The sequence below is a fragment of the Emticicia aquatilis genome (assembly GCF_014644295.1).
GTDB classification, from domain to species: Bacteria; Bacteroidota; Bacteroidia; order Cytophagales; family Spirosomataceae; genus Emticicia; species Emticicia aquatilis.
Genome location: NZ_BMKK01000008.1, coordinates 115,343 through 173,013 on the forward strand (window position 1 = coordinate 115,343; position 57,671 = coordinate 173,013).

Sequence of the window (57,671 nt, forward strand, 5' to 3'; positions counted from 1 at the left end):
TTGAGCCATTTCGTTCTGAAACTGATATGAACACTCTTCAACTGCACAAACTGCCGCAATGAGTTGCGTTCGCACAGCAGGCATTTTCAGAATATCCGAAAGTAATTTCTCGAACTCAATAACTTTATCAGAGTTGAAATATTTTTTGTTGGAAGGCTTATAAAAATCACGAGATTTATCAGCATCAATTCGTTTGAGTTTTCCTTTAACCTTTTCAGTATCAAGAAAATACAAAAGAATTTTTACATAAAAATCGTATTCGTCTCGTCGCATGGTTTCGAGATGCACGATGTCTTCAAAAAGCCAATCTTGGGCTTTTGATGGTACAACTTTGCCCAAACCGCTATCTGGACTATGGATAATAAGGCGGCGTAAAGTACCTACTTCGGAAGATACAAATATATTATTGTTCATTGAGAAATAACAAGTTAAAGTCCACGGACAACAGCCCACAGACGACAGAATTTATGTTTTAAATCAAAAGTAATGGTATAATCTCCCCTTTAGGGGCGGGGGGTTAGTAAAAACCAAAATTGGCCATGAATGCCATGAGCTGAAAGAAGAAAACTGAGATTCGGTGAGGTTTACAAAAATGACGGTATAGTCCTGCGGGCGTGAAACTACAGTTTTCATCACGCAAACGGCTTTTGTGGGCTATATTTTTTTGTATTATTACCATACTATGTTGCAATATTACAAATCATTAAACTTATTTCAAAAGTTTTTCGAGCAAAATTCCTAACTTGCGATGTTCACATTTAAGACCCACAATGACCAATTTGTTTAGCCGAAATCGAGAACAATCGCAGTTAATTTTATTTTTTCTTCATAATTTTTTCATCAGTATCGGAACCGTCTTGGTGTACGTTTCGGCCAATATCATTTTGCTCGAAAATCACCCCGAGTTCTCATTGCCGATTGCCTATATCGTTTCGACATTGGCCATGATGGGTGTCGGTAAAATCTATGAATATTACGAACACCATTATTTATTGCAAACCCTCAGTATGCGGGTTTTGTTATCGGTTTTGGTGATGTCGATGCTCATGGGCATGATAGTTTATCTGAGCCATTCGATTTTCACTGCCATTGGCATCATGGTTGGGTTTCGTATCATTTATTTATTGGTCAATTTAGAGTTTTGGGGAGTTTCGGCGGTGGTTTTTGATGTTCGCCAAAGTAAGCGTATTTTCAGTGTCATTGGCTCGGGCGATGTTCCTGCCAAAGCCATCGGTGCTATTCTTACGGTGCTTATTCATTCTACTTCGGTTTTGTCAATTCTGATTTCGGTAGCTTTTTTTACATTTTTATTAGCCTTTTTTACCCAAAAACGTACTTTTCAGCTTACAGAAGTGCCTGAATCTCAGCCCGAACGCAAAGTGCGTAAACCCGAATCAAAGTATATCCAAGAGTTATTTGGTGGAAGTAGATTGGTGTTTGAGATGTGCGTAGGCTTAGTTGCGGTTTCGTTGTCGGCCACATGGATTGAGTATAATTTCTTTGTGAATGTCAAATATAAATTTCATAATCAGCACGATGTCATTGCATTCGTAGGCTATATTTTGGCTATAACATATTCGATTTCTACGGTTGTGAAACTTTTGATTTCGAGCAAAATGATTGAGCGTTTCGGGCTTCGCAATGCCCTGCTTTTCTTGCCAGTCGGCACGGTGATGATTTCGGTTTTCTTAGTCGTTTTGTCGTCTCTTCAAAACGATGAAAATGCCTTGTGGATGGAATTTAGTGCGGCTTACTTACTTTTTGAAGTGATGCGACGAACCATTTTCGACCCTGTGTTTTTGGTGATGTTTCAGCCACTTACTACCCACCAACGCCTCAAAGGACACACACTCGCTAAAGGTTTTTATGAGCCGCTCGGTATGGGAATCGCAGGTCTTTTGCTCTTGGCCGAGTATTATTTCGATTTTTCTTTCACTTGGATACACTTCGGTTTTACGGTTATTTCGGCGTTTTTGGCTTCGTATTACCTCAGCCGAGCGTTTCGTCATTATATTATTGAATTGAAATCGGCTTTGAGCAAGCGTTTCTTGAGCGATGATGAATTGGTGATGCAAAAAGATGCCTTCAAGGCAATCTTGAAAAATCTTGTAAGTGAAAAACCCGAAGAAGTTATCAGTGCCATTGATTGGATAACTCGTTTCGATGCACCAAAATTAGATGCGTACTTGCCAAATTTACTCCAACATTCATCAGAAAATGTGCGAATAGCCGCCTTGCGTGCTGCCGATAAACTTGAAATGAGTGCCGAAAGTATCAAAATATTGAGCGATAATATTGCGACCGAACCAAACGCAATTTGCAGACAATTGGGCGGACAAATTTTAAGTAAAAAAGGTTTTTGGACAGACGAAAAAATAAATGAATACTTAATTTCTGATGATTTGGCATTGACCGAAGGGATTCTGACAACCACGCTCGCCACTCCCAACAAAATTGGCAAACAGCAACTTGATAAATATTGCTTATCTGAAAGTAGTTTAGAGCAGAAACAAGTGGCCTTGCGACTCATAAAGTCTTTAAAATTAAGTGAATACGAAGTTTTTGTTTCAGATTGTTTATCGAAAACCGAACTTCAACCCGAAGCTATCAAAGCCGCAGGAAGTTTGGCTACAAAACCGATGATAGTTTCGTTGACACAATTATTGTTTAGTCATTCGATGGCCAAACGAGCATTGAAGCAACTTATTGACATTGGCGAAGAAGGCTTCCTCACAATTTCTTCCCTCAAAAGCACCGACGATACTTTTGCTCTCAGAAAACTTATCAGTTTTTGTGAGAAATATCAAACCGAAGACTCCCGGAAACTGCTGTTTTATTTAATCGAGAATAAAAATTGGGAAGTAAGTACGGCTGCGTTGAAGGCTTTGGGCAATTTTGAAAAAAATGAAATCCATCGAGCTTTTTTCGAGCAATCTTTGGAACATGAATTTAAGCACGTTTATCAACTATTGAATGGTTTTGATTCGATGCCTAAAGACACTTTACAATATGAATTAGACCAAACTTCTGACCGTATTTTTTATATTCTCACCTCTCTCTACGACCGAGACATCGTGCAAGATGCCATGCAGGGAGTTGAACATTCATCGAAAGAAAAACGAGCTAATGCCCTCGAAATTTTGGATAATATCATTCCAAGAGAAATTTATAAATGCCTCCACGCTTTGCTCGATGATTCGAATATCGAACAGAAAAAAAGTATTTTTGGTGAATATATCGGCAAAAACACTGAGCTGAAATCTATTATTTCGGTGATTTTGGATAAAGGTGAACGCTATTTTGGTAATTGGACAATCGCACAGGCATTGCAAGCTTGGAAACCAGCACAAAGCAAGTTTTCGTTGGGAGAATTAAGTATTTTTGAGGCTTACCTCAATCACCCAAATAGGCTGGTCAAAGAAGCGGCTTTCAAGAAACTTGCCGATAATGAAGTTTTCAGACAACAACCCGAATTTGAAAAATATATTAAACAGATTGATATGAGTCATTCACACGAAAAAGCTACTGTATCCGAACTCGAACGAGTGATTGTATTGAAAAATACCCAACTTTTTGCCGAAACTCCCGAAAATGTGCTAACTTCGATTGTGCCAATCATGAAAGAAATTAGTTTCCACGAAGGGAAAACGATTTTCAAAAAGGGCGAAATCGGCAATTGCATGTATATCATCTATGCAGGCGAAATCGGTATCTATGACCACGAAACGCTGCTCGCAACCTTTACAAAAGGTGATGTATTTGGCGAATTAGCATTGCTCGACGCCGAACCACGCTCTGCATCGGCGGTAGTAGAAAGCGATGTTTTACTTTTCAGAATCGACCAAGAAGATTTCTTTGATTTGATGGAAGAACGCAACGAACTTTTGAGAAGAGTGCTACGAATTCTTTGTCAAAGAATCAGAAATCAAAATGACAAAATCAGAAGATTGAGTTAAAAATATTAAACCCACAATTTCGATGAGTAAAATTGATTTTAGCGATGTTGTAATTGCAACTTCCACGATGGCGGTTGTAATGGGTGTTGTCACAAAAATCTTAGAAACAAAGACTCGTGACCACAGGCTCCATACTATATTGAACTTTGCGTGGCTCGGAATGATGCTTTTGTCGATGCTGATAAATTTAGCGGGCTACGAAACATCCTATTCAACAATTATTTGTTTGACTGTACTGTTTGCTGTTCAGCGTTCAAAAGGCTTTCCGCCTGCCCGAATGTTGTCTATTGCTTTTGTGCCAGCAGCTTTTGTATATCTCATCAACGACTTTTTTTTATTTCTTACACCCAACTTTTTTAAAGATAACAAAGATTATTTCGATACCGCCCGTGGGTTTGCCTTTATGTGGGTTTTAGGTTTTACGATTTATGCCCAACGACAAGCCAAACGTGATAAGGTAGTGCGTGATAAAGCCGAAGCAGAAAGAAGAATAATTGAAGCAAAGAAACAAGAACTCGAATACCAAGTAGCCGAACGCACTGCCGAATTAAGAAAACAGAAAGAATCGCTGGAAGAAGCCCTTGAAGAACTAAAAACTACACAAAATCAATTAATTCAAGCCGAAAAAATGGCGTCTTTGGGCGAACTTACGGCAGGAATTGCCCACGAAATCCAGAATCCGCTCAATTTTGTTAATAATTTTTCAGAAGTTTCGGTTGAACTTTGTCAAGAATTACAAGAAGAACTCGATAAAGATGATTTCGACAAAACTTATATCGCCGAAATTTTGAGTGATATAAGTCAGAATCAACAAAAAATTACACATCACGGACAACGTGCAGCGAGTATCGTGCGAGGAATGTTGCAGCATTCGAGAGCCAGCAACGGGCAAAAAGAATTGACCGATATAAACGCACTGGCCGATGAATACTTACGTCTGAGTTATCACGGTCTAAGAGCCAAAGACAAAACTTTCAATGCCGATTTCAAGACTATTTTAGACCCAAATTTGCCAAAAATAGAGATTATACCTCAAGATTTTGGTCGAGTTTTGCTCAATATTATCAATAATGCGTTTTATGCAGTTCAGCAAAAAGCCAAACAAGGAATTGAAGGCTACAAACCAACAGTTACGGTAGCCACAAAAGTGAATCCGCAAGAAGATTTAATAGTTACGATTACCGACAACGGTGGTGGAATGCCCGAAAGCATAAAGACGAAGATTTTTCAACCATTTTTCACCACCAAACCAACTGGACAAGGCACAGGTTTGGGACTTTCGTTGAGTTATGATATTATCACAAAAGGGCATGCAGGAACACTCGAAGTTGAAAGCACCGAAGGCGAAGGAACGGAGTTTATCATTACATTACCTTTAAAATAAGGGCTTTATGAAAAAGTACATTTGTTTGTTTTTGTTTATCTCCACTACAAATGTGCTTTTTGCACAATTTTTCAAGGCTGTTTCGGTAGATAGCCTCAAAAATGAACTGACAAAGGCCAAACACGATACTTCAAAAATCCTGATTTTAGATAAGCTAACTGCTGCCCTAACTGCCAGTAATCCTACACAAGCATTGCGTTATGGGCGAGAAGCGTGGGCATTGGCAAGCAAAATTAAATATGATAAAGGTAAAATTCTGAGTGCTTTATCGTCTGGGCAAATCATGCTCAATACTTCTGATTATGCTGAGGCACTCAATAAGCTTTTAGAAGCAAGGTATTTGGCTGGAAAAAGCCAAATGACAAAAGAAATTGTCAATATAAATCTGAAATTAGCCTTACTTTACACCAATCGAAAACAATTTAAAAGTGCTTTAGAGTATCTCTCAAAAGCCCATCTGGTTCGAGATTCTTTGCAAATTCCAGACCTTGATTATTCGCTCAATCAAACCTCTGGATATGTCTATAAAGATATGGGCCAATTTCAGAAAGCACTTGGGTTCTTCAAAAATGCGTATCAAAATTTAATAACAAAGAAAGCCGCACACCAATTATCAACAACCAGTTATTATATCGGAAGCACTTTTTCGGCTCTTAATCAAAGAGATTCGGCTTTGGCATATTTCCGTAAAAGCCTTTCTTTTCAAGCAAAATTCCACGAAGGACGAGTTTACTATGGTTTAGCCAGTGTTTTTAAGGCTTCTAATCAACTCGATTCGGCGATATTTTATGCAAAAAAAGCACTCACACGCTCCAACGAAAATCAGTTTATTCCCATTACAGTATTTTCGGCACAACTACTTTCGGAATTATACGAAAAGAAAAATGATTTAAAATCAGCTTTATTCTACACCAAAATTGCAACGGCCGAAAAAGATAGCCTTTTTAATGAAGAACAAATTCGACAAATAGAACGTCTTGCGTATGATGAAAAAGAACGTGAGTTAATAATCCAACGTCGAAGTGAAGTTCATCAAGCAGACCTCGAAGATAAAATCAAAATATATGGTCTTTCGACACTACTCATTATTGTACTTTTGGTGCTTTTCTTCCTTTATCGAAATAATAAAATCAAGCACAAGGCCAATCAGATATTGCATAGTCAGAAAGAAGAAATAGATACGCAACGAGCCAAAGCAGAAAAAGCCTTGCAAGATTTGAAAGCCACTCAAGCACAGTTAATTCAATCTGAAAAACTGGCGTCGTTGGGCGAACTTACGGCTGGTATTGCTCACGAAATTCAGAATCCGTTGAATTTTGTTAATAATTTTTCGGAATTAAGCATCGACCTCGCCCAAGAATTGAAGGAAGAAATAGAAAAAGTAAGTATTCCAGAAAAGGACAAGGAATATATTGATGAAATCATTGGAGATTTAACCCAAAATCAGCAAAAAATCAATCAACATGGCAAGCGGGCGAGTAGTATTGTGAAAGGGATGTTACAACATTCACGCTCAAGTTCGAGCGAAAAAGAATTGACCGATATAAATGCTTTGGCAGATGAATATTTAAGGCTCTCCTATCACGGATTGAGAGCAAAAGATAAGTCATTTAACTCTGATTTTAAAACTGATTTTGACATAAATTTGCCAAAAATCGAGGTAATTCCACAAGATTTAGGTCGAGTATTATTGAATTTATTTAACAATGCTTTTTATGCGGTAAAAGAAGTCTCACACCTCGAAGGTGTGGGACATCTGGGCAAGGTTTTGGTTTCCACCCAACAGTCTGAAAACCAAGTAATTATAAAAGTAACAGACAACGGCATAGGAATGTCAGAAGCCACCAAAGCCAAAATCTTTCAACCATTTTTTACTACAAAACCCACAGGTGAAGGAACAGGTTTAGGGCTTTCATTAAGTTATGATATTATTACAAAAGGGCATGGAGGTACGCTCGAAGTTGAAAGTACTGAAGGTAAAGGAACAACATTTATCATTAAATTACCTTATATTTGAAAGTGATTTCAAATGCGATAAAATAGACCGAAATTCTATGAAAATATTAGTTGTTGATGACGAAGAAGATGTAAGAGTACTTTTTGAACAGCGATTCCGTAGAGAAATTCGTGCTGGCGAATTTGATTTTGCCTTTAGTGGTTCAGGCGAAGAAGCCCTTGAATACCTCAAAGGCCAAGACTTAGAAGCTGTTTTAATACTTTCCGACATCAATATGCCTGGCATGAGTGGCATCGAACTTTTACGTCAGATTCGCTCAAAATCACCTACTTCGCCGCCAACAATTATGATGATAACCGCCTACGGCGATGTCCAAAGCCACGACCAAGCGATGGCTTTGGGAGCTAATGATTTTCTGACTAAACCACTTGACTTTACCGAACTCAAACAAAAACTTAAAAGCTCGCTATGAACGCCAAAATAATGGTAGTTGATGATGAAGCGGACTTAGAGTTGCTCATCAAACAAAAATTCCGCCGACAAATCAGAGAAAAAGTGTACGAATTCTCCTTTGCATCAAATGGAGCCGAAGCACTGCGTATATTGCATGAAAACCCAGATATAGATATGGTTTTGAGCGACATCAATATGCCAGAAATGGATGGATTGACCTTGCTTTCAAGACTTGCCGAAGAAAGTCCATTGCTCAAAGCAGTGATTGTTTCGGCTTACGGAGATATGGATAATATCAGAGTAGCCATGAATCGTGGTGCATTTGATTTTCTGTGCAAACCCATCAACTTTGAAGACTTAGAATTGACCGTTGAGAAAACTCTCAAACACGTTATTCAACTCCGAGAAACCCTTCAAGCCATCAAAGAAAATAATATCTTAAAAATGTATGTCGATGAAAATGTACTTAAATTTATGGGAAGCCACGAATTTGAAACATCATTGACGGCCAACGAAACCATTCAAGCATCAGTGCTTTTTGTGGATATTTGTGGTTTTACAGCTATTTCTGAGAAAGAATCGCCCGATATTGTTGTAAATCTCATCAATAAATACTTTGATGTGATGGTCAAAGAAATAATTGGTCAAGGCGGGCACATTGATAAATTTATGGGCGATGCCGTCATGGCTGTTTTTAAGGGCGATTACCACCTCGACCGAGCAATTGAAGCGGCGTTGGCCGTTCGGGAGCAAATAAATAATATCGAAGAAAGTCTTCCAAATCATATCAAATACCTTCCTAAAGTTTCAATCGGTATCAATACAGGTGAGGTAATTTCGGGCAATATCGGCTCGGCCTCACTTCGAAGACTCGACTACACTGTCATCGGAGACGTTGTAAATACAGCCCAGCGATTACAATCTGCTGCTAAACCAAGCCAGATTTTATTGAGCGAAGAAGCTTACCTAAAAGTCCGAGAATCATTTACTTGTCAAGAAGTAGGTGAGATAAATCTCAAGAATAAAGCCTTACCAGTAAAAGTTTATGAGGTTGTTTCTTGAAAAAATACAAAAAAACGTGCAAAATTTCTGAGAATAGCGGAACAACTCGACATTATTTAGAGTTATTATAGATAAGAATAGCATCTTGGCTATTTTGATTGTATCTTTGCGGATAATTTGAGGATAAAAGCGGCACGCTGCCCTAATCCTGATTCGCAGATATTCACTAAGTTTATCATAAGCAAAATAATAAAAATGCTCACTATCAGTAATTTACACGCCAGAATTGAGGAGAAAGAAATATTACGTGGAATCAATTTAGAGATTAAACCAGGCGAAGTACATGCCATCATGGGGCCAAATGGTTCGGGGAAAAGTACTTTAGCATCGGTTTTAGCAGGTCGTGAAGACTACGAAGTAACCGAAGGTTCTGTTACTTTCAATGGCAAAGACCTACTTGATTTAGCACCTGAAAAACGTGCTGCCGAAGGTATTTTCTTGGCTTTTCAATATCCAGTTGAGATTCCGGGCGTAACAACCATTAATTTCTTAAAAACGGCTCTCAACGAAATCAGAAAATATAACGGCCAAGAGCCTCTTGATGCTGCTCAGTTCTTGAAGAGAATGAAAGAGAAAGCAAAATTGGTAAAAATTGATGATGCTCTATTAAAACGTTCACTCAATGAAGGTTTTTCGGGTGGTGAGAAAAAACGCAACGAAATCTTCCAAATGGCTATGCTTGAGCCAACTTTAGGACTTTTGGACGAGACAGATTCAGGTCTTGATATTGATGCTCTTCGTATTGTAGCTGAAGGTGTAAATCAACTCCGTGACGAAAAACGCTCTTTCGTAGTAGTTACTCACTACCAACGTTTACTTGACTATATCGTGCCAGACTTCGTACACGTACTTTATAAAGGACGCATTGTAAAATCAGGAACAAAAGAATTGGCTCTTGAATTAGAAGAAAAAGGCTACGATTGGATTAAGAACGAAGTGGATGCTCTTGAGGTAGCATAATATTCAATGAGTGAATGATAGAATGAAGGAATATTAAAAATTCTATCATTCACTCATTCTATCATTCAAAACTAATTTTTATGCAGAAAATTCAAGTTAAAGATAGTCCGAGGCCAGTAGGGCATTATTCGCAAGCTATTGTGAGTGGTGGACTTCTTTTTACTTCGGGAATTTTGCCGATAAAAATCAAAACGGCCGAAAAATTGCCAGTCGAGTCAAGTATTGAAGTGCAACTGACAGTCGTGTTTGATAATCTGAAACAGATTTTGCAGGAAGTTGGATTAACTTCTGATAAAGTAGTAAAATCTACGGTGTATATCACAGGAGGCGAGAATTGGGGAGTTGTAAACGATTTATATGCTCATTTTTTTGGCGAACATCGACCAACACGCTCTATTATTCCAGTACCTGAATTACATTTTGGATATAAAGTAGAATTAGAAGCAATTGCAGAATTGTAGAACAATTTTCCGAAATTGTTCGGAGAAATTGATTATAGATAATTTTGAATAATGAGTTCAATAGAAAATAAAGACGGTGCAAACCTAAAGGCTGAATTAATAGCCGATTTTCAGACTTCACAGGCGGTTTTGAATGGTAAGAGTGCTTTGCCAGTTCATCAATTGCGTAGTGAAGCCATGAAAAGCTTCGATAAATTGGGTTTCCCGACGATTCGTCACGAAGAATGGAAATATTCGAATGTTAGTAATTTAGTAAAACAAACATTCGATTTTCATACTAAAACCGATTTCAATCAAACAGACCTTGAGAAAATTCCATTGCCGCATCTTACTGGTAATGTTTTGTATTTTATCAATGGTGTTTATAATGCTGAGTTATCGCAAATAGCAACTCCTGAGAGTAAACTTCAAGTATTGCCATTTTCGGTAGCATTGGCTCAACAACCCGAATTAATCGAAGGATACTTTGGTAAGTATGCCAATTACGAAACCGATGCTTTCACTGCTCTTAATACTGCTCTATCAAACGATGGTGTAGTAGTAAAAGTAGCTGATAATAAGGTAGTTGAAGAGCCAATCATCCTCCGATTCATTGCTGATGCTCGTACTGCAAATGTAGGTTCACAGCCACGTAATTTGATTGTTGTGGGGCAAAACTCACAAGTTAAAATTGCTGAAGCTTATCGTACAGTTGGTGATGAGGCTGCTTTTGTGAATACTGTTACCGAAATCATCGTTGGAGAGTCGGCGATGGTAGATTATTACAAAGTACAGAACGAAAGCGACAAATCGTATCACATTGGCACAACACAAGTGTATCAAAAAGGTCGTAGTTACTTCTATGCAGCTACTGCAACCCTCAATGGTGGATTTGTAAGAAATAACCTCAATGTTGTGCTTGATGGTGAGCATATCGAAAGCCATTTATATGGCCTTTATGTGCCAAATGGCAAGCAACACGTAGATAACCATACATTGGTTGACCACCAAAAGCCAAATTGCGAAAGTAATGAGCTATACAAAGGTATTTTGATGGATAAATCGACGGGTGTGTTTAACGGAAAGATTTTCGTAAGAGAAGATGCTCAGAAAACCAATGCTTATCAAAATTGCCGTAACGTAGTAACTTCTGATGAAGCAACCATGAATACCAAACCTCAGTTGGAAATTTGGGCTGATGATGTAAAATGCTCGCATGGAACAACTACTGGTCAACTCAACGACGAAGCTATTTTCTACATGCAGTCAAGAGGTATTCCGAAAAAAGAAGCTATTCGTTTACAACTTTTAGCATTTGCTCAAGATGTTGTTACGCAAATAAAGATTGATTCAATCAGAGAATATATCGAAGAATTGATTCTTGAAAAATTAGAAGCAGCTCGATAAATTATTTTTGAAACATAATTAAAACCGCCTTATAGTTTTTGCTATAAGGCGGTTTTTTTATTTGATTCATATTTGTAAATCGAACTCTACAAAGGCTGGCTTTCGCCCATTTCTCCTTCCCATTTGGCTACTACTGCCGTTGCTACTGCATTACCTGCAACCGATGTGGCAGAACGGCCCATATCAAGTAACCAGTCAACTGCTAATACTAAACTAATACCTTCTTGCGGAAGGCCAAACATAGTAAGCGTACCAGCAATTACAACCAAAGACGCACGAGGCACACCTGCAATACCTTTACTTGTCAGTAAGAGAGTAAGTAGCATTGTTATCTGTTGGCCAAGTGTAAGTTCGATACCGTAGATTTGAGCAATAAAGCCTGTTGCAAAAGTCATGTACATCATCGAACCATCAAGATTAAACGAATAACCAAGTGGCAATACGAAGCTGATGATACGCTCCGAAATACCGAATTTCTTGAGTTGTTCAATCTGCAATGGCATTGAAGCTTCAGAACTTGCCGTGCTAAACGATAAGAAAAGAGCATCTTTTACGAATTTCAATAAATTCCAATAGTCAATTTTTTGTGTGAGGCATATCACCCATAAAACAATGACAATGAAAAATGCGAGCGTTGCGAAGAAACAAACAATTAGATATAAATAACCACCCAAAACACCTAAACCTTTTGAGGCAATTACGGCTGCAACAGAACCAAAAACTGCATAAGGGGCGAAAGTCATGACATAGCCAACTATTTTAAACATTACTTCCGAAATTGCATCGAGGGCTTTGGTTACACTTTTGCCCTTTTCGCCTATTGCCGCTAATGCAATACCAAAAAACAAAGAAAATACCACAATTTGTAGAACTTCATTGGTAGAAAGTGCTTCAAATATACTTTTCGGAAATACGTGAGTGATAAAGTTTTCGAGGGTCATTTTCTTGGCTTCAACACCCGTTTCTGTACCCGAACTTGGTAAATCGAGGGTCATTACTTTACCAGGCTTCATGATATTTACAGCAATTAAGCCCGTAACTAATGATAAAATTGTGGCAAAATAAAAATACCCTAAAGTTTTAAGTCCGATTCGACCAACTACTTTAAAATCACCCAATTTGGCAATTCCAACGGTCAATATAGAAAATACTAATGGCCCTAAAATCATCTGAATCAAGCGTAAGAAAATTTTAGAGAGTAATTGAAGATACGAACTCCAATCTTTTATGCTATCATTTGCTTTTACTTGCTCGGGAGTTAGTGCTACTGCATCTTTAATACCAAATTGCCCTAAATCAAAGTGATTATGAATGAAAAAGCCGACAATAATACCGACCGTCATTCCGATGAAGATTTTCCAAGTAATGTTTAATTTCATAGTGTTTTTCACATCCCCCACCTAAAGGATGTTATTTTTAGTTAGTTGATTTACTCTCTGCCCTAAAAGAGTTTTAAGTATTTTCTTTGGTCATTGTTTTAGTCAACCAACATCAGCATTTAGGGACTTTTATCCCCTTTAGGGGTTAGGGGTTTTGAATATTCGCTGATAAATTGGTTTGCGATAAAGGAATTGAAGATACAAGATAGGATAAAAAATGTAATCTGTCAAAATAGTGGGCGTACGAAATTCTATTTCATCAATAATTTTACTTCCCGAAGTGGCATTATCTCTTACAATTCGGTGCTTATGTTTCCAGTATTTTAGAAAAAAAGGTAGTTGCACTCCCTCATCAATAAAGAATGATTCTTCGGCCGATAAATAAGAATCTGTGATTTCGCTCACCCAAAGTTGCCGTATAATAAAAAAGTTTAGTTCAAATGTAACTTTTTCGCCAATTTTCTGTCCAAATGATATAAGCTTCACAGGAGGAAATGGCGGAGAGAGTTTGAGCAGCAATTTATCATCAAATTGTTCCCATACTTCACTAACCGATTGATTGACAGCGGTTTCGATGTTTATTTTCATTGTTTGAATGCTTTTGTGAGTATATAAAGAATAATTTAAGAAAGGAAAATGGTCTGAGTGGCAGCTACGTAAGTAGAAATACCGTGAAATACGTACTAAAAATCAGGGGTTTTTACGCTAAAATTATTGAAAATACTTTCAGACCTTTGTTATGTTCAAATAACCCCAAAAAGCAACGTTATGTTTTTAGAAATTTACACAAGTCTCGGTCATTTAATACTGATTTACCCCCTACAATTTTTATTAGTAGGTGTTTTGCTTGCTTTGGGGATATACGAACTCTATCATTTTTTAGAATTAGGAAGATTTTTAAGCATTGGTCGAAGTTTCGGCCAACGAAGATATATTAAGTAGATTATGTTTCATCATAGTGGTTAGGGTTGTACACAAAGAGCCGTTTCGTTTGAGACGGCTTTTTTGTTGGGGTATAGTTTCTATTGTATTTCGTGTTTTGTTAACAATCTCAATATAATTATAAGTGTTATAAAAAAAGTAATACTTTAATCTTGACAAATACAACATTTATGCTAAATTTGGTTTTACGACAATACTTATAACCAAATAATTAAAATGAAACGCTTCACGCTTTTCCTCTGGGTGTATCTCGGGGGACTAACTTCTATTTTCGCACAACAGGTGCTTCTACAAGGTTTTTATTGGGATTATCCGAAGACAGGCCAAGGCTATAATTGGTCAGATACCCTCAAAAATAAAGCCCCCGAACTCTCTGCCGCTGGATTTACACATATCTGGTTTCCGCCTTTTGCTGGTAATGGAAATAAATCAGGTGGCTATGACCCTAAAGATTTATTTATCGGGCAAAATTCTACTCAGACATCGCTCGGTACGAAACAAGAGATAAAGGATATGATAACCACTTTTGGGCAGAATAATCTAAAAGCGGTGGGGGATATGGTTTATAATCATCGTGATGGTGGAAAACCCGAAGCCAATAATGCCGTAAAAGAATATATGTTGTTTTATGCAGGAAGAAACGATGGTTCTTGCCCTGGTACATCTTATAAATCACCGTTTCCTTCTGACCGTGTGCGAATGATTATTCCGATTGGAGGTTCTACTGGTTTAGGTACGGGTACATATTATGTGAGTATAGGCTCTCGTTCGGGCGGGTATGTTGGGAAGAAAATCATGTTTTTTGCAACCACAACCAAAGCAGGTGGCGGGCAGGCCTGGGATTTTGTGAATGGTTGTGACCCAAAGAATACGGCTGTCAAGGTCAATTCTGATATTGCTGCTTCGGGTGCTGAATTTGTAACCAATCTAAAACAAGGTTATTGGAATACATTTGATTTTGCGAATGATATTGATGAATTTAAAATTACATTAAATACCTCAGATTTTAATTCAACAGGTGACACCTTGGTGATTCAGGCCATCAATCTTTGTGGAGATTACACTGACCATCGAATTTCAAAGATTTGGTACACAGGCCAAAATACTGATATTGCGAATCCATCAAATTGGAATTCGGCTGCCTATAAAGTTCAATTCCAAACTTATACTGATTTTACTGGCTTGCCCAGTGGACGTGGCGGAAGTAATTGGAAATCATTCAGACCAAACTGGAATGAAGGTGGGCCAAGCACAACTGGTGGGGCAACTACTACTTGTTTGGGACCACAATGGAGTATGCAAAGCATGGATTATTTTTATGATTATGACCATAATCAATCAATGGCACGTGATACTTTGATTGCTTGGACAAAATGGGCCTATGATGAATTGAATGTTAGAGGGCTGAGAATGGATGCAATTAAACATTTTGAAGCAAATTTCGTTGGAAAGATGCTTACTGAAATGTATAATGCTAATAAAATCCCGGATTTTGTGGTAGGAGAGTGGTATGGGCAGGAGAATCCTGCCATTCAAAATTGGGTAGCTGATGTCAATGCGTCGATGAGTGCAGCGGCAAGAACGGCAATTCAACCAAAGGTATTTGATTTTGCTTTGAGAGATGCCCTCAAGCAAGCCTGTGATAATGGTGCTGATGCCCGATATGCTTTTTATAATAGTTTCAGAGATGCTCGTGGCATGAGTGGTTTCAATTTAGTGACGTTTGTGAATAATCACGATTTCAGAAGTTCAAATCCAACCTATGGCGATGCTTTGATTTGGCAAAATCCGATATTGGCTTATGCTTATATTCTAACAAATAATCAGTTGGGTGTACCTACGGTTTTTTATCCCGACTACTATGGCTATCCTGCACATAATACAACCTATGGTACTGATACTTATGGTTTTGATTATCATCCAACAGGTTTTCAGCCTTTGAAAAAAGAAATAGACCAACTTTTACAGATTCAGAAGCGATTTATTAATGGCTCGCAAACTGTCCATTATCTTAATCATTATGGTGGTGCAACTAATCCTATACCTTCACCGAATTTTTATCAAAAAGGAAAACATTGGAGAAGCCTGATTTATCAACTCGACTCAACTGGAAGTGCTGGTAAGCGTGAAGTAATTGTAGCCATCAACTTTGATAATGATAGCTTGAAAGTAAATCACTTAATAGCAAACACTGGTCGTTATCCAGCAGGAACAAAATTTACTGACATTCTTCAGAAATCTTCAACGCTGACTACAACTACCGATGCCCAAAATCGGATTTTCATTTCGTTACCTCCCAAGAGTTTTACCGTCTATATACAAGGCGAACCACCATGTTTTGGTTATGATTTAACCAAGAAATTATCTAATGGGAGCATCACAAAATTTGAGTCTCCAGATACAATCACAGCATCGAATTTGCTGGAAAACGGAGCTAATATCAAATATGATGCAGCCAAGAAAATCTTACTAAATCCAGGGTTTAAGGTTGAGCAAGGAGCCATCTTCGAGGCCTTTATTGATGGGTGTGGTAGTAGTAAGTGATTTGATGTTTAAAAAATGTTATAATATCCTATATTTATGAAGAGTTTTCTCCATTCTTTTGCTAAGAAGTTTATTGCTGTATCTATTATTTTCAATATCTGTTCAATTACAGCAGTTGCCAGTAGTGGTATTTTTGAGACGTATATAATAGTGCAATCTAATGGAGGTTCTGCTAATTATTACGATTTGTTTGCTTCCACAGCTAATCCTGATTTTCAAGGGTATAATTTTGGTACATTTTCTTGTACCAATACGCTCGTAATAAAAGGGGGGCAAAATAAAACTTACAAGAACGGTACGGACGATATTCTGAATGGATATTTATATTATAAAGTTTATAAAAACGGAACAGACCCTAATACTGTAAGTTTTACCTCAATTAATCTTGCTTTTGATATAAATTTATCGAATCCAGGTGACCAACAGTGGACAACTTCTACTGCGAATAACAACATTTTGCAGGGATTAGCTGATGGAACTTATACTGTGGAGGTTTACTCAAGTGCAGATTTTACGTATAATGGAGGAAGTGGAACGCATTACCAAAATGTAGGTGGAGCTAATTATAAGGCTACTTTTACAATTAGTAATCCAATAACGATTATAACGAATCCGATAACTCCGACGGTTTGTTATGGTAGTAATACTACGTTAACTGCCGCTGCAACTGGAAATGATGCTTTTATATGGCAAAAACAAAATGGTGCTTCTTGGACAAATGTAAGCAGTGGCTCGTTGGCCAGTGGTGCAACTACTACATTAAATCTTACGAATGTAACTACAACAGAAGTATATCGTTGTTTATTTACGAATTGCGGAGGTATCAATACTTTGGCAACGCAAACGGTGACAGTCTCACCACAACGACCAACAATTAGTATTCAACCTATTTCGCAGTCAGATTGCGATGGCAACGTTGTTGATTTTAATATTACAGTTTCGGCAGGAAATACGTTTACTTGGCAACGCAAGAAACCAACCGATGCTTCCTTTCTTGCGGTTACTGCCACAACGAATTCGGTAATTACGAATACTTCTACTACATCACAATTAAAAGTTAGGAATATCGGTAATGCTGAAAATCCACATTTATCACAATATCAGTGCGTTGTAACAGATGCAAATTCTTGTACGAATACAACAAATGTTGCAACTTTATCAGTTAATTCTATTGGAAATATTGCTGACTCACCGACTATTTGTGAACGAGGAACGACAAGTTTTACAACAACTTTGGTGGGTACATCGACTGCTATAAAATGGCAAAAAGGGACAAGTGAAACCGCAGCGGCATCTTATGCTGATTTGACGGATAGTTCTCCTAACATATTAGGTTCGGGAACCACAACTTTATCGTTAGCAAATATTCCTCTAACTGATAATAATACATTTTACCGTGTAAGGGCTACTTTTACGACAGTAACCAATAGTGGTAATGGGACTTGTACACAAACTCAGTCGGTGACAGCCGCTATTACAGGTAAACTCACTGTAATTGCAGCTCCAACAGCCCCAACAGCAAATAATGTTTCACGCTGTGATGTAGGAACAGTAACACTTTCAGCTACTTCGACTTTAGGAACAAACGAAAGTTTTAGATGGTATGATAGTAATGTTTCTACGACGGTTTTGGGAACTAATGCCAGTTATACAACAGCATCGTTAGCAGTTGGTACATATACTTATTATTTAAGTGTTTATAATAGTTCAACTACTTGCGAAAGCACTCGTACACCAGTAACCGTTACGGTAAACCCTTTACCAACAATCACGCTAAGTAACGTTGTGGATATTTGTAATAGTGTCACTACCTTTAGTTTGCCGTTTAGTTTAACAACCAATACTCCCAATCAATATAGTATTTCGGCTGGCAGTCCTGCTTTAAGTGGGTTTTCGGCAATTTCAAATGCTATTTTAGGAAGTTCGCCAATTAATGTAATTATTCCTGCAAATGCAACGCCTAATACTTATCAGTTTGTTATTTCTGTAAAAAACTCAACGACCACTTGCGTTTCTTCTAATCAAACTTTTACAGTAAAGATTAATAATACCCCTTCTGCTCCTACTGTAACAACGCCAATCAATTATTGCCAAAACGCACCAACGAATGTACTTACGGCTAATGCAAGTGGAACAAACTCTTTGTTATGGTATGGTACAAGTTCAGTAGGGGGGACATCGAGTTTATCTGCACCGACTCCAAGTTCGAATATAGTCGGTACTACAACTTATTATGTTAGTCAGCTAAGTACAGATAATTGCGAAAGTACCAGAGCCGGAATTGACGTTATTGTTAATGCTATTCCTGCACCGCCAAGTGCTACCACGGCTATTACATATTGTAAAAATAGTACGGCAACTGCACTTTCCGCTTCTGCAACAAACTCTAATTCGTTGGTATGGTATGATGAAAATGATAATTTATTGGCCGCTGCACCTACGCCAAGCACAGCATCGGTTGGAACACAAATATTTAAAGTCAGTCAGAAAAGTCCTTCGCCTGCAAATTGTGAAAGTGCAAAAACTACGATTACTGTAACAGTCAACGATTTACCAGTTGCCCCGACTGTCACAACTCCAGTTGGGTATTGTCAGAATGCGACTGCATCGATGCTTTCGGCTACTGCAACAAATTCAAATACATTATTATGGTATGGAACAAGTGCAGTAGGAGGGACATCGGGTGGAACAGCTCCAACTCCAATTATAACATCGGCAGGAACAACGAGCTATTATGTGAGTCAGAAAGATGCTAATAATTGTGAAAGTACACGAGCAAAAATTGATGTTGTTGTTACGCCAAGTGTTTCGGCCTCAATTTCGGGTGTGAATGCTTTTTGTATCACTGGCGTTTTGAATAATTCCACAACCATAACAACGAATCCTACTGGTGGAAATGGCTCTTATACTTACCAATGGCAAAATTTAGCAGGAAATATTGCTTCGGCTACTTCTCAAAGTTATGATGTAAATAGTTCAGTTCAGACGGCTAACTCGGATACATATAGAGTGACCGTTACCTCTGGATACTGTACTGCAACCGCAAGTGTAACTGTTACTAAACAAGGTTGGCTTGATATTCCGAGTGTTTCTGGCAATACGCCCGATATTTGTGGAACTGGCTCAAAAACCTTGGCAGTTGTAAGTCCAAGTGGTTTTGGTACTTATAAATGGTTTGCCGATGCTACAACTCTAACGCAATTGACGTCAGGAACAAGTTTTGCTACGCCAAATCTTACTTCAACAACAACATATTATGTGGCTCGTGAACAGCAAATTACGGCGAATCTCACTTGTCAAACTGCCAGAACCGCCGCTACAATTAATGTAAATACTATACCAGAGACACCAACGATTATTAATTCTGCTAATAAAACAAGTTTCTGTAGTAGTGAATCGGTTTTTACTCTATCAGTTTCATGTGCTTCGGGAAATGCACAGTATCGCTTAAATAATGGTAGTTGGACAAATGGAAGTTCGGTTTCAATTACTCCTTCTATCTATACATCTGCAACTACTCTTAATTACGACTTCAAATGTTCATTAAGTGCAAGTTGTGAGAGTACTGTGGCTTCTAACATTATTGTGATAAATCCTGCTCCAAATGCACCAAGCATTTCGGGCAATACGAGCATTTGCTCTGGAAGTTCAACAACTCTAACTGCAAGTGGTTGTGCAGGAACAGTTGTTTGGTCGAATGGCACAAGTGCTACGGCCATAACAGTTTCTTCGTCAGGTACATATAATGCAACTTGTATAGTAAGTGGTTGTACGAGCGTAGCCTCATCAACGCAGACAATCGTGGTAAATACAATTCCTTCAGCCCCAACAGTAACATCAGATGATGCAGATAATATAGTGTGTGCAGGTACAAATGTAAAATTAAGCGTAAGTGATTGTGCAGGAACAGTCGTTTGGTCGAATGGCACAAGTGCTACAACAATAATAGTTTCTTCGTCAGGTACATATAATGCCACTTGTACGGTCAATGCTTGTACGAGTGCAGTTTCATCAACGCAGACGATTGTAGTAAATCAAAATCCTACTATCACACTTGGTTCTATCAATAGTATTTGCAATGCTGCTACCTTGTTTGATTTACCATACACCTCTACTTCCAATAATCCTGACAAATACAGTTTGACTTCAACAATGCCAGATTTTGTGGTGGTTTCAGATGCGGCATTCCCAACATCTCCTATTAGTGTAGCCATTCCATCTGGAAAAACGGGGAATTATACTTTTACGCTCAATATAAAGAATAGCACAACTAACTGTACAAATTCGCAAACTTTTAGCTTAACTGTTTTACCTGTTTTGCTCGGAGGAATTATAGAGACTTCCTCAAGTACAATTAATTGTTCGGGCTATAATGCGGGTGTAATTTCGAGTGTAAGTGCAGCAAGTGGCGGAAAAACTGCTTATGTCTATCAATGGCAATCATCAACAGATAATCAAAATTTCACTGATATTGCTGGAGAAAATCTTACTACCTATAATCCGCCCGCCATTACACAAACTATGTATTATCGAAGAAAAGTTACCGATGCTTGTGGGGTAGTAGCTTATTCATCGAATGTGCATCAAATTCAAATTGTATCAGACCCACAGATTACAATTACGGATGTAAGTGACCGAATAATTTGTTCGGGAGGAGTTTTAAATTTGGAAGCAACAGTAATTGGTGGTTCGGGAACTTGCACTGCCACTTGGGAGTCAGCGGCAACGCTATCGGGTACTTATTCGGTTGAGCAAACTGGAGGTTTAAGTTTTTCTAAAACGCTTACTAATGTTGCGTCAAGTCCGTCAGTAAGATATTATAGAGTAAATTATTCGTGTGCTGGAACAGGCTCAAGTGCATGTAATCAATCGGTTTCGGGTCCGGTAAAAGTTACTGTAAATTATATACCAGCAGCACCAACGGTTTCGGGTAATTCAAGTATTTGTGAAGGTAACTCTACTACCTTGACAGCGAGTGGGTGTGCAGGTACAGTTACTTGGAGTAATGCTACGGCAGGAAGTACTTTAAGTGTTTCAACAGCTGGTACTTATAGTGCAACGTGTACCGAAAATTCATGTACGAGTTTATCATCAAATATTCATTCTATCACGGTTAATTCAATTCCTAATGCACCAACAGTAACATCTGATGATGCTGATAATATTGTTTGTGCTGGAACGAGTATCAAATTAAGTGTAAGTAATTGTGCTGGAACAGTTGTTTGGTCGAATAGTACGAGTGCGACCTCAATAAGTGTTTCATCATCAGGTACTTATAATGCTATATGCGTAGTAAATGGATGTTCGAGTGTGTCATCTACAACACAAACAGTTGTAGTAAATGCTATTCCATCTGCACCAATAATATCTGGAAATACAAGTATTTGTTCTGGAAACTCAACAACTCTTACAGCAAGTGGGTGTTCGGGAATTGTGGTTTGGAATACAGGCGTAACCAGTAGTACATTAAGTGTCTCAACTGCAGGTACTTATAATGCTACTTGTACTGTAAATGATTGTGTGAGTGTATTTTCACAGACTAAAACAGTTTCTGTAAATTCAATACCAATTGCACCCATGATTTCGGGTAATATCAGTTTTTGTGTAGGAGGTTCGACCACACTAACGGCCAATGGATGTGTTGGGGTCATTACTTGGAGTAACGGAGCAACAGGAAGCACATTAAATGTCTCAACAACAGGAACTTATAGTGCCACATGTACCGAAAATTCATGCACAAGCTTGGCATCTTTGGTACAAACTATAAGCTCAAACCCATTACCAACAATCTCGCTGGGAACAATCAGTAGCCTATGCAATACTGTTACGACTTTTGAGCTTCCATTTACTTCACCAACAAATAATCCTGATAAATATAACTTGACTTCAACGATGCCAGGCTTTGTGGCAGTTGCTGAAACCAATCTTCCAGCATCTCCAATTTCGGTAACAATTCCAGCAGGTAAAACGGGTAATCAGAATTTTACATTAAACATTAAAAATAGTACGACTGGTTGTGTGGGTACTCAAACTTTCAGTATCAATATTTTACCATCATTAAACGGTGGAAGCATAGAAACATCATCAAGCACCATTAACTGCTCGGGTTATAATGCTGGTGTAATTTCGAGTGTAAGTTTAGCCAATGGCGGAAAGTTAGATTATGTGTATCAATGGCAAAGCTCAACAGATGGAACGAATTTTACAGATATAATTGGAGCAAATTCAACAACCTATGCCCCACCAGCCTTAACCCAAACGACTTATTACAGAAGAAAAGTGACTGATGCTTGCGGAGCAGAGGCTTTTTCATCGAACGTGCATCAAATACAAATCGTACCTGACCCACAAATTACAGTTGTAGATGCAAGCGACCTCACAATTTGTTCGGGCGGAAATATCAGTATAGATGCCACAGTTATCGGTGGTTCGGGAATATGTACACCAACGTGGCAATCATCAACAACACCATCCGGAACATACACCAATGAGCAAGTTGGTGGTTTGAATTTCACCGCAACTTTAACAAATAACACAAATATTGCCACTATCAAATACTACCGAGCAATTTATTCTTGTGCTGGCACAGGTTCGGGTTCATGTAATCAAGGCACATCGGCAGTTGTGAAAGTAACGATTAATCCAAACTCAAGTGTATTGACAATCAGTGGGGGCGGAACGATTTGTTCGGGGAATAGTACAACCCTAACTGCAAGTGCGTGCAATGGTAGTGTAGTATGGTCAAATGGTGTAACCGCATCGAGTATTTCTGTCAACTCAGCTGGAACATACACTGCTGTTTGTACAAATAGTTGTGGAACAAGTGCCACCAGTAACGAAGTTGTGGTGAATGTGACGACCATAGCACCGCCGACAATATCGGGAACAACGACAGTTTGTGGCGGTCAATCAGCAACTTTAACAGCGAGTGGTTGTGCGGGTACGGTAGTTTGGAGTAATAGTAGTAGTGGCACAAGCATCACGGTATCGCCAAGTACAACAACCTCATATACCGCTGTTTGTAACGCAAGCGGATGTACGAGTGTAAACAGTGAGCCAGTAACGGTGACAGTCGCACCGAGTATAGATTTTACAGTTTCAACAGTTGCAGATTTATGTAATTCATCGACGAGTTTTAGTTTGCCATATTCGCTTATTTTAGGAAGCCCAGACAAATACAGTTTGACTTCAACGATGGCAGGATTTACGAGTATTACAGATGGAAGTTTAACAGCATCGCCAATTACAGTAACGATTCCATCGGGCCAGACAGGGACATTTAGTTTTACATTGACTCTCAAAATTAGTTCGACAGGTTGTAGTAAAAGTCAAACTTTCACAGTAACTACTTTACCAGTTTTAATTGGCGGAAGTATAGAAATCTCATCAAGCACTATCAACTGCTCGGGTTATAATGCAGGTGTAATATCAAGTGTAAGTTTAGCCAATGGCGGAAAGTTAGATTATGTTTATCAATGGCAAAGCTCAACAGATGGAACGAATTTTACAGATATAGTTGGAGCAAATTCAACGACCTACGACCCACCAGCCTTAACCCAAACGACTTATTACAGAAGAAAAGTGACTGATGCTTGCGGAGCAGAGGGCTTTTCGTCGAACGTGCATCAAATACAAATAGTACCTGACCCACAAATTACAGTTGTAGATGCAAGTGACCGCACAATTTGTTCAGGCGGAAATATTACTTTAGATGCCACAGTCATCGGTGGTTCGGGAACATGTACACCAACGTGGCAATCATCAACGACTCCATCGGGAACATACACCAATGAGCAAGTGGGTGGTTTAAATTTCACCGCAACTTTAACAAATAACACAAATATTGCCACTATCAAATACTACCGAGCCATTTATGCTTGTGCTGGCACAGGTTCTGGCTCGTGTAATCAGGGTACATCGGCAGTTGTGAAAGTTACGGTAAATCCAATTCCAAATGTCCCGTCAATTACTCCTGCTTCAGTTGTCATTTGTCCAACCCAGTCCACTACATTGACTGCCAGCGGTTGCAACGGTCTTGTCACTTGGAATGGTGGCCAAACAGGAAGTACGCTATCAGTTTCAGAAGTAGGTACTTATGCCGCAACGTGTTCACTAAATAATTGTGTCAGTGCATTAAGTGCGTCGGCTACTGTTACTGTTGCATCAGGAGGAACGCCAGTTGCTCCACCTTTGATCAGTGGAACTGCAACTATTTGTAATGGACAATCGACCGTTCTTTTTGCTACAAATTGTGCAGGAGTTGTTTCATGGAGTAATGGAATGACTGGAACATCAATCAGTGTAAATCCTTCCGCCTCAACTGACTATACTGCTACGTGTTTTGATGGAACTTGCACAAGCAATAGTAGTAATAAAATCACTGTCACAGTCAATGCTTATCCATCCATTACAACGCATCCTAAAAATGATGCAGATTGTAACGGAAATTCAGTTAGTTTTTCAGTAACTGCTTCTTCGGTTTCTGGCTATCAATGGCAACGAAAAGTACCGAATGGAGTATTTACAGATATTCCAAATGCTATTTCGAATACGCTAACAGTCAGTAATGTAGGGAGTTCAACCGACCCTAATCAGACAGAATATCGAGTTGTTTTATCAAACGGAACATGTAGCGTCACTTCCACCGCTGCTGTACTAACTGTAAATTCGGTTGTAGGAAGTCTCGCTGACCAAACTATTTGTGATGGAGCAAATGCAAGTTTTAGTCTTGGCAACGTTGTGGTTTCGGGTAACATTCAAGGCTACCAATGGCAAAGACGAGTAGGAACTTCAGGAACTTGGAATGATATAACAGGGGCAACGACCACAACTTTAACTATAAATGCTGCAACTAATACCGATGAGCAGTATTATCGTTGTAAAGTGACATTTACGGCAGGAAGTTCAACCTGTGCCAGATATACAACAGAAGATGATTCAAATGGAGCAAAATTGAGTGTTTTGGTTGCTTCAATACCAAATATTGGAGGCATTAATGCGGTATGTTTGGGTAGAAGTACAACCCTAACTGCCAATAATTGTGATGGAGCCATTGCGTGGTCGAGCGGACAAACAACTCCATCTATAACAGTTTCGCCTACGAGTAATACATTTTATACAGTCAGTTGTACTTCCTCACAATGTGGCTTTAATGTGAGTTCTGCTCCGTATTTAGTAACGGTGAATAGCACGCCACAGCCCGAAAACATTACGTATGATGTAATTACACCTGCAACACTCACTTTTGCGGCTCGAATCACTATTCCTAATGCAACTCTGATGTGGTATAACCGTGCGTCGGGCGGAACAGGAACTACAACTGCTCCATCATTTACGGCAGTTGGTACTTATTCTTACTGGGTAACACAAACCGACCCAATCACAGGTTGTGAAAGTGCCAGATTGCCAATCATTGCCAAAGTTTTAGATTATTTTCATATCACCCAACAACCTACCAATCAAGTGGACTGTAAAGGTAATTCTGTATTTTTTGGAGTTGTGGCAGTTGGGCCTAATCCTTCATTTACTTATCAATGGCAAAGAAAACGCCCGAACGAACCAGATTTTGTTAATTTAGTGGAAGAAGGAAACGGAATTAGAGGTTGGTATGCTCGAACGATGGCTGTTTCAAATGTCGGAGATGACAACAATCCCAATCAAACCCAGTATCGTTGTATTATCAGTAGCGGTGGACAAGTTTTAACCTCCGAAATTTCAACGCTTACGGTCAATTCGCTTACTGGTTCAATGCCAAACTTGGGTATTTGCGTAGGAAGAAGCAATGAATTTAATCTACAAAACTATTTTACGATTACAGGAAATGTATTGAGTTATCAATGGCAAACTCGCCCAGGTACAAGTGGTGCTTGGACTAATTTAAGTGATGGAAATGGGATTTCGGGAAGTACTTCGAGTGCTTTGAAATTTACTAAAGCTACTTACGAGCAAGGAGTTTATTATCGTTGTTTAGTGAAATTCAACACGCAGGGTTTTGAGTGTACCGAACCAACCGACGCCGCCAAACTTATTGTGAGTGGTTTTCCACCTGCACCATCAGTTTCCAATGTTTTTTATTGTCAAAACTCAAATGCAGTAAGATTAAAAGTTGATAGTCCGACTCAGAATCTTGTTTGGTACTCGCAAGAAACAGAAGGGGCAGGAGCAAGCACTGCTCCGACGCCAAACACAAGTGTTGCAGGAGTATTCAAATACTATGTTACCAATCGAACTGACGAAGGCTGTGAAAGCCCGAGATCAGTAATCAATGTTGAAGTTGGGGCATTGCCACCGGCACCAAAAAATACCACAATTACGCCAATCAATGAAGGAAATGTATTGACTTTCTCAGCCGAAGGCACACCAGCTGAAAACCATATTTTACGTTGGTACACATCTCCGACAATCACTACTTTTTCTACAACCGCACCTACATTTTCAGTCGCAGGAACTTATACTCGTTATGTGGCACAAGTTTCGGCTTTTGGTTGCGTTGGCCCTCGCACTGCCATAACAGCTGCAATAATTCCAAGTTTGAAATTCACTAAACAGCCGCTTTCACAAGCAGATTGTGACGGAAATTCGGTAACTTTTAGCGTTACGGCCACTGCTCCAAGTGCATTTACTTATCAATGGCAACGCCAAAAACCAAATGAAACAAGTTTTACTGATATAGCGAACGAAACCTCGGCATCATTAAAAATCAGTAATATTGGAAGCATCACCGACCCGCATTTAACCAAATACCGCTGTATTATTAAAGATGATAAAAATACAGCAACTTCGGAGGAAGCCGTGCTAACAGTCAATGCAATCGCTGGAATATTACCTACTATGAGTTTGTGTGATGGAAAAGTCAGTAAATTAAGTTTTAGTGGTCTTACAGTAACAGGAACTGTCGCAGAATATGAATGGCAAAAGAAACAAGGAAGTAGCTATATTGATATTCCAACAAATACGGCTGGAGTTGCAGTTATCAATGAGATTGGCACTTACCGTGGTAAAATCAGTTTTGTTGTTGATAAAAACACTACTTGTAGTCGAAATACTGATGATTTGAAAGTAGAGGTAAAACCAACACCAGCAGCTCCGCAAGTAAGTAATCAGAATGTTTGTTTGAATACGCCATTTGACATCACAAAGGCCGTTAATGCCAACAATAATTTGCTTTGGTATGAATCTGCTGTTGATACGACCGCTGATAAAACCACTCCCAAAGTAGATGTTAGTAAACTTGGCAAAGTAAGCTATTTTGTGAGCCAAATATCAGCATTTGGCTGCGAAAGTGAGCGAAAATCGTTTGATGTGGTGGTTTCTGCAATTCCCGAAAAACCAATTACAAGCGATTTGACATATTGTCGAAATGCTCCAAGTTTTGCACTTACGGCTACTACTTCTTCTCAAAACCAAGTGGTTTGGTATGCTTCACTAACAGCCAAAGATGCCTTTACTCAAACCCCCACACCAAACACTAAACTTGATGGCGAAACCATTTATTTTGCTGTCACTAAAAGTGTCGCAGGCTGTGAAAGTGAGCGAGTTCCACTCAAAGTTTCGGTTTCGCCTTGTATTGCTAATTTTACTAATAATTTTAATAATTGCCTACAAGTATCAGCCGATAGCGTGAAAGGAAATCAATGGTTTGACCTTTATGATGCTGCGGGACGCTTATACGCTTCTGTCAACCCCAATGGATTAAATTTAGGCAAGGTTTCAATCTCGATTCGTCACTACGGGCGAGGCAGTGCGGCTATTCCGACCACAAAAAATGAAACAAAGTTGATGGCTCGTTATGTAGATTTTCAGAGTTCAGTCTTAGACGAGTTTCCTACGCCAGTTTCACTACGTGTTTATTATTTGAATGAAGAACTGAGCGAGTACAAAACCGCCACAAACCTACCGAATCTTACCATTAATGATTTCAATATCGTGCATTATGATGGTGTCAGAGAAGACTGTGGATTTGAGAATAATGACAATTTCTTGGAGGGAAATAGCTATGTGATTTATAAAAATGTAGTCGGTAATCAACTCGCCAAAGACTTTTTCTATTTGCAATTTGATGTAAATGAGTTTTCAGAAAATGCTGCAACTGCCAATGATTTCACCGAAATTTCATTCAACGGTAAAGAAACCGAGACCCAAACTGTTCAACTTAATTGGCAAAGTAAGTTTGAGGTAAAAGCCGAAAAATATATCTTAGAACGAAGTGCTGATTGCAAAAACTTTGTGCCAATTGCCGAAGTGAAAGCAAATGGGGCAGCAAGTTCTTACGAAAATACTGATTTTCAGCCATTGGTAGGTAAAAGCTGTTACCGATTAGTTTACATTGATAAAGATGGAACTAAGAAGTATTTGGATTCAATTGACATAAACTTTACCAGTACCACGCCTATTTGCTCAGTATTTCCGAACCCGTGGAATAAAGGTGATGAAATCAGTCTTTATTTAAGAAATATCAAGGAAAAAGAAATTAAACTTTATGATATGCTCGGGCAGACATATTCGTTTGATATGAATAAAGAAACATCTAAGATTATCAAAATTCGCCCCGATGTGTATCTCAGCAAGGGCATTCAATTCTTAGTTGTAGTAGGCGAAGACGGAAAAAAATGTGTACAAAGAGTGGTCATAAATCCGTAAAAACAAGAGCATGTTTTTCTTGAATATAAGCCGATGAAAAACAAAAATGAGTGGGTAAATGAACTTAAAATATGATGGTTGATTTCTTAATTTTTTAAGCTCATTTACCCACATAAAACAAATAAAATTCAACAGTTAAATAGTATTTTTTTTGTCTTTTTTGAGAACCATATATCCTTGATAAACTGTTTGAAACTATGTTTCTGTATTTATTCTTGAAAAAAGATAGAAGTTTAATTTCTTGACTATCAGTTAGTTGAAAATATTTTAAAAAATAATGTAAAAATATTTTGGAAAATATAAAATCTTTTCCTGTACCTTTGTAGCTCAAAATCAAACAGAACAAAAATGCAAAATTATCTAAAAAATACGTCTTTCAGCTGCGGAATGGCACACCCGTTTGGAGGAATTTTGCATACATGGCACAGGTATAATTTGTAGCTAAAAACTACACCCAAATTTATCTGAGCCTGACCCCAAAAAGTCGGGCTTTTTTATTGCCAAAAACTCAAAACAATTTTTAATTTTTAAAACAAAAAAACAAGATAACAAAATGCTAATGTTCAGAAACATACACCCCAAACCCGTAGGCTTACAAAGTCTGATTGTCTTTGCGTGGGGAGCGGTATGTCCGATTAGCAGTTATCGCCCGAATACAGATGCACAAGCAGATTTTGACAAAGCAATACGACTGAGGTACGAGTGTTTATGCCCATAGGTACGTTCTGGATTTGAACGCCCGCATAAAGCCCGACCTCAACCACAACGAGGTCGGGCTTTTTTATGGCCGATTTTCTCGAAAATTGAATTTTTTATTGAAAAAAATTACAACAATGGGCAAGCACCTATCAAAATCAGAACGAATCAGAATAGTTCGTGAAAAAGAACAGGCCGAGTTTGAGCTTCAGCAAGCATATCAGAAATCGGCCAGATTAAATCAAAGTTTTGTGCGAATCATTGAAGATGTACAAAACCTCAACCTCAGAAATGAATATGCCAACAATGAGCGATACCAATTTATGGTTTCATTTCTGATTCAGGCAGAGTTAGTTACAAAAAAAGAAATACTTAGAAAATACATTGCAAATCTGACTTTTCTGACCGAAAAACTCGAAGGAAAATGTCCAAAATGGTTTAAAGACAATGAGTTTATAAGAGCCTTGATAGAAGTAGCCAAGTATCGTTCGGCATGGATTCAGCCCATCGAAGATTGGAAGCCAAAAGCCAAAGGTGAGTATAAAAAATTCAAAGAATTGATAAATCATCTGTTTGCTCAATATAAATATCCGACGTTTTTGAACCACATATTTTTTTACCAACAAGACCATTTCTTTATTAAAGATTTTATCTTTTTGATGCAAGGTGGAAGCATCAAATATATCAATTCGATGATACCACTAACGCAAAAAATGAAAGTTGAGTTTATGAAAAGTCCAGATGGATTTCGAGTTTTTGAAGCTTTCAGATACGCACAAGTGCTTTGCTTAGGAGGCGACGAATTATTGGCACATCGAATAGCGTATTCGTGGCTCGGCCGAAGTGATAAACGAGACGAAATACTATGGGAAACATTTATCAGAATAGTGATTGCTGGAGGAATGTTTAACCTCGACAAAATCGGAGAATTGATTGATTATGTACGAAATGAAGTGAATCAAAATCCAATATATTCGCTCAAAGGCCGTACTCTCCAATCGTTGATGCGTCAGAGTGACACTTGGCACAATACGATGAATAAAGAACAACGCAAACAAGGTTTAGTTATCTGGAAATCAGGCAGTTTCGAGACATTTGAGATTGAAGATGGTAAATGTGAGGATGATGCAACACTAAAGGTGGTGGAGCTTTTATCGAACCGAGAGTTGGCCGATGAAGGCAAAAAAATGAATCATTGCGTAGGCTCATATACCTACTACTGCGAACGAGGAAGAACCAGAATCGTATCGCTTCGCAAGTATCATTTTGGCTTAGAAACCGACCGATTAGCAACTATCGAACTCGATATGCAAAGTAAGAGAGTTGTACAAGCAAAATACCGTTTCAATAGGCCAATCACCGAAAAAGCCCTGAGTTTTTTACATAAATGGGCAAGTTTGAACGGTTTCGCAATGGGGAAATATTTATGAATACAGGAATAAAAAAAACACTAAATCTATATAACGGTGCATGGATGCCTGAGTGGTGAAAGGGGCGGTCTGCAAAACCGTTAGTCGTGAGTTCGATTCTCACTCTATGCTCAAAATTGGGGAAGTAGTCCGTAATTGGTAGCGGGGCGGTCTGTAAAACCGTTGCTTTAACGCCTTAGAAGTTCGATGCTTCTCTTCCCCACAAAAATTACCGAGTCGTCCAGTTGGTTATAGGATATTAGACTTTGATTCTAATGATAATGGCAGCAGTCGCTACTGTTCAAATCTGTTCTCGGTAACTTTTTAGATGTTGCGATTAGTGTAGTGGTCAGCACGACAGTCTGTGGTTCTGTTAGCACGAGTTCGAAACTCGTATTGCAACCAAACAGCCCCTTAGCCCAACGGCAGAGGCACTTGCCTTAGGAACAAGTTAGTGTCAGTTCGAATCTGACAGGGGTTACAAAACATTATTTGGAGAGTAAAGCTATCTGGGATAGCGGCTTCCTGCTAAGAAGTTCGTACTGTAAAAGGTATTTGGTTCGATTCCAATGCTCTCCGCAATTAGTTCATTATCAACAAATTAAAAATTATTTTAAAAAATATTTTAACTACGCAAATAGGCTGCGTATTGAGTTCTGAACTTTGTATCATCAATCTGATAGATAAGTTCTTTAAAATAAAAATAGAAAAAACTGGGTGTTCCGCAGATGGTTATACAGGCTTGCTTTGGGAGCAAGTGTTCGTGAGTTCGAATCTCACTACTCAGACAAAAGAATGGTCAAGACTAAGTTACTTCAACTTCAATCCAGATGAAAAAACTTTTTCAATTACCATCTTTTAAAATTCGGATAGTAGCTCAGTTGGTAGAGCAACGAAAGTTTTAAAATTACCTAAAAGGTCAAGTTAAACATACTTCCTATTGGTTGGAGTTCCGATGGAACTTTTGGTTCGAATCCAAGCTGTTTAACAATTATCTAAAGGTCAAATAAAACTTACTTCACGCTTATGGAGCCGTGTGTCGCTGGTTCGATTCCAGCCTATCCGACTAAATTAAGGTCAAATGGTTCTTACTTCAAACACTCTTTTAGGTAGAAAAAGAAACATAATTATCTGATTTTTTAACAATGATTATAATGAAAAAATTATTAAAAGTTTCGCTTCGTCAGAATGCCATTTTTATTGCTAATGCTTCTATCATTGGTTCTCAAAAAGAGCTAAAAGGAACAACTTCTGTATTGGTTGCTAATCTTTCAAAATTAGGTTTTGATGTATCAGAACCTCTTTTGAAAGCCTTGAACCAGACATCTCCACAATTTCAACTGGAGGTTTTAAAAACCTTTCAGGAAGTAATGGGTGCAAATAAAAATTGGACACCATTAGTAAAAGGTTGGGATGTGCCTACTGGCGAAACAATTACCGACCACATCATTACTTATTTTGTAAATATCTTTGGAGGAAAAGGTACAAGATTAGGTTGCGGACATATTATTCCTGTAAATACTTTTCCATTGGAACGTTACAATGGATGTCCATTTTGCGGTACACCCTTTGAATTCGGAAAAATTGAAAATTATGGTCAAGGTAGCAAAAAGAAAACTTTAGAATTGTTGACGGAAGAAGAATTAGAGAGTTTCTTAAAAGACTTATTAACGTCAAAAACTGCCCTTGATGCCACGCAAGTAGATAGCTTGAAAATCTTGTTGACGGCATTGCCATTACCGACTGTTCAAATAGGTATGAAAGAAACTTTAATGATTGTGATTGATACGTTTATTGCTCAAAATCAAGCAGATAAAGCATCAGTTTTGTTCAATTCACCAAATGAAATCTTGCGTTACTTGTGGTACAAACACACAGGTTTCTTACAAATCATTGAGCCTAAAACTATCGTAAAACGTCATGCTAAAAACAATAAACATTTGGGTACTTGGTTGGATACCAGCGGAAAAGCTCGCTTCGAGAAAATAGCAGATTTGAAGTTAAAATACAGCAGAAAAGAAAGCTTAATGGTAGCCAAATGGCTAAATAATTTAGATTTAGATGCTGATAAAGCTTGTGAAATCATGCACCCAAAACGTGGAATGTGGATTCGATTTATCCGTGCTTTGCGTTTGGCCGAATATAGTAAAAGAGTTGGTTTTGAAAATTTAGCAGCATTGCTTGATACATTTTATAACAAGACGTATGAAGTTTGGCAAGGAAAAGTAAATCATTACCGCTTAAAGTCAGATGATGTTGAAACTTTCCGATTGTTGAAGCAACGTCCAGGCTTATTTGCTCGTTCACTTTTCGCAAATATGCTCTGGTTCGGAGCTGACGAAACGCTTGCTGCTTTCAGCGAAGTGATTGACAAAGTACCAGCACGTTTGGTTTTTACATTAAATATGTATGCTCAAAATTATTTCAATCCAAATAGCACTCGAGCCGTAAAACCTTTGGGTGGTGTTGCTAAGCATATTCCAGCAAATCAATTATTGGATATGTATGACGCTGAGCAATTGGCAGCAATGCAATCGAAAATTGAAGATTTGTGCCTTTTGGCAATGAAGAAACGCTTTGAAAAGATAGAAAATCCAAACAAAACGATGTTTATTGACCCTCAATTATTCAAAATTCCAGTAGCCATCGGCGACCGAAGTGATAGCATTCAAGATTTGCCTGTGGCATTGGTAGGAACACGATTTGCCGTTGAAGGTGATACTGTAAGGTTATTTATGCAATGGGGACAAGGTTTGCCAGCTCAACACATGGATATGGATTTAAGTTGCCAGATTGCCTATGACAATAGTTTAGATTTTTGTTCTTACTCTCAGTTAAGAACTAAAGGTTGTAAGCATAGTGGTGATATGAGAAGCATCCCAAACAGAGTAGGAACTGCCGAATATATCGACTTGAATATCAGCAAATTAGAGCAAGAAGGAGCAAAGTTTGTATCATTCGTTTGCAATGCGTATAGTAACGGAAGCATTACGCCAAATATGATAGTTGGTTGGATGAATAGCAATCATCCGATGAGAATTTCGGAAAGTACGGGTGTAGCGTATGACCCATCGTGTGTGCAACACCAAGTGAGAATCACACAAGGACTTGCCAAAGGGTTAGTTTTTGGTGTATTGGATGTTAAAAATCGTGAAATAATTTGGTTAGAAATGCCATTCCAAGGGCAAGTTGTGCAAGAGTTAAACTTAAAAGGTATTAATGCCTTATTAGCAAAATTGAACGCCAAATTGACTATCGGAAACCTATTGACATTGAAAGCCGAAGCTCAAAATTTAACATTAATTGAAGCCGATAATGCCGATGAAAGTTACACAATGCAATGGGCAATCAATGCTGCTAATGTAACAAAGTTGTTAGTAGATTAGAAACTTAGCCATCCAAGTTTTTGTGGCTTGGGTGGTTTTAAAAATATCAAAAAAATGAATTATATTATAGTAGATTTGGAAGCAACTTGCTTGGAAAACAGAGATAATAGCCCAAATGAAATCATAGAAATTGGTGCTGTATGTATCAATGAAAAGCAAGATATAATTGGTGAATTCAATCGTTTTGTAAGGCCAAGCATACACCCTATCCTTTCAGATTTTTGTATAAATCTCACATCAATTTCTCAGGAACAAGTTAATAATTCTAATACTTTCCCATTAGTATTAGCAGAATTTAAGGAATGGATTAATAGCTTTCTTGATGATTATTTACTTTGTTCTTGGGGGTTTTATGACCAAGTACAATTAAAAAACGATTGTCAACTACATGGATTGGATATTGATTGGTTATACAACCATATTAGTCTCAAACATCAATATGCTATCATAAAAAAGACCCGTTCCATGGGAATGAAAAACGCATTAAAAAATGAGAAGTTAATATTAGAAGGAACTCACCATAGAGGTATTGATGATGCAAAAAATATCGCTAAGATTTTTTGTAAGTTATTCAATAAATGGAATTTCTCTAAACGTAGAGAATAATCGAGCCTAAAATTTTCTTGATTTTCAAAATCAACTTTTAAACTACAAAAATGAACATAACAATACAACAAATAACAGCCCTTGCACCAATTCCAGAAGATTTGCATGACGCATTTCTCAGAGTTGCCAAAGGGCTAACCGAGCGAGCCGAATATCCAACCGAGAAGGTGCTGACCTTATTCGCTCAAATGCTCGAAAATCCCAAAAAATACGCTTATTCAAAGAATAAAGTAACCAATTTGGCCAAGAAAATATATGATTTGCAAGTAGAGACAGGGCATACCCTGTCTTTAACCAACGAAGGCCGTGCCTATATTCCAAAAGAAGAATTCATGCAAATAGATGAAAAGCCAAAGTCTCAGGCAACCGAATTTAATCTACGATATGAAAACGTAGCCTACACAATCTATGGTAAAAATTTCATTGAGCAAGGTGCTTTAAATCAGATGAATACAGCTGTAAGTTTGCCAATTTCGATAGCTGGGGCATTAATGCCCGATGCACATCAGGGCTACGGCTTGCCAATTGGTGGAGTTTTGGCCACGGAAGCTGATAAAATAATTCCGTATGCCGTAGGAGTCGATATTGCCTGCCGCATGTGCTTATCCGTTTTTGATGTTTCGGCAGATATTTTCAAGCGAAAACCACATCTCTTAAAACGAACTTTGCTCGAAAACACCAAGTTTGGTATCGGTGGCGAAACTGCTCATAAATTTGATGAATCGGTAATGGATAAACCCGAATGGACAGCCACCAAAATTATCCGAGATTTGAAAGACAAAGCCTATCGCCAACTTGGCACATCGGGGACTGGGAATCACTTTGTAGAGTGGGGCTTATTGGAAGTGACCGAACATGATGATTTACTTAATTTGCCAGTTGGTACATATTTGGCTTTGCTATCACATTCAGGTTCACGTGGTTTTGGTGGGACAGTTGCTGGGCATTATTCAAAAATTGCCATGCAAAAAACTGTCTTACCAAAACAGGCAGCTCATTTGGCATGGCTCGATTTAAACACCGAAGAAGGGCAAGAATATTGGATTGCCATGAATCTTGCGGGCGATTACGCCTCGGCCAATCACCACGAAATCCATGCAAAAGTTGCTAAGGCAATTTCTGAAAAGCCACTTTTAATGGTCGAAAACCACCATAATTTTGCATGGAAAGAGCAGTTTGATGGAAAAGACGTTTTGGTTCACCGCAAAGGAGCAACTCCAGCGGGAAACAACGATTTAGGAATTATACCAGGCTCAATGACTGCCCCAGGTTTTGTAGTACGTGGCTTAGGAAATACTGACTCAATCAATTCAGCCTCACACGGAGCGGGTCGTCTGATGAGCCGAACAGCAGCTTTTAATTCGGTCACTAAAAATTCGATGAATAAAATACTGAACGAACACGGTATCGAACTCATCGGTGGAGATTTAGACGAAGCACCAATGGTTTATAAAGACATCAATGAGGTAATTTCAGCTCAAACCGATTTAGTAAAAGTTTTGGCGAAATTCACTCCAAAGATTGTTCGAATGGCCGACGCTAATCGAAAAGAAGGTAGAGAAGATTGAAAAAAAGCTGGGTGAATCTCACCCAGCTTTTAAATATATTGCTTTGCTATTGAATATTTATTGTTTCACAATCGTAATTGGAACACAAATTTTCGGTGGACAAACCGAACAACTCGCTGGTGGAGTGACACTTGTTGTCAATTCACATCCATTGGCGTCGATAATTTTTAGTGTACGTACACCACCACTAATCAAACCTGCTGAAATAGTAGGAGGAGTAGTTGCATTATAATTATAAGTCACCCCAGTCGATACATTATTTAGTAAAACTGTATATGTAGTTCCACTTCCGCCCGAAGGATTCAAGACGATTGTAAAGGTATCGTCAGCCGATGTGCTTGGAGTGCCTGCATTACTACAGAATGTAACTGCATTTGCCGATAATGGAGCAGGCTTTACCGTAACAGTAACTGAGCTTGTGCTTACGCAACCAGCTGTACTGGTAGCTGTCACAGTATAAACAGTCGTAGATGTCGGATTAACTGTAATCGAAGCGGTTGTCGCTCCAGTACTCCAGAGCAATGTTCCAGTACCTGTTGCTGTAAGTGTAGTCGGTGTACTTCCACAAATTGCTACATCTGCTCCTGCACTAACCGTTGGTAGTGGATTTACATTTACTATCACAGGGCAACAATTTCCTGTTAGACAACCAGAGGATGCCGTAAAATTGACTGAGTAACTACCACTTTCTGTGACGGTAAATGTTGCACTGGTGGCACCCGAAATTAATACATTGTCTTTATACCATTGATAGCTTGGAGCTGTACCTGGTGCAGTAAGTATAAGAGATTGTCCCTGACATATTTGTATTGGCACAGATACACAAGCACTGGCAATGTCGTCTTCGGTAGTTACTCCATTATTATATGGCGAATCGGTATCAGTTTCGAAAGCTGATACGATTTCGGCAAGGTTGCTAATTACACCCACAGAATCAACCTTTGCAGTAAGTTGTAACGATAAAATATTAGTTGTTCCGCCTAAAGCACTACCAATATTCCAGATACCTGTTGTCGGATTATAAAGCGTTCCAGTAGCAGCCGAATGAGAAACATAAGTAAAACCTGCTGGTAATAAATCTTTCACTTTTAATCCAGTTGCATTTAAAGTCGTTACGTCACGTGTTGCAGTAATCAAGAAATTTACGTTAGCACCTAATGCTGGCGTTGCGTTATCCACTGCTTTTGTGAGTGAAATATCAATTAAATTTGAATCACAAGCATCAGGAACACCGTCGCCATCATTGTCTAATAAATCATTACCAGAACATTTATCCATACAATCAGGCACGCCATCTCCATCAGCATCTAATTTTACGAAAGCATAATAAACATCGTATGATGCTCCAACTGCAGCCAAACTCGAAAACGTTATTCTAATTTTATTAAATGTGCCAATTGCTTTCACCCCTATTTGATATGCTGGGTTTGCACCTCCGAGTGCTACCGCTGTCAGAAGAGAAGCACTGTTGACATTTTGTACCAAAGTTGCTCCATTGTAAAGCTGTATTGATATCCCCCCCAATAAAGTCAAATCTAATAAACCAGAGTTATTCTTGAGTAAAAAGCCAGCAAAAGTGCCAGCTGCATAGGTAGAGGCTGCCGTTACTTCTATTGATTTTGTACAACCTAAACCAACTGCAATAGTTACATTTGCGGCTAAAGTTGTGTCACCCGTAACATTAGCGATGTTATTAACGCTACTTAATAAACACAAGCCCGAAGAACCAACAACAGCATTTCCTGTTACTTCAGAGCCAGTCAGTGCATTTACACAATCATGGGCACAATTGGCAGGCCCTTCAAAAGCTCCATAAACTCGAATAGAAGTCAATGCTCCGACCGTACCATTCGATACCAAGCGAACTTCATCAAAATCTTGGGTTGTTACAAAACTCAAAATCTGTTTTCCATCAGAACTACCCTGTAAAACAGATAAAGATAAAAGAGAGCCTCCTCCGCTAAACATTCCCGTTTCTTTCAAAACACCATTGCGATAAGTCTCTACCTTCAGATTCCCTAAAATGCTGGCACTTAACAAACCACCATCTGGCCCGATAATAAAACCTGCTTCGTTTCCCCCTGGATAATACTGAAGCGAATCTTTAATAATAATAATTGGGGTATTGTTAACTAAGCTGACAGGAAGTGTGGCCACAGCATAGTTACTTTGGTCTCCGTCTATTATATTAGGGGCATTTGCGGTCCCACATAGTAAACAAACTCCACCTCCTGAAACACTGCCAATATAGGCACCACGCCCAGCAATTGGGTCCATGCAAATTTTGTTATTTTCAATAGTTTGGTTTTGCGAAAACCCCTGAAAAGTGACAAACAATAAACATGTTACAAATAAGCATACAAACTTTTTCATAAGCGTATGAATTTTATGATGAAACAATAAAAACATCTACGCTTAATCGCACAATTTCTATGCCTTTCAAAGGTGTAAAACAAATAAAAATTTCGCTTTAAATTACAATATACAACTTAAAATGACGTATATTGGTAAGTTAACGTTAATATACGTTTTAAAAAAACAAGGGTAAGATAGCCAATTTATGCCCGAATGCTCAATACTCAGAAAAAACGAAAAAATTATAAAATTTCTCTTAAAAATACCTTCCAATAAATTTTAATGAATCCATAGAAAATTGGCATAAAAAATGTGGCCAAAAAAAATGGAGTTTGCGTGATAACACAAACCCCATTTCTATGTTTAAAGTAATTATTTAAAGCGAATTAAGTATCATCTCCGCACCTTTCTCGGCAATCATATACACAGGGGCATTCGTATTTCCCGAAACAATGGTTGGCATAATTGAAGCATCAATTACTCGCAATCCTTCAATGCCTTTTACCCTAAGTTGGTTATCAACTACAGCCATTTCATCGTTGCCCATTTTGCAAGTTCCAATTGGGTGATATACAGTTTCAAGTTGTTTTTTGAGGTGTAGCATAATTGCATCATCCGAACTCATATCGGGTGGAGTAATTTGTCTTTTTCGATATTTATCAAAAGCCGAAGCCTGAATCACTTCAATGGCTTTCTTGGCTGCTTTCAGTAGTGTAATTTGGTCTTGTTCAGCTTCCAAAAAATTCGGTTGTATAATTGGGTCGTCCATGGCATTATTACTTCCCAGTCTTACATAACCTCTACTTTCTGGACGCAGAAGCGTCGGCAAAATCGTAAATCCATCGTTAAACGGAAACGTTTTCATATCATAAAAATCATAATCGTAACCTTCTCCAACTTGTAATGATGCAAAATGAAACTGATAATTCACTCGGTCGGGGCTATCATCGGTCATCCAAAATGCAGCCGACTCAAGTGGACTAATCGTAAAGATTCCTTTCTTGGTAAATACATATTTCATTAAGCCTTTTAATTGATTGATAGGTTTTAGGTGATGATTCTGTCCAAATTCTTGATTTGACAAACAACTTACGCCCGAAAACAAATGGTCTTGCAGGTTTTTACCTACACCCGAAAGGTTTTTCTTGCATACAATATTATGTTTTTTCAACTCATCGGCATCACCCACACCCGAAAGCATCAAAATCTGTGGCGAGGCAAACGAACCCGCCGACAAAATCACTTCTTTATTGGCAAATACTTTATCGGTATTATTTTTACCAACAAAATATTCTACACCAACAGCTTTATCATTCTCAATCAGAATTTGTTTTACAGCAGCATTTGTCTGCACAGTCAGATTTTTTCGGTGCATCGCAGGCTTCAAAAATGCGACAGCTGCACTAAATCTTTTCGCATCTTTAATCGTAAACTGCAATCGGCTTGCACCTTCTTGCTTTTCACCGTTATAATCATCGTTACGTCTGATACCCGACTCATCGCAAGCAGCCACAAAGGCATCCGAAAATGGCGTATCAAATCTCGTAGCGTATGTTACATTGAGCAATCCATCGGTTCCATGATAAGGATTGTTAATCTGCTCATTGGCTTCTGACTTCTTAAAATACGGCAAAACGTCTTCATATCCCCAACCTTTATTTCCAAATTTTGCCCAATCATTATAATCTTCTTTGTTTCCTCGTACATACGCCATAGCGTTGGTCGAGCTGCTTCCGCCCAACGTTCGGCCACGTGGCAAGTAAATTCGCCTGTTCAATACGTGTTTTTGGGGTTCGGTACTATACCCCCAATCGACTTCTGATTTAAATAGTTTGGCATAGCCAGCTGGAATATGGATTTCCATTTTTTTGTCGGGTCCACCTGCTTCCAATAACAAAACCTTATTATTGGGGTTTTCTGAAAGCCGATTAGCCAAGACACAGCCTGCCGAACCAGCTCCTATAATAATGAAGTCGTAACGCATGATTTATAGTTTTTTAGGTTGAAATAAATGTAATTTTGAATGAGTGAATGATAGAATGAATGAATACAGGAAGAATATATTATATACATGTTTATTCTATCATTGAAGCATTCGCTCATTCAATCATTAAATTTACGGAGAAAGTCTTTCAATTTTCCAATCGTCACCAACTTTTGTAAACAAAATTCGGTCGTGTAAACGATTCGGCCGACCTTGCCAAAACTCAATTCTTTCGGGGTTTACACAATAGCCACCCCAGTGAGCTGGTCTTGGAATAACTTCGAGGTCTTTAAACTCATTTTCTAATTCACTCAGGCGATGTTCGATAACCTCTCTGCTTTCAATGACCGAACTTTGGTTCGATACCCAAGCTCCAATCTGACTACCACGAGGACGTGAGTGATAATACTCATCCGATTCATCGCCACTCACTTTTTCTATACTTCCTTCAATTCGTACCTGACGTTCTAAATCACCCCAAAAAAAAGTCAACGATGCAAAAGGCGTTTCGGCTACTTCATTTCCTTTATTACTTTTATAATTTGTGTAGAAAGTAAAGCCGTTTTCGTCGAAACCTTTCAATAAAACAATCCTTCCGTGCGGTTTTCCCGCCGAAACAGTTGAAAGTGTCATGGCATTGGGTTCTAAAATTTGGGCATTCAAAGCTTCCGTAAACCACTTCTCAAATTGTTTAATTGGATTCTTTAAAACATTTTCTTCTAACAGTTCGTTTCGAGTATATGATTGCCTAAGGGCAGCAACATCTGTTTTATTCATTAGTTTGCAACGTTTTTAAGTTTTTTTTCGTATATAACATATATATAAGGAATGAAGTTTTTGAAACCTTCGGTAATTCCTTCATAAATTTATTACATTTGCAAATCTAATGAGAACTTTTTAGAACATTCAAAAATGACCAATAAAGAATTGGATTTGACAGAAAATGCCACGGATGCTACTGCCAACGAAGAAACCCCTTCGGCAACAGTAGAAAATTCTACAGAAAATGTAGAAAGTAAAACCATTGAGGAAACAGCCAAAGATAATATGAACGAGCAAAAAGACACAATCGAAAACGCAACCGAAAATGCGGTTGAAGAAGCAGTAAACACCGTTGAGAATACAGCAACCGAAACAATTGACACAGTTACAGAAGTGGCAAGCGAAACTGTTGCAGAGGTAGAAAGTGTGGCGTCGGAAATAACGGAAGCAGTAGAAAGTACCATCGAAGAAACCCCAGCAACCGAAGCATCTGCTCCAGTAGAAGAGCCAATAGCAGTTGCTCATAGCGAAGATATAATTGCTTCGATTGAGCCATTGGCCGACGAAGCAGAATTGGCCATTGAGCCAATCGAAGAGGTAACTCCTCAAGAAGAAGTTGATTATAGCAACTTCACCAAAAAAGATTTTGTTGACCTCGGCGAAAAACTTTTGGCGTCAATCAAGGCAGAAGGCGTAAGCGTATCAGATGTAAAAAATGCTGATGTCGTGATGCGTGAAATCAAGCCAATTTTTGATGACCTGAAAGCACGCGAAAAAGCCGAGGCTTTGAAAAAATATATTGCTGATAATGGCAACAACGAAGGTTTCGAATACAAAAACGATAATTACGTTGTTCGTTTCGAATCTTTGAATGCTCAAATCAGAGATGCTAAAAATTCATTCTTCCAAAAAATCGAAAGATTAAAAGAAGATTATTTCGAGCGTAAGACTCAATTATTACAACGCCTCCGTGAAGTGGTTGATGAAGAAGAAAAAGGCGGCACAAAAAGCAACTGGCAAGAATTTAAGAAAATTCAAGAAGATTGGAAAAATGCAGGAAATGTAAATTCTCCGCACAATACCACACTTTGGTCGGCTTATAATGCTTTAGTTGATAGATATTTCAGCATTCGTCATATCCAAAACGAACTCAAAGACCTCGACCGTAAGAAAAACTTTACGGCTAAGGCTGACATCGTTGTGAAAATCGAAGCCATTGCTCAAGGAATCGAAGAAGGTGGTTTGAGTAATACAACGCTACGCCAAGCAAACGATTTGTTGGAAGAATACAAACACATTGGTCCTGCCGCTCGCGAAGCTCAAGATGAACTTTGGAAGCGTCTGAAAGCAGCCTTCGATATTATTCACAACAAACGTCGTGAGCAATCGGCCCAAACAAATCAGTTACAAGAAGAAATCTACGCTGCGAAACTTCGTTTGGTAGAAAATCTTAAACCATACATTGAGTTCAACACCGATAGCATCAACGAATGGAACGCCAAAACCAAAGAAGTAATGGCAATCCAAGACCAATGGAATGCCATTAAAGGTGCTATGCCAAAAGAAAAAGGAAAAGATATTAGCCGTGATTTCTGGGGCTTGTTGAAAACCTTCTTCCGTAATAAAGGCGATTTCTTTGCAAAATTAGAAGCTCAAAGAGAAGAAAACCTCAAAGCGAAAATTGCTCTTTGCGAACAAGTAGAAACTTTGGTTGCTTCAGAAGATTATTCGGCATCCTTTACTGATAAAGTAGTTGAACTTCAAAAAACTTGGAAAACAATTGGCCACGTTCCAGAAAAAATGAAAGATAAAATCTACGAGCGATTCAAAAAAGCTTGTGATGAGTTTTTCAATGGAAAACGTGCTAAAGGCAACGCCATCGAGTTAGAATACGAAGAAAACTTGAAGCAAAAAATTGCTATCTGTGAAGAAATCGAAGCTTTAGCGAAAAGTGGAGATACGCAACTTGGCAAACTTTCTGAGTTCAAGGCTCAGTACAACGCCATCGGTTTTGTACCTCGCAAAGAAATGCAAAATATCCAACGCCGATTTGTTGATGCCATTAATTCATTCGTGAAAGGTAGCACAGGCATCAGCGGTGCAGAGAAAGAGAAAATGGTACTCCAAAACGAAGTTGAGGTCGTAACCAAAGGCGATAAAGGCGGCTCGAAAGAGTTGGATAAAAAAGAAAACGATATTCGTCGTAAGATGAAAGCCATCGAAGATGATATTCATTTGTGGCAAAACAACATCGAGTTCTTTGCTCGTTCTAAAAATGCAGCTTCGGTTCGTGCAGAATACGAAACCAAGATAAAAGGAGCAGAAAAAGAACTTGCTGAATTAAAACAAAAATTAAAGATTATCATCGCCGCTGGCGAATAATTCACACAAAAAATAGAGGTATCAGCAGATGCCTCTATTTTTTTTGAAAATTTTTTACTTTTTAAATCACTGACTTCCAAATACTTACCTCAAAGTTGTGCAAAAAGCTTAAAAAAAGTTTATAAAACACTTGCGTAATATTTAATATCACACTAATTTTGCACCACAATAACAGAGAGACGAACTCAATTCAAAACTCTTTATCGTAAATTGCCTCCATAGCTCAGCTGATAGAGCAACTGACTTGTAATCAGTAGGTCGCTGGTTTGATCCCGGCTGGGGGCTCGAAAGTTCACAGAATACTTTTCAAAAATTTTGTAAATAGTAAATTTGCCTCCATAGCTCAGCTGATAGAGCAACTGACTTGTAATCAGTAGGTCGCTGGTTTGATCCCGGCTGGGGGCTCAGGAAAAGAGTTACAATTAGCGTTGTAACTCTTTTTTGCGTTTATACGTTATCTATTAAAATATTGGCGTAGTATGAAGCAAAAGATTTTAAGAATAATCAAATATTCGTTCTTAGGTTTATTAGTGGCGTTGATACTTTTCATTGCGTTTAATGTCGATTCGAGTATTTATGCCTACCGACAAGCCAAAGGGCAACTCAAAATTATATTCAATACTCGTCCTGTCAGTGAAGTTTTGGCCGATAAATCTTTTCCTGATTCACTTAAAAAACGAATTTTATTAATTGAAGAAATAAAACGCTTTGCGGTTGATTCGTTGGGGCTGAATCCGTCGGATAACTATACCACTTTCTACGACCAACACCAAAAGCCAATCTTGTGGGTAATTACGGCCTGCGAGCCATTTGAACTGAAAGCCAGAAAATGGGATTTCCCGATTGTGGGAACATTTAGCTACAAAGGTCATTTTGAAAAAGCCATTGCCGATGCCGAACTCAACGAACTAAAAAAGCAAGGTTTTGATACGCAACTCAATGAAGTATCGGCCTGGAGTACGCTTGGCTACTTGAAAGACCCAATTTTAAGCTCAATGCTCGAAAAATCTGAAGGGCGTTTGGCGGCACTGATAATTCATGAACTAACGCATGGTACGCTTTTTGTAAAAAATAATTTAGAGTTCAACGAAAATCTGGCCGATTTTGTGGGAGACTACGGAGCGATACGTTTTCTGACAAGTAAATACGGCAAAAACTCAAAAGAATTGGAGCGATATCAGTTCTCAAAAAAATACAATGATGCCTATAGTCAGCATTTATTGAGAGGTGCCAAGAAATTGGATAGTCTATACAAGAATTTCGATAAAAAAATGACGATTCAAGAAAAGAAACGTCAGAAGATAGCAATGATAAGTACGATTATCAATAAGAGCGATACACTCTTGGCAGGAGAATTTCAGAAACGATTAATTAGCCGCAAGAAATGGACTTTAAACGACAATAATTTGCCCAACAATGCGTATTTTATTGGGTATCTGACTTATCAAAGCAAACAGAACCAGTTTAAAGATGAATTTGTTAAAGAGTATAAAGGAAACTTTAATAATTACTTAACATATTTGAAGCAAAAATATCCGAGTAGTATTGTTTTCTAAATAATAGCATCCTTCAAAATTCTAAACTAAAATGAGTTTTCTCAAAAAAATCTTATTTTTATGTATCATTGTCACTACGAGTTCGTTTGTGGTGAGCGATAGCTATCGCTATTTACCGAATCATGCGTTTAAGGCGGGCGAATATTTTGAATACAAAGTTAAATATGGATTTTTGAGTGTAGGCGAAGCTACTGTTGATGTAAGTCCACAGATTTACTCAGTTAATAATCGTCCGTGTTATCGGGTAAATATTTTTGGCCGCACTACTGGGCTTACTGACCTTTTTCATATTCGTAATACTTATCGTTCGTATTTGGATACTGCGGCTATCTTGCCACAGAAATTCTTGATGGATTTGCAAGAAAACAATTACCGAAAAGAACAAACCATCACTTTCGACCACCTTGCAAACGCAGCCGTACGAGAACAAAACAAAGAGCGTAAAAACTTCAAACTACCCGATAATGTGCATGATGTGGTTTCGGGGTACTATTTTCTGAGAACGATTGACTTCACGAAAGTAAAAATTGGAGAAACGGTTTCATCAAATATGTTTTTCGACGATGAAATTTACAATATGCGAGTAAAATATAACGGAAAAGGCGTGGTGCGTACGAAATATGGAAAAATTAATGTAATTAAGTTGAATCCTATTTTACCAAAAAATAGTATGTTTGATGGCGAAGATGCCATCAGAATTTGGGTTTCTGATGATAAAAATCGAGTGCCAATCAAAATTGAAGTTGACTTCTCGGTTGGTGGAGCTACAATGGAGTTGAAGAATTACAAAAACACCAAATATGCTTTTGATTGGCAGTAATTGGTGATTGGTTACTGGAAATTTGTTTTGTAAACCGTAAGTAGAAATATATTCTTACAAAAAATGCCTTCCCAATTAGAGAAGGCATTTTTTTGTTTTATCTACGTCCGTGACTGCGGCTGCTTCTGTTATTATCGCCTCGATAACCACGACTTTGGTTGCCATAACTGCGGCTATAATTTCTATGATTATCGTAGTAGTATCTTCTTGGCGGAGCAGTATATACACGCACTTGTGGTCTTATGTACGGTCTGTAACCATAATACGGTCGTGAATAATAACGGTCACGATAAGCATAACCGCTATAAAAACAACTCGACAGACTGAGCGACAATAAAGCAAAGATACCTGCCAATGTCAACAAGCGAAGTTTCGATTGATTTTTCATAATTCTAACATTTTTTTATTGTAGATGCTTGAAAACGCTAAAAGGTTGCATTTCATATACCTTTAGACAATTTTAATTCTAAATTCCCTCATTTTTAAAGTTAAAATTTAATTAAATTGCAGGTGCTTTGAAAAAACTGTAATTAATGGCTCTCACTGAATCGAATATGCTACCCATCGGGACAATCGCACCCGATTTTAGTTTGATAGACACTGTATCAGATAAAGTTTTATCAGTTAATGAATTATTCTCTGATAAAGCTACAATTGTAATGTTTATATGTAATCATTGTCCGTACGTAATTCATGTCAAAGATGAGTTAGTGCGATTAGCCCACGATTATCAACCTAAAGGTGTCAAACTCGTAGCAATTAGCTCAAATGATATTGAAAAGTATCCACAAGATGGCCCAGAAGCCATGAAAGAGTTTGCACGAGAGAATGGCTTTACATTCCCGTACCTTTACGACGAAACCCAAGAAGTAGCTCGTGCCTACGATGCCGCTTGCACCCCTGACTTCTATATTTTTGACGGTAAAAAAAAACTTCGTTATCGTGGACGATTAGACGAGTCTCGTCCGAGAGTCGAAAGTCCAAAACCAGTTACTGGGAAAGATTTACGAGGAGCGTTGAACGCTATTTTGGCTAATCAGATGATTTCAGAAATACAGTTTCCGAGTATGGGCTGTAATATCAAATGGAAAAACTAAACACTATTATTATATAAATTTCTATATTTAAGCCTAACCTATATAATGCTTCAATCAACTACTTCTCAGAAATACCGTTCGTTTTCATTACTATTTATTTTCTTTTTCTCAGGTTTTGCGGCTCTAATTTATCAAGTAATATGGCAGCGTTGGTTGGTATTTTATACAGGTATTAGTTCTGTCAGTATTAGTCTCATCGTATCTGCTTTTATGGCTGGCTTGGGCTTAGGCTACTTAGCAGGTGGTCAAATTGCCGATAAAGTTGGTAAAAATAAACCTATATTATTCTTTGTTTTGGCCGAGTTGGGAATTGGCATTTTTGCATTGGTCAGCAAATCAATCATTTATGATTGGCTCTATCAATCGAATATCCTCTCGGGAGGCTCGCCTTTTCAGACTTACCTGACTTTATTCTTGATTTTGCTTTTTCCTACATTTTTGATGGGGCTTTCGTTGCCTTTGCTATCAAAAGCATTTGAACAGAAAAATGCCGAAAATCAGGCCAGTTATATCAGTTTATTGTATTTTACGAATACTCTTGGAGCAGCCGCAGGAACATTTATTACAACCTTTATTCTGATTCGTGTTATTGGATTTGAAAATGCTGTGCGTTTGGGAGCATCATTCAATTTCCTTTGTGCTATTACGGCTGGGGTAATCTATTACTTCCAAAATCAAGATACGGAACCTGCAACAAGCCAGACTATTGAGACAGAAAAAGGCTTTACTTGGAACAGAAATTTTACGTACTGGATACTGCAATACACTGCCTCTGGATTCATGGCGATTTGTTTTGAGATTATCTGGTTTAGGATGATAGAAACCATGATGAAATCTATTGCCCTTACGTTTTCGATTATTCTGACAATCTATTTGGCAATGATGGCGATTGGGACTTATACGGGTGTAAAAATGGCTAAAAAATTGCAAAATAATCGCTTGAAGTTATTCTTAAACACCCAATACTTATTATATATCTACTCGATTGGTGCCATTTTGATTTTACAATGGGCAGTTTCTGATGTTTCGGCACTTTCATTTTTGTTTGAATATTTCCAAAGCTACGAAACATCCTTCGCTCCAAAAATTGCCATTTCAACAATGTTTGTGATTCCATTTTTTCTGATGGCTGTTCCGACATTTATTATGGGTTTCAGTTTTACTCTTTCTCAATTAATCATTCAAGATAAATTCGATGAAGTGGGCAGAAAAGTTGGTTGGTTACAGTTCGTAAACATTGTTGGTTCTACGATTGGGGCGTGGTTTGTTACCTTAATTGGCTTTAATCAACTCGGTACTGCACTGACTATCAAGTTAGTAAGTCTCATTGGTTTAGTTTATGTGGTGGCATTGCACCGTAATAAATTCAATAGTCTGCTATCAAGAATCCTGATGGGGGCTTCATTGATTTTGGTCATTGTGTTATTGCCGAATAATGAAAAACTTTGGATGAAACTCAGTGGTATGGCCGATGAAAAGGCATTTATCGTAAAGGAAGACGAAACTGCACTTTCATTTATCAAAACACTTGGCACTGAATCTTATGTTTATGTCAATGGTTTGGGGCAAAGTATGTTTCCGTTTAAGAGTGATATTACACACTTTACATTGGGGGCGGTTCCTGCATTGATTCATCCAAATCCTGTCGATATCGGTATCGTTGGACTTGGTTCTGCTTGTACGCTCTATAATGCGGGCGGACGTGCCGAAACTCAATCTTTAGATTGTTTTGAGGTAATTGTAAATCAGCCAGAAGCGGTAAAAGAATATGTCAGACGAACAAACGATAGCACAGCTTTGTATATCATGAATGATAAAAGAGTTAATGTGATTTTGCAAGATGGGCGATATTATTTGCATCAAAACCCGAAACTTTATGATATTTTGGAAGCAGATGCCTTACGTCCGAAATCATCTTATTCTGGCAATCTATATTCGGTTGAATACTTCAAATTATTGAAATCAAGACTAAAGAAAGGTGGATTGGCCATCACGTGGGGAGCAACAGGCCGAATTAGAAATGGTTTTGCGGAGGTTTTTCCGTATATCTATGAAATTGATGGCTTTATGATAATTGGTACTGACCAACCTTTGGAATTTGATGAAAACAAGATTTTTGAGCGATTAGAAAATTCTTTCACAAAAAATCACTACGGACGTGCGGGCATTAAAGTTAGAGAGAACTTGGAGAAAGTAATAAAAAAGCGAGTGGTATTACAAAATGGCACCGTACAAAAGGCAAAATCTTACAACTCTGATATGTGGCCCAAAGATGAGTTTGATTATGGAAAACTTTGGGAGAAAATTCTTGGCAAAGAAGATTGATTTTGAGTAACCTTCATACTTATTTTTTGAATTTTAACGTTTACTTTTCATAAAAGCAATGTTATGTATTCACGTATTCTTATCGCAATAAGTTTGTTTTTTGTATTAGCATGTAGCAAAACAGAAACACCAACACCCGTTGATACGACTTGGCAACCAAGTACGATTGATGGGCAATTTGTGTTTAATACTTTTAAGAGTGCTGGGCTGGGCGGCAGTAGAGGCAAGATACAAAAGTGGCCTCAAAGTGAGGTATATTACTGGTTCGATACAGAAGGAACAGGAACAAGTAGCCTTGTAGCAATTTCGGACAGTGTTTTTAGTCAGATTAATCAATATAGTCAATCGACGAGATTTATTAAAACTGCCGATGAATCGAAGGCCAATATTAAGATTTTCTCAGGGCGTGATACTGAGTTTGAAGCGAAGTATAAATTAAGTTTGCAAGGCGAATTACAAGTTGGTGGAACTGCTTTTATGTCGATTTCGAGTTCAAAAAACGAACTTGAGAAGGTCGTAATTTGGGTAACAAGTGTTTTCCCAATGCTTGACCGCCGATTGATAAGTCGCCACGAGATTGGTCATGCGATTGGCTTTTCGCACGTACCGACTAAACGCTCAATCATGTGGGATACGATTGATTTAGAATATAACCCAACCGATTATACTGATGTTGATAAGAACTATATCAAAATCCTTTATGATAGTCGCTCAAAGGCAGGTATGACACATGAAGATTTATTCCCTGTTTATAAGGATGTATTGAAGTAAACATAAATACCTTATTATCAGATACCTTTAGATAATTTTTCAAAATAATAAATAGATGATTCAAACCTTTTTACAGATATTTGAATCAATGTAGGAAAACGCACCTCCATACCTATTATTAAATGAAAAACTATACTTTACTGGTACTGCTGATTTTTATCATCGGTTGTTCACACAATAACAATGAAATTATACCAAACAAACAGCTTCATTACACAAATAACGACACACCCGCCTTTCTGGCTGACTCAATGCTTGTCGAGGGATACTTCAATCAATTTTCGTTTCTACAAGAAGATACCGCTTATTTACACCTTAATTCAAAAGTCATTTTAAAAAATGCTACTTTAGGAATTTATGATGTAAACAAACAGCTCAAAGATTATATCAAGTGTGATATTATACCACAAAAAATAGCCAACACCGACCCTTACAAAAACGGTTATGGCTACAAAGTATCATACAAATACATCATTCCATCAAACCTCAAAAGTGGGCTTTATTTTTTAGCTAATAATATGCCTTTTTTAGTTAAAAATGGTAGTACAAGCAAGCCAAAGATAGCTATCGTTCATCCAAGCAACACCGACATTGCCTACAACAAAAATGGAGGAATGAGTTATTACTATCCTTCTCACCAAAATCGAGCGAGGGTTTTATCGAAAGAACGCCCGTGGACATTCTCTGAAAATGGAAATAGTACGAGTTTTTATCAATGGCTTGGTAGTTTACCCTACTCGTTTGATTTTTTATCGGATGAAGACATCGAAGATTATAATAGAATTAAAGATTATCAGATTTTGATATTTATTGGTCATTCAGAATACTGGACTCGCACCGCTCGACTGAATTTCGATAAGTTTATCAATGAAAATCATCATGCAATCATGCTTTCGGGTAATAGTATGTATTGGCAGGCTCGATACGACGTTAAAACCCCAAGTCAGCAGATTTGTTATAAATATGATGCCTTTACAAGCGACCCAATCAGTGATATTTTACTTAAAACTGGCCGTTGGGAAGATGCACGTTTAAATTTGAATCCATTGCTTTCGATAGGTAGTAATTATTATACTTATGGAGGATTTCAGAATCCTGCTAAAGTTGGTTTTGGTGGATATAAGATTTTAAAGCCACAAAATGAGCTTTTCAAAGGCTTAAATTTTAAATACAATGATGTGATGAAATTTGCTGCCGACGAATATGACGGAGCTAAACTAAGTTATGTCAAAAATCCTGCAAATGGAGCTGATGTTTATCCTGTTTATGATAATGTGGCTACCAATTTCTATAAAGTACAGCTTTTGGCTTATGATTTGGCAGTGCCTGATTGGGGTGGAAATGATGTACATTCAGGGGGGCTTATTATCTTGAAGAAAAAAGCTACTTCGGGAGTAATTATCAACGTAGGAGCTTCTAACTGGTGCAAAGAAATCAGTAAACCTGAAATCAAGAAGATTACTACTAACGCCATAGAAATTCTTCAAAAGAGTGATAAGGAGTTGGAGGGATTGTTTAATTAAGCAGGATACAAAATCATATTGAAGTACGTAATGTGTAGTCCTGCTTTTTATTTTTTTATTCAATACTTAGTTGAAAATAGTTGGAGTTTTTGTGGTTGTTGATAACCTAATTGTGCGATAGTTTTCTTTATTTTTTCGGTAGCCTGCTTTTTATTTTCGGCGGCCATGAAGTCGTGAATTTTAAAATCTTTAGCTTCTGCTTTGTATTCGTAGATTTTCATTTTTTTTAATTATGATAAAGATTTAGAACTACTGTTTATAAATCTTTTCTCAATAATTAGGTCAGAAGCCTTTAGAAAATCTTTTTCAGAAAATACAAGAGAGATAAATTTTGTGTAGGTTGGTTGAAACTATTAGACAGTTGTTTCTGGGTTACAATCTTTAACATACCACCAGTCAGAAAACATATTCCTGAAATTGTAAGTGCATCTTCCCAAAAGTTGATAAGGGCGAACTTATTATGGAATATTGAAAGCCCTGCAACCACACAAGAAGCTATAACAAGACATACTCCAATAAAAAGTAAAAAATAAGTTGTATCGTTTACTGCTCTTATGAATATGATGATAAAAATGAAACCTAAAAGAAAAACAACTGTTACCGAGAGTGGGGCATGCAAATCATTGATGTAAGGCAAAAAATTAGTAGTAAAGTAAAGAATCGACAATAAAATCACAAAAACACCAAGTATTAAAACCCATTTTGTTCCCAAAAAGAGGTACTCATTGTTTCGTTTAATACTTAGAAGTAGAAATGTAAGTGAAAATATCGAGATAAGCATTTCTATTGCAATACCTACTTGATTATGTCGCCAAATGGGTATTAAACTACCTAATGCAGTGCAATTCAAGAAAATGATGAAATAAATATCTTGAGTTGTGAGTGCTTTTTTTCGATAAGAATAATAAAAAAAAGTACTAAAAAGGCAAAAAGAGACATTTACCATGATTCTTAGATTCGTTTCGAGAAAAAACGCCACAATCAGGTATAGGAAAAGTATCGTATAGTATGCAAGCAGTTTGTTATCCTTCATGTTGCTGAAAGATTTAGTTGTGGCAATAATAAATAAAAAACTTAATATTTCAAGAAAGTGCCTTATTTTATATTGCAAATATTTATTAAACGTATTGCAAATGCCGAGATAGGCGTGTTATGAAGTAATTCTACTAACTTTGTGTATCGAAATCAAAGTATCATAGAATGAAAAATTTTAATCTTAAATCATACCATGTAAGAGGAATGAATGCCTCGACTGAAGCAGAAAAACAAGCAATTAATCAAGAACTGAAAACGTTATACGAAAGTCTTTCGGAAGAAGATAAAAAGGATTTTAATGAGCAGTTACAATCATTTCTGATAAAAGAAATGGCTGCCATCAAATCGGTCTATGATGCTACACAAACAGATGATTTGAATTGATTTAAAAAAAGCCCTCCCCAATCGGGGAGGGTTGGGTGGGGCTATATCGCTTCCAAAATTCTCTCCATGCTCACTGCATAACCAATCTTCTCTTTCAATTCTGATATCGAAACACGCTCTTGGGTCATTGAGTCACGGTGACGAATCGTTACGGTATCATCTTCCATCGTTTGGTAATCAACCGCAATACAAAATGGCGTTCCGATTAAATCTTGACGAGTATAACGCTTACCAATGGCACCGCCATCATCATAAACCGTACGGAACGATGATTTCAAAGAATTGGCAATGGCTTCACCTTTTTCGGCCAAACCATCTTTCTTCACCAATGGCAATACCGCCGCTTTGATTGGAGCCAAAGCTGGGTGCAGTTTCAAGTAAACTCTTTCTTTATCTTCTTTACCTTCTTCGTTGCTCGGAATCGTTTCTTTCGTGAACGCATTACAGAAAGTTGCCAAGAATAAACGGTCGGCACCTACCGAAGTTTCCACTACGTGCGGAATATAGTTTCCGTAAGGTTTGCCATTTTCGTCGAGGTCTGCATCAAAATACTGTTGTTTTTTCTTCGATAATTCTTGGTGATTTCTCAAATCGAAATCTCCACGAGCATGAATACCTTCGATTTCTCTGAAGCCGAATGGGAATTCAAACTCAATATCAACCGCAGCACTGGCGTAGTGAGCCAATTTTTCGTGGTCGTGGTATTTGAGTTTTTCGGCAGGAAGACCTATCGCTTTATGGAATTTCAAACGGGTTTCTTTCCAGCTATTATACCAATGCTGTGAAGTGTCAGGGCGAATGAAAAATTGCATTTCCATTTGTTCGAACTCACGCATACGGAAAATAAACTGACGAGCCACAATCTCGTTTCTGAAAGCTTTTCCGATTTGGGCAATACCAAAAGGTACTTTCATACGTCCACTTTTTTGTACGTTCAAGAAGTTTACAAAAATTCCTTGGGCAGTTTCTGGACGTAAATAAATCAAACTCGAATCTTCGGCAACCGAACCCACTTGTGTCGAGAACATGAGGTTAAACTGACGAACTTCTGTCCAATTTAAAGTTTTCGAGATTGGACAAACGATGTTTTCTGAGATAATTAAGTTTCTCACACCTTCCAAATCTTCAGCACCCAACAATCTACCCATTTCGTTGAGCAAATTTTGAGCCTTTTCGGTTTCGCCAGCTTTGGTATATTCTTCGGCTTTTCCTTCCAAAAGTTGGTCGGCACGGTAGCGTTTTTTGCTGTCTTTGTTATCAATCATTGGGTCGTTGAAGCCATCTACGTGACCCGACGCTTTCCACGTAAGAGGGTGCATGAAAATAGCGGCATCAATCCCCACAATATTATCGTGAAGTTGGGTCATGGCTTTCCACCACGCCGTTTTGAGGTTGTTTTTTAGTTCAACGCCATTCTGACCGTAGTCATAAACGGCTTGAAGTCCATCATAAATTTCGGACGAAGGAAACACGAAGCCATATTCTTTTGCATGGCTAATAATGTCTTGGAGACTGGTGGCAGGAGCTGCGGCTGGTTGACTCATTTTTATTGTTAATTTTTAAGCACTATACTAATAACCATATCTGTATGGTCTTTCATCAAGCGGAGTATTAAGTTTAATTTCTTTTTTTATTGCTTTTAGGAGGTTAATTGGTTTATTTCCAATATTTAAGCGTAATATATCTCTTGTTATTTTAGCTCGTTCTTGATTTTCTACTGGTTTTGATTCATTAGGAATAATTTCCCCTGTAAATGAATCAAATCTAAAATAATCTTCAAATTTATAATCTAATTCGTCAGGTTTTAACATGAGTGGGTCATAATTATTGCCCTTTTTATTACATTCATTACACGAAGGAAATAGATTACTGTATGTAAAAGCAATTTGAGATTCAATAGTTTTTGGAACAAAATGGTCAATTTCAAAGCCTTTATCGTCTTTTAATGGATGACAATCACAATAAGCACAATGGTCATTATTGCATAAAAAGAGTGCTTGTTTTATTACTTTTTCTTTACCTTTCCAAGACCAACTACTGCTTTTCTTCGTTTCTGCATATTTAGCAGTCCACCATTCTCCGAGCGATTTTTCTTCCTGTGGGCTTAGTGGATTCGCACCTCTAAGAAATGGTATCATATCGTAAAATCTTCTGCTAAGTTTTTAGAAAGTTGTCGTAGTTCAAATTGAACATTATTTCTTAAATCAGGACTTTTAAGTGCCAATTTTCTCGCTCTATTTAGTAATTCTTTTTTGTCAAAATCTTTGTCTTTTTTATATGCTTTTTCTAATTCCGTTTGAAAATCTTCAATTTCATGTTCTACTGTTTGTCCATACATTTGGGTTGGCTCAATATCATAGATTTCATTTAATACCTCATCAATTGGCATCGAAGTAGATGAAATTGTTGGTTTTTCAGATTTACAATGACCATCAGCATCTAATTTTAATTCGTAGATATATGCTCCATCAACTGAATTGACTATAAATGGTGAGTGCGTTGTAATAAAAATCTGAGCATTCTTGAAGAGTTTCTGCACTACTGGCAAAATCTTTCGCTGCCATGAAGGATGCAAATGCACTTCTATTTCATCTAAAAATAAAATAAATTCTCGTTCAAAAATTGGTAAATCATCTTTCCATTTCAAGGCATCCATTCGCATGATTAAATCACCAAGCCATGAAATGATTGAGCGTAAACCATCGGGTAGGAGGTCGAAGTCTAATTCTTGACCTTGTTTTACGGCTACGACTTTTAGTTTTTCATTTTTAAACTTAAAATCTATCGGAATCTCAATTATTTGCTCAATTATTTGCTTTAAAGTTTCAATCCCTCTGCTATATTTTTCTACCTCTGTCGTATTTCCTTCAAAAAAAGCACTGTTTCTCTGTGCCATTTTATTGGCAAGCCATTCATTTAGAGAATAATCGTTTGCATTATTCTTTTTATTAAATTCTAACGCATTTTCAAGTGGATTATAGTTTTCTTTTTCTTTGATGCTTATGTTTTCTTGATGTTCAATGAAACGGTAACCTGAGTAGGCAAAGGCTGTAAAGGTTAATCCATTACTTTGACGGTATTCACTATATAAAATCTTATTTTCTTCTAATGTTTTTTCAGGATTACTTTGATAAATAGAAGGAAAACCGTGATTACTTTTTCCTATATTTCTATCAGTTTTTATTATGAAAATTTCTCCATTAATATCAGCACATTTAATCGTAGCTGTTGATTTATATGGTAGTAATTTTTTAAAAAAAATATATTCAAAATTATTTTTAGAAAGACCATCCTGATTATACCAAATATCTGAATTAAAAGGTTCAGTGTATAACATCCCACTCGCCAACGCCTGCAAAATCGTAGTCTTTCCAGTACCATTTTGTCCTGTAAGGATATGAATTTCGGCCATGTCTTTGTCCTGCTTTTCGGGAAAAGAAATGGTTTCATCCTCAAAAACTCCGATATTTTTTAACGTAAGACTTCTGATTTTCATCCTTTGAATAAATTTTCATCACAAAATTAACGAAAACCTTGCAAATACTTTGCCTATATCTTAATTTTTGCCGATAATTCAATTTTTGCTGCTGTTAACAATGAAAAAACTAACGACTTTCGTTCGTAATCTACTCAGTGTGTCGCCTGCCGAAGCCAAAGGAGCAGTCATTATTTTCGGAATCATTCTTTTACTTATTTTCCTTATGTTTGGGGCTGACTGGTTCTTTGCTCAGAAACCGCAAAATTTGGTTATTTCTTCCCCTAAAATGTTGGATAGTCTAACGGTTTCGTTAGATAGTCGGAAGCCTAATTACAATAATTCGTATCAATATGGCGGACAAAAATTCGACAAATTTGAGTCAAACAAAAAAGCTTACAAAAACTTCAATTT

36 protein-coding genes and 7 tRNA genes (2 of these 43 running past the window's edge) are annotated in these 57,671 nt (G+C 37.8%); 31 read left to right on the top strand and 12 right to left on the bottom strand.

The window, feature by feature from the left end:
- Positions 1–414: the 5' end (the start) of an arginine deiminase family protein gene (locus IEX65_RS18865; RefSeq protein WP_188768216.1), read on the bottom strand. The gene continues 1,020 nt to the left of window position 1, outside the view; the window shows 414 of its 1,434 coding nt (coding positions 1–414); the start codon lies at positions 412–414; its stop codon lies beyond the left edge, outside the window.
- Between the two features lie 356 nt (positions 415–770).
- Between IEX65_RS18865 and IEX65_RS18870 the strand changes: the two genes are divergently transcribed.
- The 8 genes from IEX65_RS18870 to sufD all read left to right on the top strand — a co-directional run bounded on the left by IEX65_RS18870 (position 771) and on the right by sufD (position 11,619).
- Entirely contained in the window at positions 771–3,956 is a 3,186-nt protein-coding gene (locus IEX65_RS18870) for a cyclic nucleotide-binding domain-containing protein (protein ID WP_188768217.1), read from the top strand.
- 22 nt (positions 3,957–3,978) lie between these two features.
- Positions 3,979–5,340 (top strand): sensor histidine kinase, encoded by a 1,362-nt coding sequence (locus IEX65_RS18875; protein ID WP_229250777.1) that lies wholly within the window; start codon positions 3,979–3,981, stop codon positions 5,338–5,340.
- 7 nt (positions 5,341–5,347) lie between these two features.
- Complete coding sequence (locus tag IEX65_RS18880; protein ID WP_188768219.1) at positions 5,348–7,357, top strand: ATP-binding protein; 2,010 nt, start codon at positions 5,348–5,350, stop codon at positions 7,355–7,357.
- A 37-nt stretch (positions 7,358–7,394) separates the two neighbouring features.
- Positions 7,395–7,769, top strand: a complete 375-nt coding sequence (locus tag IEX65_RS18885) for a response regulator (protein WP_188768221.1) — start codon at positions 7,395–7,397, stop codon at positions 7,767–7,769.
- Positions 7,766–8,812 (top strand): adenylate/guanylate cyclase domain-containing protein, encoded by a 1,047-nt coding sequence (locus IEX65_RS18890; protein WP_188768223.1) that lies wholly within the window; start codon positions 7,766–7,768, stop codon positions 8,810–8,812. Before IEX65_RS18885 ends, IEX65_RS18890 begins: the two co-directional genes overlap by 4 nt.
- 195 nt (positions 8,813–9,007) lie before the next feature.
- Positions 9,008–9,772, top strand: a complete 765-nt coding sequence (gene sufC, locus IEX65_RS18895) for a Fe-S cluster assembly ATPase SufC (RefSeq protein WP_188768225.1) — start codon at positions 9,008–9,010, stop codon at positions 9,770–9,772.
- 80 nt (positions 9,773–9,852) lie between these two features.
- Entirely contained in the window at positions 9,853–10,233 is a 381-nt protein-coding gene (locus IEX65_RS18900) for a RidA family protein (RefSeq protein ID WP_188768227.1), read from the top strand.
- Between the two features lie 51 nt (positions 10,234–10,284).
- Positions 10,285–11,619 carry a Fe-S cluster assembly protein SufD gene (gene sufD / locus IEX65_RS18905; RefSeq protein ID WP_188768229.1) on the top strand — a complete coding sequence of 445 codons (1,335 nt, stop codon included), beginning with the start codon at positions 10,285–10,287 and terminating at the stop codon, positions 11,617–11,619.
- An 86-nt stretch (positions 11,620–11,705) separates the two neighbouring features.
- Here sufD and IEX65_RS18910 read toward each other — a convergent pair whose 3' ends face one another.
- Entirely contained in the window at positions 11,706–12,998 is a 1,293-nt protein-coding gene (locus tag IEX65_RS18910) for a dicarboxylate/amino acid:cation symporter (RefSeq protein WP_188768231.1), read from the bottom strand.
- Between the two features lie 138 nt (positions 12,999–13,136).
- Positions 13,137–13,586, bottom strand: coding sequence for an SRPBCC family protein (locus tag IEX65_RS18915; RefSeq protein ID WP_188768233.1), 450 nt, complete (start codon positions 13,584–13,586; stop codon positions 13,137–13,139).
- Positions 13,587–14,156: 570 nt separating this feature from the next.
- On the opposite strand from IEX65_RS18915, the gene IEX65_RS18920 reads away from it, so the two are divergent.
- The 12 genes from IEX65_RS18920 to IEX65_RS18975 all read left to right on the top strand — a co-directional run bounded on the left by IEX65_RS18920 (position 14,157) and on the right by IEX65_RS18975 (position 36,788).
- Positions 14,157–16,484, top strand: a complete 2,328-nt coding sequence (locus IEX65_RS18920) for a 3-coathanger stack domain-containing protein (protein ID WP_188768235.1) — start codon at positions 14,157–14,159, stop codon at positions 16,482–16,484.
- A gap of 36 nt (positions 16,485–16,520) precedes the next feature.
- Positions 16,521–29,123: an Ig-like domain-containing protein gene (locus IEX65_RS18925; protein WP_188768242.1), complete on the top strand. Its 12,603-nt coding sequence runs from the start codon at positions 16,521–16,523 to the stop codon at positions 29,121–29,123.
- 559 nt (positions 29,124–29,682) lie between these two features.
- Positions 29,683–29,841, top strand: a complete 159-nt coding sequence (locus IEX65_RS18930; RefSeq protein ID WP_188768243.1) for a hypothetical protein — start codon at positions 29,683–29,685, stop codon at positions 29,839–29,841.
- 115 nt (positions 29,842–29,956) lie between these two features.
- Positions 29,957–31,249: a PcfJ domain-containing protein gene (locus IEX65_RS18935; RefSeq protein ID WP_188768244.1), complete on the top strand. Its 1,293-nt coding sequence runs from the start codon at positions 29,957–29,959 to the stop codon at positions 31,247–31,249.
- A gap of 38 nt (positions 31,250–31,287) precedes the next feature.
- A tRNA-Cys gene (locus IEX65_RS18940) sits at positions 31,288–31,360 on the top strand.
- Positions 31,361–31,367: 7 nt separating this feature from the next.
- A tRNA-Tyr gene (locus tag IEX65_RS18945) sits at positions 31,368–31,451 on the top strand.
- Between the two features lie 108 nt (positions 31,452–31,559).
- Positions 31,560–31,631 (top strand) — tRNA-His (locus tag IEX65_RS18950).
- Between the two features lie 5 nt (positions 31,632–31,636).
- Positions 31,637–31,709 (top strand) — tRNA-Leu (locus IEX65_RS18955).
- Positions 31,710–31,941: 232 nt separating this feature from the next.
- Positions 31,942–32,016, top strand: a tRNA-Pro gene (locus IEX65_RS18960).
- A gap of 366 nt (positions 32,017–32,382) precedes the next feature.
- Positions 32,383–34,614: a hypothetical protein gene (locus IEX65_RS18965; RefSeq protein WP_188768245.1), complete on the top strand. Its 2,232-nt coding sequence runs from the start codon at positions 32,383–32,385 to the stop codon at positions 34,612–34,614.
- 54 nt (positions 34,615–34,668) lie between these two features.
- Positions 34,669–35,220, top strand: a complete 552-nt coding sequence (locus tag IEX65_RS18970) for a 3'-5' exonuclease (protein WP_188768246.1) — start codon at positions 34,669–34,671, stop codon at positions 35,218–35,220.
- A gap of 50 nt (positions 35,221–35,270) precedes the next feature.
- Positions 35,271–36,788, top strand: coding sequence for an RtcB family protein (locus IEX65_RS18975; protein ID WP_188768247.1), 1,518 nt, complete (start codon positions 35,271–35,273; stop codon positions 36,786–36,788).
- Between the two features lie 57 nt (positions 36,789–36,845).
- Here IEX65_RS18975 and IEX65_RS18980 read toward each other — a convergent pair whose 3' ends face one another.
- From IEX65_RS18980 to pdxH, 3 genes are all read right to left on the bottom strand, one after another.
- On the bottom strand, positions 36,846–39,065 hold the full coding sequence (locus IEX65_RS18980; RefSeq protein ID WP_188768250.1) for an Ig-like domain-containing protein: 2,220 nt from the start codon (positions 39,063–39,065) through the stop codon (positions 36,846–36,848).
- A gap of 454 nt (positions 39,066–39,519) precedes the next feature.
- Positions 39,520–41,127: a GMC family oxidoreductase gene (locus IEX65_RS18985; protein WP_188768251.1), complete on the bottom strand. Its 1,608-nt coding sequence runs from the start codon at positions 41,125–41,127 to the stop codon at positions 39,520–39,522.
- 132 nt (positions 41,128–41,259) lie between these two features.
- Positions 41,260–41,904: a pyridoxamine 5'-phosphate oxidase gene (gene pdxH / locus IEX65_RS18990; RefSeq protein ID WP_188768253.1), complete on the bottom strand. Its 645-nt coding sequence runs from the start codon at positions 41,902–41,904 to the stop codon at positions 41,260–41,262.
- Between the two features lie 135 nt (positions 41,905–42,039).
- On the opposite strand from pdxH, the gene IEX65_RS18995 reads away from it, so the two are divergent.
- From IEX65_RS18995 to IEX65_RS19015, 5 genes are all read left to right on the top strand, one after another.
- Positions 42,040–44,271 (top strand): DUF349 domain-containing protein, encoded by a 2,232-nt coding sequence (locus IEX65_RS18995; RefSeq protein WP_188768254.1) that lies wholly within the window; start codon positions 42,040–42,042, stop codon positions 44,269–44,271.
- Positions 44,272–44,483: 212 nt separating this feature from the next.
- Positions 44,484–44,556 (top strand) — tRNA-Thr (locus tag IEX65_RS19000).
- Positions 44,557–44,603: 47 nt separating this feature from the next.
- Positions 44,604–44,676, top strand: a tRNA-Thr gene (locus tag IEX65_RS19005).
- 74 nt (positions 44,677–44,750) lie between these two features.
- Positions 44,751–45,827, top strand: coding sequence for an aminopeptidase (locus IEX65_RS19010; RefSeq protein ID WP_188768255.1), 1,077 nt, complete (start codon positions 44,751–44,753; stop codon positions 45,825–45,827).
- A gap of 31 nt (positions 45,828–45,858) precedes the next feature.
- A complete protein-coding gene (locus IEX65_RS19015) occupies positions 45,859–46,647 on the top strand; it encodes a DUF3108 domain-containing protein (RefSeq protein ID WP_188768256.1) in 789 nt (262 codons plus the stop codon).
- 97 nt (positions 46,648–46,744) lie between these two features.
- Here IEX65_RS19015 and IEX65_RS19020 read toward each other — a convergent pair whose 3' ends face one another.
- On the bottom strand, positions 46,745–47,035 hold the full coding sequence (locus IEX65_RS19020) for a hypothetical protein (protein WP_188768257.1): 291 nt from the start codon (positions 47,033–47,035) through the stop codon (positions 46,745–46,747).
- Positions 47,036–47,180: 145 nt separating this feature from the next.
- Here IEX65_RS19020 and IEX65_RS19025 point away from each other — a divergent pair, with 145 nt between their 5' ends.
- The 4 genes from IEX65_RS19025 (at position 47,181) to IEX65_RS19040 (ending at position 52,363) form a co-directional block, all read left to right on the top strand.
- A complete protein-coding gene (locus IEX65_RS19025) occupies positions 47,181–47,744 on the top strand; it encodes a thioredoxin family protein (RefSeq protein ID WP_188768258.1) in 564 nt (187 codons plus the stop codon).
- A gap of 45 nt (positions 47,745–47,789) precedes the next feature.
- Entirely contained in the window at positions 47,790–50,069 is a 2,280-nt protein-coding gene (locus IEX65_RS19030) for a fused MFS/spermidine synthase (protein ID WP_188768259.1), read from the top strand.
- A gap of 63 nt (positions 50,070–50,132) precedes the next feature.
- Positions 50,133–50,840 (top strand): matrixin family metalloprotease, encoded by a 708-nt coding sequence (locus tag IEX65_RS19035; RefSeq protein ID WP_188768261.1) that lies wholly within the window; start codon positions 50,133–50,135, stop codon positions 50,838–50,840.
- 122 nt (positions 50,841–50,962) lie between these two features.
- Positions 50,963–52,363 (top strand): N,N-dimethylformamidase beta subunit family domain-containing protein, encoded by a 1,401-nt coding sequence (locus IEX65_RS19040; RefSeq protein ID WP_188768263.1) that lies wholly within the window; start codon positions 50,963–50,965, stop codon positions 52,361–52,363.
- A gap of 59 nt (positions 52,364–52,422) precedes the next feature.
- Here IEX65_RS19040 and IEX65_RS19045 read toward each other — a convergent pair whose 3' ends face one another.
- Both IEX65_RS19045 and IEX65_RS19050 read right to left on the bottom strand, forming a co-directional pair.
- Positions 52,423–52,584: a hypothetical protein gene (locus IEX65_RS19045; RefSeq protein WP_188768265.1), complete on the bottom strand. Its 162-nt coding sequence runs from the start codon at positions 52,582–52,584 to the stop codon at positions 52,423–52,425.
- Between the two features lie 71 nt (positions 52,585–52,655).
- Complete coding sequence (locus IEX65_RS19050; protein ID WP_188768268.1) at positions 52,656–53,396, bottom strand: hypothetical protein; 741 nt, start codon at positions 53,394–53,396, stop codon at positions 52,656–52,658.
- A 167-nt stretch (positions 53,397–53,563) separates the two neighbouring features.
- On the opposite strand from IEX65_RS19050, the gene IEX65_RS19055 reads away from it, so the two are divergent.
- On the top strand, positions 53,564–53,782 hold the full coding sequence (locus IEX65_RS19055) for a hypothetical protein (RefSeq protein WP_188768270.1): 219 nt from the start codon (positions 53,564–53,566) through the stop codon (positions 53,780–53,782).
- A 41-nt stretch (positions 53,783–53,823) separates the two neighbouring features.
- Here the strand turns inward: IEX65_RS19055 and IEX65_RS19060 are convergent, their stop codons facing one another.
- Genes IEX65_RS19060 through IEX65_RS19070 form a run of 3 tightly spaced genes read right to left on the bottom strand, consistent with a single transcriptional unit; the run spans position 53,824 to position 57,278 of the window.
- A complete protein-coding gene (locus IEX65_RS19060) occupies positions 53,824–55,326 on the bottom strand; it encodes a glycine--tRNA ligase (protein ID WP_188768272.1) in 1,503 nt (500 codons plus the stop codon).
- A 27-nt stretch (positions 55,327–55,353) separates the two neighbouring features.
- Positions 55,354–55,920, bottom strand: coding sequence for a retron system putative HNH endonuclease (locus IEX65_RS19065; RefSeq protein WP_188768274.1), 567 nt, complete (start codon positions 55,918–55,920; stop codon positions 55,354–55,356).
- The gene (locus tag IEX65_RS19070; protein ID WP_188768276.1) at positions 55,917–57,278 is read right to left on the bottom strand and encodes an AAA family ATPase; all 1,362 of its coding nucleotides are present in this window, start codon (positions 57,276–57,278) and stop codon (positions 55,917–55,919) included. The genes IEX65_RS19065 and IEX65_RS19070 overlap by 4 nt, the downstream gene beginning before the upstream one ends.
- A 100-nt stretch (positions 57,279–57,378) precedes the next feature.
- On the opposite strand from IEX65_RS19070, the gene IEX65_RS19075 reads away from it, so the two are divergent.
- Positions 57,379–57,671 carry the 5' portion of a ComEA family DNA-binding protein gene (locus tag IEX65_RS19075; protein WP_188768278.1) on the top strand. 706 nt of this gene lie beyond the right edge of the window, so 293 of the gene's 999 nt are visible here — the first part of the coding sequence; the start codon lies at positions 57,379–57,381; its stop codon lies beyond the right edge, outside the window.

Excerpts from the sequence above, each read along its gene's own strand:
- IEX65_RS19050 (WP_188768268.1), bottom strand. The coding sequence starts at position 53,396 with ATGAAGGATAACAAACTGCTTGCATACTATACGATACTTTTCCTATAC.
- IEX65_RS18915 (WP_188768233.1), bottom strand. The coding sequence starts at position 13,586 with ATGAAAATAAACATCGAAACCGCTGTCAATCAATCGGTTAGTGAAGTA.
- sufC (WP_188768225.1), top strand. The coding sequence starts at position 9,008 with ATGCTCACTATCAGTAATTTACACGCCAGAATTGAGGAGAAAGAAATA.
- IEX65_RS19055 (WP_188768270.1), top strand. The coding sequence starts at position 53,564 with ATGAAAAATTTTAATCTTAAATCATACCATGTAAGAGGAATGAATGCC.
- IEX65_RS18870 (WP_188768217.1), top strand. The coding sequence starts at position 771 with ATGACCAATTTGTTTAGCCGAAATCGAGAACAATCGCAGTTAATTTTA.
- IEX65_RS18970 (WP_188768246.1), top strand. The coding sequence starts at position 34,669 with ATGAATTATATTATAGTAGATTTGGAAGCAACTTGCTTGGAAAACAGA.
- sufD (WP_188768229.1), top strand. The coding sequence starts at position 10,285 with ATGAGTTCAATAGAAAATAAAGACGGTGCAAACCTAAAGGCTGAATTA.
- IEX65_RS19070 (WP_188768276.1), bottom strand. The coding sequence starts at position 57,278 with ATGAAAATCAGAAGTCTTACGTTAAAAAATATCGGAGTTTTTGAGGAT.
- IEX65_RS18920 (WP_188768235.1), top strand. The coding sequence starts at position 14,157 with ATGAAACGCTTCACGCTTTTCCTCTGGGTGTATCTCGGGGGACTAACT.
- pdxH (WP_188768253.1), bottom strand. The coding sequence starts at position 41,904 with ATGAATAAAACAGATGTTGCTGCCCTTAGGCAATCATATACTCGAAAC.
- IEX65_RS19060 (WP_188768272.1), bottom strand. The coding sequence starts at position 55,326 with ATGAGTCAACCAGCCGCAGCTCCTGCCACCAGTCTCCAAGACATTATT.
- IEX65_RS18925 (WP_188768242.1), top strand. The coding sequence starts at position 16,521 with ATGAAGAGTTTTCTCCATTCTTTTGCTAAGAAGTTTATTGCTGTATCT.
- IEX65_RS19030 (WP_188768259.1), top strand. The coding sequence starts at position 47,790 with ATGCTTCAATCAACTACTTCTCAGAAATACCGTTCGTTTTCATTACTA.
- IEX65_RS18980 (WP_188768250.1), bottom strand. The coding sequence starts at position 39,065 with ATGGACCCAATTGCTGGGCGTGGTGCCTATATTGGCAGTGTTTCAGGA.
- IEX65_RS18885 (WP_188768221.1), top strand. The coding sequence starts at position 7,395 with ATGAAAATATTAGTTGTTGATGACGAAGAAGATGTAAGAGTACTTTTT.
- IEX65_RS18935 (WP_188768244.1), top strand. The coding sequence starts at position 29,957 with ATGGGCAAGCACCTATCAAAATCAGAACGAATCAGAATAGTTCGTGAA.
- IEX65_RS19025 (WP_188768258.1), top strand. The coding sequence starts at position 47,181 with ATGGCTCTCACTGAATCGAATATGCTACCCATCGGGACAATCGCACCC.
- IEX65_RS18965 (WP_188768245.1), top strand. The coding sequence starts at position 32,383 with ATGAAAAAATTATTAAAAGTTTCGCTTCGTCAGAATGCCATTTTTATT.
- IEX65_RS19045 (WP_188768265.1), bottom strand. The coding sequence starts at position 52,584 with ATGAAAATCTACGAATACAAAGCAGAAGCTAAAGATTTTAAAATTCAC.
- IEX65_RS18880 (WP_188768219.1), top strand. The coding sequence starts at position 5,348 with ATGAAAAAGTACATTTGTTTGTTTTTGTTTATCTCCACTACAAATGTG.
- IEX65_RS18875 (WP_229250777.1), top strand. The coding sequence starts at position 3,979 with ATGAGTAAAATTGATTTTAGCGATGTTGTAATTGCAACTTCCACGATG.
- IEX65_RS18930 (WP_188768243.1), top strand. The coding sequence starts at position 29,683 with ATGTTCAGAAACATACACCCCAAACCCGTAGGCTTACAAAGTCTGATT.
- IEX65_RS19065 (WP_188768274.1), bottom strand. The coding sequence starts at position 55,920 with ATGATACCATTTCTTAGAGGTGCGAATCCACTAAGCCCACAGGAAGAA.
- IEX65_RS18910 (WP_188768231.1), bottom strand. The coding sequence starts at position 12,998 with ATGAAATTAAACATTACTTGGAAAATCTTCATCGGAATGACGGTCGGT.
- IEX65_RS19035 (WP_188768261.1), top strand. The coding sequence starts at position 50,133 with ATGTATTCACGTATTCTTATCGCAATAAGTTTGTTTTTTGTATTAGCA.
- IEX65_RS19020 (WP_188768257.1), bottom strand. The coding sequence starts at position 47,035 with ATGAAAAATCAATCGAAACTTCGCTTGTTGACATTGGCAGGTATCTTT.
- IEX65_RS19015 (WP_188768256.1), top strand. The coding sequence starts at position 45,859 with ATGAGTTTTCTCAAAAAAATCTTATTTTTATGTATCATTGTCACTACG.
- IEX65_RS18995 (WP_188768254.1), top strand. The coding sequence starts at position 42,040 with ATGACCAATAAAGAATTGGATTTGACAGAAAATGCCACGGATGCTACT.
- IEX65_RS18900 (WP_188768227.1), top strand. The coding sequence starts at position 9,853 with ATGCAGAAAATTCAAGTTAAAGATAGTCCGAGGCCAGTAGGGCATTAT.
- IEX65_RS18985 (WP_188768251.1), bottom strand. The coding sequence starts at position 41,127 with ATGCGTTACGACTTCATTATTATAGGAGCTGGTTCGGCAGGCTGTGTC.
- IEX65_RS18890 (WP_188768223.1), top strand. The coding sequence starts at position 7,766 with ATGAACGCCAAAATAATGGTAGTTGATGATGAAGCGGACTTAGAGTTG.
- IEX65_RS19010 (WP_188768255.1), top strand. The coding sequence starts at position 44,751 with ATGAAGCAAAAGATTTTAAGAATAATCAAATATTCGTTCTTAGGTTTA.
- IEX65_RS18975 (WP_188768247.1), top strand. The coding sequence starts at position 35,271 with ATGAACATAACAATACAACAAATAACAGCCCTTGCACCAATTCCAGAA.
- IEX65_RS19040 (WP_188768263.1), top strand. The coding sequence starts at position 50,963 with ATGAAAAACTATACTTTACTGGTACTGCTGATTTTTATCATCGGTTGT.